The following is a 57671-nucleotide window of genomic DNA, read 5'->3' as shown; positions in this document are numbered from 1 at the left end:
CTCGGAGACGTTCGGGATGTCCCGCGTGATCTCCTCGGGGCCGAGCTTGGTGTCGCGCGCGTCGACCTCGTGCTCCTCGATGTGGATCGAGGACAGCACGTCGTCCTGCACGAGGCGCTGCGACAGGATGATCGCGTCCTCGTAGTTGTGGCCCTCCCACGACATGAACGCGACCAGCAGGTTGCGTCCGAGCGCGAGCTCGCCCTCGTCCGTCGCCGGGCCGTCGGCCAGCACGGAGCCGGGCTCGACGCGGGCGCCGTGCTCGACCAGCACGCGCTGGTTGTAGCAGGTGCCCTGGTTGGAGCGACGGAACTTGGCGATCCGGTACGTCGACGTGGTCGCGTCGTCGTTGGCGACGGTGACCAGGTCGGCGGAGACCTCGGTGACGACACCGGGCTTGGTCGCCACGACGACGTCGCCGGCGTCGACCGCCGCACGCCGCTCCATGCCGGTGCCGACCAGCGGCGCCTCGGAGCGGACCAGCGGCACGGCCTGACGCTGCATGTTGGCGCCCATGAGCGCACGGTTGGCGTCGTCGTGCTCGAGGAACGGGATGAGCGCGGTCGCGACCGACACCATCTGGCGCGGCGAGACGTCCATGTAGTCCACGTTCGCCGGCGGCACCAGGTCGGGCTCGCCGCCCTTGGTGCGCACGAGGACCGCGTCCTCGACGAACTGGCCGTCGGCCGTCAGCGGCGCGTTGGCCTGCGCGATGATGTGCCGGTCCTCGTCGTCCGCGGTCAGGTAGTCGACCTCGTCCGAGACCTTGCCGTCCTTGACGCGGCGGTACGGCGTCTCGACGAAGCCGAACGGGTTGATCCGCCCGTAGGTCGCCAGCGAGCCGATCAGGCCGATGTTCGGGCCCTCGGGGGTCTCGATGGGGCACATGCGGCCGTAGTGCGACGTGTGGACGTCACGGACCTCCATGCCGGCGCGGTCGCGGGACAGACCACCCGGGCCCAGGGCCGACAGACGCCGCTTGTGCGTCAGGCCCGCGAGCGGGTTGTTCTGGTCCATGAACTGCGACAGCTGGCTGGTCCCGAAGAACTCCTTGATGGAGGCGACGACGGGACGGATGTTGATCAGCGTCTGCGGCGTGATGGCCTCGACGTCCTGCGTCGTCATGCGCTCGCGCACGACGCGCTCCATCCGGGACAGGCCCGTGCGGACCTGGTTCTGGATGAGCTCGCCGACCGCGCGGATGCGACGGTTGCCGAAGTGGTCGATGTCGTCGGGCTCGACGCGGATCTCGATCGACTCCCCGTTGCGCGTGCCGGGCAGCGTGGGCTTGTCGATGTGGAGTGCGGCGAGGTACTTGATGGTCGCCACGACGTCGGACAGCGTCAGCACGGAGTCGGACAGCGGGGCGTCCTGGCCGAGCTTCTTGTTCACCTTGTAGCGGCCGACCTTCGCCAGGTCGTAGCGCTTGGGGTTGAAGTAGAAGTTCTCGAGCAGCGCGCGGCCGGCCTCGACCGTCGGCGGCTCGCCCGGGCGGATCTTGCGGTACAGGTCGAGCAGGGCCTCGTCCTGGGTCTGGACGTGGTCCTTCTCGAGCGTGTCGATGACCGCCGGGTACTCGGCGAACTCCTCGCGGATCTCGCTCTCGGTCATGCCGAGCGCCTTGAGGAGCACCGTCGCGTTCTGCTTGCGCTTGCGGTCCACGCGCACGCCGACGTTGTCGCGCTTGTCGATCTCGAACTCGAGCCACGCACCACGGCTCGGGATGACCTTGGCGGTGAGGACGTCCTTGTCGGACGTCTTGTCGGCCGTGCGCTCGAAGTACACGCCCGGGGAGCGGACGAGCTGCGAGACGACGACGCGCTCGGTGCCGTTGATGATGAAGGTGCCGCGCTCGGTCATGAGGGGGAAGTCACCCATGAACACGGTCTGCGACTTGATCTCGCCGGTCGTGTAGTTGACGAACTCGGCGGTGACGAACAGCGGCGCGGCGAAGGTGAAGTCCTTCTCCTTGCACTCCTCGGCCGTGTACTTCGGCGGCTCGAAGCGGTGCTCACGGAAGGAGAGGGACATGGTCCCGCCGAAGTCCTCGATCGGGGAGATCTCCTCGAAGATCTCCTCGAGCCCGGCCGTCTCCGGCACGTCGGTGCGGCCGGCCTCGAGGGCGGCGGCCACGCGGGCCTGCCAGCGCTCGTTGCCGAGCAGCCAGTCGAAGCTCTCGGTCTGCAGACCGAGCAGGTCGGGGACCTCGAGCGGCTCGTGGATCTTGGCGAAGGAGATGCGGCGGGATGCGGTGCGGTTCGCGACGGCGTCGGCGGACGGTGCAGAAGGGATGCGCGAGGCAGCCAAGAGGGGTCCTTCCCTGCGGATCGTGGCACGCTGCGCCGCCTGGCGAGGCGCGATCACCGGCCACAACACGAGGTCACGACGCGCACGTACGTCGGGGCCGGAGTCGGGCTATCTGAGATCGCGGGCACAGGCCAGCGCAAAGCGCTAGCGTACGCGCCTTCATGGGCGCCGTCAAGCACACCCACGGGCAGGCCCGCTGCGGGCCGCACCGCCCGCACCGGCGACCCCGTCGTCGCCGCGTGCCATGGTGGCACAACCTCCCCCGCGGGGGAAACGGAGGGCCCGCGCCCCGCGACCGGGCGCCCGGCCCCGGGCACCCTCCGCACGGACGGCACGAGGCCCGGCCCCCTGACGGGGACCGGGCCTCGGGAGTGCACCGCCGGCACGAGGGCCGGCTCAGATCACTTGAGGGTGATCGTGGCGCCGGCGCCCTCGAGGGCAGCCTTGGCCTTCTCGGCCGTCTCCTTGTTGACACCCTCCAGGACCGGCTTCGGCGCGCCGTCGACGAGGTCCTTGGCCTCCTTCAGGCCGAGGCTCGTGAGCGTGCGCACCTCCTTGATGACCTGGATCTTCTTGTCACCGGCGGCCTCGAGGACGACGTCGAACGAGTCCTTCTCCTCCTCGGCCGGGGCGTCGGCGCCACCGCCGGCCGGCGCGGCGACGGCCACGGCGGCGGGGGCAGCGGCGGTGACCTCGAAGGTCTCCTCGAAGGCCTTCACGAAGTCCGACAGCTCGATGAGCGTGAGCTCCTTGAACGCGTCGATGAGCTCGTCGGTGGTGAGCTTCGCCATGGTGGCGGTTCCTTCCGTTCGGACCCGCCGTCCGGTCTCGGACGGCGGGAGGTGCTGGGGCTTGCTACGAGAGCGTGCGGCCGGAGCGTCGGGCTCAGGCTGCGGCGTCGGACTCCTGCTTCGCGCGCAGGGCCTCGACGGTGCGCACGGCCTGCGAGGCAGGAGCCGTGAACAGGTACGCGGCCTGGTAGAGCTTGGCCTTCATCGCGCCGGCCGCCTTGGCCAGCAGGACCTCGCGGGACTCGAGGTCCGCGAGCTTGGTGATGTCCGCAGCGGTCACGGGGCGGCCGTCGACGACGCCCGCCTTGATGACCAGTGCAGGGTTCGCCTTGGCGAAGTCACGCAGTCCCTTGGCCGCCTCGACCGGGTCACCGGTGACGAAGGCGATCGCCGACGGGCCCTCGAGCGCGTCGTCGAGGCCCTCGAGGCCGGCTTCCTTGGCCGCGATCGCGGTCAGCGTGTTCTTCACCACGGCGTAGTTCGCGTTGCCGCTGAGCGCCTTGCGCAGGGTCTTGAGCTGCGCGACGGTGAGCCCGCGGTACTCGGTCAGCACGGCCGCGTTCGAGCCGCGGAAGCGCTCCGTCAGCTCCGCGACAGCGGCAGCCTTGTCCGGCCTCGCCATGGCATTCCTTCCGATGGTGGTGCCACCGGTCGTCTTCCTCGCTGCCGTGAGACGACAAGAGCCCCGCGCAGGCGCGGGGCTCGAAGGCACGGCGGGCCGGCACGGACCTTCTCAGGCCACGGCCGGGCACTCACATGCATCTGAACTCTCACCTGCGCAGGCCCCCGCGTCACGCGGAGCTTCGGCCGGTCCGACGAGCGGACCGACGACCGGCGGTCTTGGGCCACACGAGACTACGGCACCGGGTGGGGTGCGACCAAATCGCGGCGCCGGCAGACGGCACCCGGGGGGTCAGGCGGCGCCGTGCGCCGTGAAGGTGCACCAGTTGACGAAGCCCGACGGGGACCGGCGGTCGATCTCGCCCCGCGCCCCGTGCAGGGCACGCGCCATCGTCTCCCCCGCCGCCAGCCGGCGGTGCAGGGCCAGCATGAGGTCGACGACCTCGACGTCCGGGACCGCGGCGATCGAGGCGACGACGCCGGCGGAGCCGCGGGAGAGCATCGCCGACACCAGCCCGAGCACCTCGTCACCCTCGTAGGCCACGTCCGCACCGGAGTGGCAGGACGCGAGCACCAGCCGCCGCGGCGCCACGCCCGCGCGGTGCAGCTCCTGCACCGTGACCGGACCGTCGGCCAGCACGATCGACGAGAACATGGGGTTGTCCGAGCGCAGGGACCCGTGGCAGGCGAGGTGGGCCAGGTCCGCCGCGGCGATCGCCGCGACCACGTCCTCCGCGCGGCTGTCCCGCGCCCCGAGCACGCGCACGTCCCGGTGCAGCCGGCGCAGCGCCTCCACCTCGTCCTGCGCCCCGCGCAGGTCGGGGCCCGCGACCAGCACGGTCGGTGCCCCCGCGACGCGCCCGCGCTCGGTCGTCCGCAGCCACGCCGCCGCGGACGGCGCGACGGCGACCGGCACGTCGACCAGCGCGGACCAGGGCACGCCGTGCAGCGGGCCCACCGGGACGACCACCAGCTCGGCGTCCGGCGGCAGCGCCAACGGGGCGAGGAGCATCGCGCGCAGCGCGACCAGGCGCAGGTCGGCGCTCGTCCGCGCCGCCTCGGCCGCGGCCGCGCTGCTCGGGTCGACGAGCCTCCGCAGCGCGAACACCAGCGCCCGCAGGGCGTCGGTCACGTCCGACTCGACCGCGCCCAGGTCGACCACCCGCGTCCTGCCCTCGCCGACCACGACGGCCACGAGCCGGCCCGCGTAGCGGCCGTACTCCACGAGGTGCCTGCCGTCGAGCGCCCCGCGAAGGGCACCGGCCCGGGGCACGGGCCGCGCGGGACCGCGCACCGGGTCCGCGAGCCAGGCGGACCGCCGCACGTCGGCCGCGCCCTCGTCGTCCGCGACGATGACCGTGCGCTGCCGCCCCGCCCCCTGCGGAGCGGACGCCTGGCCGTTCCCCTCCGCGCTGCGGACGGGAACCTCGCCCCGGGGCCACTCGACCTCACCGGTCGGCGCCTCCAGCCACAGTGCCGCCGCGCGGGTCTGCTCCATCCAGCGCAGCACCGCCGCCGGCGAGCCGCTGCGCACCACGACCTCGAGCCCGATCTCGCCCAGCTCCGCCCCGTGGCCGGAGGCGAGCGCCCGCAGCTCCATCGTCGGCAGCGCCGCACGGTGACGGGCGAGGTCCCGCAGCCCCGCCCGGCACTGCGCCAGCAGCTCGCCGTCCTGTCCCTGCAGGCGGGCCGCCAGCGCGGCCGCGACCCGGCCACGCAGACGCACCGACAGCGGGCCGCCCCGCGCCAGCTGCGCCGCCGCGGCGAACCGGGCCGCCGCACGGCGCCGGGCGCCGACCACCAGAGCCACCCGTCCTCCCACGAGGTGGCCCTCCGCCGCCGCCGACAGCTCGCCCGACCTGGCCAGCCGTGTCGCGGCCCGCTGCACCGAGTCCAGCTCGGCGACGCCGACGCGACCGAGCCGCGCGAGCGACCGGACCGCGACGAGCACGGCGACGTCGTAGGCACCGGGGCGCCGCTGACGCCGCGCACGGCCCCCTGCCGCGAGCGCGTGCTCGGCCGCGCCGTGCGGGTCACCGGCGAGGAGCAGCGTCTCGGCCAGCGAGATCCGTGCGTCGACCTCCACCAGGTCGGCGCCCGCCGCCGTCAGCTCGTCGATCGCGCGACGCCCGGCCGCTGCCGCCTCGGGGAGCAGCCGCAGCTCCCGCATCGCCTCGGCGTACCCGAGGTAGTACTCCACCGGGGACTGCCCGGCGTCCCTCGACGCGCGCGCCGCCGCCTCCAGGTCGCGCAACCCGTCCGCGGGCCGGCCGGTGTGGACCGCGATCAGCGCCCGCGTCAGGTACGGCCACGCCCGCAGCGCCGGGCCCAGCCGGGCGGCCCCCTCGACGGCGAGCTGGACCCAGCGCGCCGCCTCGGCGTACTGCGCCTTGCTGACCAGGACGACCGCGAGGTTGTTGGCCGCCCGCACCGCGTCGGGCCCACCGGCCACCGCGTGCCGGGCCACGGCGCGGTAGCGCTCCTCGGCCTGCACGAGCCGTCCCGCGTTGTGGTCCATGACGCCCAGCTGGAGCTGGAGCCGTGCGTCGAGCCCCTCCAGGACCGGGTCGCCGTCCACCAGCTGGACGACGGACAGCGCCGCGAGCGCGTCGGCCCGCGCCTGCGCCGTCCTGCCGAGCTCGAGCCGCGCGACCGACCGGCTGGCCAGCACCCACGCCTCGACCGGCGCGAGCCGGGCACGTCGGGCGACCCTCGCGGCCTCGCCCAGGAGGCGCTCGGCCGACGCCGGGTCGCCGTCGTGACGGTGGACCACCCCGACCGCGCGCAGGCCCCACGCCAACGCCTCCGGCTCGCCGAGGGCGCGTGCACCGGCCACGACCCGTGCCGCCTGCACCCGAGCCGCGTCCGGATCGGTGTCGAGCGTGGAGCGCAGCGCCCGCGCGTCGCGCAGCAGCCGGGCGCGCGCGTCATCACCGACGGGCTCGGACGGCGTCTGCTGCGACACCCTCGGATGGTAGGGCGACGGTGTATCACGGGGGCACGTCGCCCACTCCTCGGGCTGGACCCACCCCGAGGACGAGGAGCCCGACGTGACGCGATTCCCCGACCGACCTGCCGGTCGACCGTTCCGTGACGAGTACGACGGCCGCCTCACCGGCCGCACCGGCCCGGCGGCGCGGGTCGCCGCGCCCGCCTCCCGCGCGGCGGCTCGACCGGCACCCGACTACGTGGCCGGGCTGAGGCCGGACCTGGATCCGGGCGGGGGCACCGCGGACGTGCGGGCACGACGTGACGCGGTCGTCGCGCGGCTCCAGGACGGGTGGTCGCAGCGGGGTGAGGAGCTGGAGGTCGTGCGCAACCGCCACGGGTCGGACGTGTTCCCCGTCGTCGGGGAGCTCCTCGTCGCGCCCTCGACGTGGCAGGACATCCGCGCGGAGGCCACGGCCGCCGGGGTCGAGGAGGTCGACCTGGGCCACCCCGAGCTCGCCGGACGCGTGGTCCGGCTGCGCGCCCGCGACCCACGGCGCGCACGCCGCCTGAGCGGTCTGGTGAGCTCGCTGCGGGCACGCGGCCACGCCGTGTCGCCGTCCTACGTGACCCCGCTGGGCGGGGGCCCGATCATGAAGCCCACGTCGGGTGCCTTCGCACCGCAGGTGGCGACGTTCGGGGAGTACGCGCAGGACGGCCCCCGCCACGGCGACGGTGTCGTCGTCTCCGTGATCGACACCGGGATCACGGCGGAGGACCGCGCGGACGGCTGGCTCGCCGCCGTGGGTCGGGTCGCCGCCGACGACGACGCCACCCACGACGCGGAGACGAACGTCGACCCGCTCGACGCCGAGCCCCACGACGGCTACCTCGACGTCTACGCCGGCCACGGCACCTTCGTCGCGGGCATCGTCGCCCAGGTGGCACCGGGCGCGGAGATCCGGGTGTACAAGGCCGTCGGGCCCGGTGGCGCGGGCAGCGAGCTCGACGTCGCGTGCGCGCTCATCCGGGCCGTCCGCGACGGTGCGCACGTCGTCAACCTGTCGCTGGGGACGCAGACGCTGTTCGACGAGCCGTCGCTGCCGCTCGGTGCGGCCCTCGACGTGGTGCGTGAGATCGAGGACGACCGGGGCTGGCAGAGCGTCATCGTCTCGTCGGCGGGCAACTACGGCGACGACACGCCCACGTGGCCCGCCGCGTTCGGGCGGGTCGTCGCCGTCGGCGGTCTGACCGCGGACCTGCGCCCCACGACCTGGTCGAGCCGTGGCTCATGGGTGGACCTCTCCGCTGTCGGCGAGGGCGTGCTGTCCACGTTCGTCCAGGGACGGCAGAACCCGGCGTTCGGCGCGGACCCGAAGGACTTCGGCCCCAGCTCCTTCGCGCGCTGGGTCGGCACGTCGTTCGCCGCACCCCAGGTGTCGGGCGCGGTCGCCCGGACGATGACCGAGCTGGGGGTGGACGGGCCCCGGGCGGTCCACGCGCTCCTCGCCGCCGGCAAGCCCGTCGCCGGCTTCGGCAAGGCACTGCAGATCCTGCCGGGAGCCTGACGTGCTGGGCACCTGCCTCGCGGAGCGCCATGATGGCCTTCGGGACAAATCCGACAGGCGAGGGGGCCGTGCCGTGAGCAGCCGACAACAGCTGGGCGGACCGTACGACGAACGGACCGCGACCCAGCTCGTCGCGGGCGCCCTCGTGGGCGACGAGGGATCGTGGTCCGAGATCGTCCGGCGGCACGCGAACCTCGTGATGGCACGGGTCCGGCAGTTCCGTCTCAGCCCGCAGCAGGCCGAGGACGTCGCGCAGACCGTGTGGCTCAACCTCCTCGAGCACCTCGGTGACCTGCGCGAGCCGGAGGCGCTGCCGGGCTGGATCGCGACCGCGACGCGGCACGAGTGCATCCGCACCGCGAACCTCTCCCGCCGGTCCGTCCCGGTCGACCCGACGACCGGGCGTCTCGACGCGCAGGACGACACCGAACCGGACAGCGACCTCCTGCGCGACGAGCGTCACGCGGCCCTGCGCGCCGGCCTGGCCGAGCTGCCCGCGCACCAGCGCGACCTGCTGCTCATGCTGTCGACCGATCCGCCCCCCAGCTACCAGGACGTGTCCGCGCGCCTGGGCATCCCGGTCGGGTCGATCGGACCGACCCGGCAGCGCGGCCTCGCCCGGCTCCGCCGGACGGATGCCATCCGCACCTACCTCGCGACGCCCGCCGGCGTCGTGGCACGTGAAGGAGGCCACGATGTCCTGGCACTCGGATGACCTGGGCCTCCCCCAGCCCCGACCGGCGGACGCCTGGGAGAACGACGAGGTGCTCGCCGCCGACCTCGCCCGCGCGGTCGCGACCGAGGAGACGCTCCGTCGCGTCACCTCCGCCGCGTCGACGGCGTTCGTCGCCCACCGCGGCATGCTCGCGCTGCGCGAGGAGCTGGCGACCGACCTGCTGCTCCTCTCCCTGGTCCACGACTCGTGCGCCGAGGACCGGCTGTCGGGCGTCCGCGACCGCACCGGCCGACCCTCGCGGACCCTCGTCTTCGAGGGGGACGGCGTCGGGGTCGAGGTGGAGCTCACCGACGGGCTGATCGAGGGTCAGCTGATCCCGGCGCGGCCCGGCCGCGTCGAGCTGCGCCGACCCGACGGCGGCGTCGGGGGTGTCGAGACCGACGAGGTGGGCTACTTCCGCCTCGAGGCCCGGACCGAGGGGCCGGTCCGCCTCGTCTGCGAGACCACGGACGGCACGTGCGTGACCGAATGGCTGCCCTGGTGAGGGGCTGACGCACCGGTTCGCCGGTGCGTGCGCGGGGCCCGGTCCGCAGGGGGGACCGGGCCCTGTCGCGCTGCCGCCAGGGCACGGGACGCCGGCCCGGACGCACGACGGCCCGGCACCCTCGCGGGTGCCGGGCCGTCGTCGCGCGGTGGGCGCGACCGTCAGGCCGCGTCCTCCTCCGTGAGGTTGCGCGTCTTGCTCTGGTCCAGCGGGATGCCGGGGCCGTTCGTGGTCGAGAGCGTCGCCTTGGTGATGTAGCGACCCTTCGACGCGGACGGCTTCAGACGCAGGATCTCGTCGAGCGCGGCGGCGTAGTTCTCCACCAGCGCGGTCTCCGAGAAGGAGGTCTTGCCGATGATGAAGTGCAGGTTCGCGTGCCGGTCGACACGGAACTCGATCTTGCCGCCCTTGATGTCGGACACGGCCTTGGCCACGTCCATCGTCACCGTGCCGGTCTTCGGGTTCGGCATGAGGCCGCGGGGTCCGAGGACCTTGCCGAGGCGACCGACCTTGCCCATGAGGTCCGGCGTGGCGACGGCGGAGTCGAAGTCCGTCCAGCCGTCCGCGACCTTGGCGATGAGCTCGTCGCCACCGACCTCGTCGGCGCCGGCCGCGCGGGCCTGCTCGGCGCGCTCACCGGTGGCGAACACGATGACGCGGGCCGTCTTGCCGGTGCCGTGGGGCAGGTTGACCGTGCCACGGACCATCTGGTCGGCCTTGCGGGGGTCGACACCGAGACGGAAGGCGACCTCGACGGTCGCGTCGTACTTGGTGGTCGACGTCTCCTTGGCGAGGCGCACGGCCTCCAGGGGGGCGTAGATCCGGCCGTCCTCGATCTTCTCGACGGCGGCGCGGTACGCCTTGCTGTGCTTGGGCATCTGCCTGTTCTCCTTCGTCAGCAGTCGTGGTCATGCGGGCCGCACACGGGCCCTGCCACCTGACCGCCGGTGCGGGTCGCACCGGCGGACGTGTCGTGCGGGGGCTGGGTCAGCCCTCGACCTTGATCCCCATGGAACGCGCGGTCCCGGCGATGATCTTCTCCGCCGCGGCCAGGTCGTTCGCGTTGAGGTCCTCGAGCTTGGTGGTGGCGATCTCGCGCACCTGGTCGGCCGTCAGCGTCGCCACCTTGACGGTGTGCGGCGTCGGCGAGCCCTTGGCCACGCCCGCGGCCTTCTTGATCAGCTCGGCGGCCGGCGGCGTCTTCGTGATGAAGGTGAACGAGCGGTCCTCGTACACCGTGATCTCGACGGGGATGACGTTGCCGCGCTGCGACTCCGTCGCCGCGTTGTACGCCTTGCAGAACTCCATGATGTTCACGCCGTGCTGACCGAGCGCGGGCCCGATCGGCGGCGCGGGGGTCGCCGCGCCGGCGTTGATCTGGAGCTTGATGAGGCCGGTGACCTTCTTCTTCGGGGGCATGATGCCTTCCGTTCCTTCTCGTGGGCCGACGCCATGGGCGATGACCCGGTTGCAGAGCCCCGCGGCGCGGGGCGGTCAGCAGGTCAGATCTTCGAGACCTGGCTGAAGGACAGCTCGACCGGGGTCTCCCGGCCGAAGAGGGAGACGAGGACCTTGAGCTTCTGGTTCTCGGGGTTGATCTCGGAGATCGTCGCGGGCAGCGTGTCGAACGGGCCGCCGTCGGTGACGGTGACGGACTCGCCGACCGTGAAGTCGACCTCGACCGGCGTGCTGGCGGCCTTCGACGACTGCTGCGCGGGCATCTTGGACTCGATGGTCGGCGCGAGCATCGAGAAGACCTCGTCGAGCGTCAGCGGCACGGGCTGGTGCGTGTGGCCGACGAACCCGGTGACGCCGGGCGTGTGGCGCACGGCGCCCCACGACTCGTCGGTGAGGTCCATGCGGACGAGGACGTAGCCGGGGATCCGGACGCGCTTGACGACCTTGCGCTGCGCGTTCTTGATCTCGACGACCTCCTCCATGGGGACCTCCACCTGGTGGATGTAGTCCTCCATGTTGAGGCTCTGGGTGCGCGACTCGAGGTTCGCCTTCACCCGGTTCTCGTAGCCCGCGTAGGAGTGGATGACGTACCAGTCACCGGGCAGCCGGCGCAGCTTGGCCTTGAACGCGGCGACCGGGTCCTCGTCGGGGTCGATCTCGTCGTCCGCCGCGACGGGCGCGTCGTCGTCGGCGTCGTCGGCGTCGTCGTCGGCGTCGTCGGCGGCGTCGTCCTCGGTGGTCTCCTCGGCGACGTCGCCGGCCTCCGTGTCGTCGACCTCGTCACCCGCGGTCGCCTCGACGGCCTCGACCGACGCCAGGGCGTCCGCCAGCTCGGCCTCGGCGCCCGGCGTGGGCTCCTGCGACTCCTGCGACACGTGCAACCTGCTTTCTCCGTGGTGGGCCGGCGTGCGCGCCGGCGGTGCGCGGCTCGCCCCGCGCGGGTGGGGTGGTCGCCGGCTCAGGGGCCGGCGGGCGTCACCCGAAGATCAAGAACGTCAGCTTCCCGATGCCCAGGTCGATCAGCGTGACGAAGAGCATGACGACCGTGACGAACACGAGCACGACGCCCGTGTAGGTGACGAGCTCGTGCCGCGTGGGCCGGACGACCTTCTTGAGCTCGGCCACGACCTGGCGCACGAAGAGGGCGATGCGCGCGAAGAACCCGCGCTTCTCCTCACCGCGACGCGGCGCGTGCTCGCTCCTGCTGGCGGCCGAGCCCTCGGCGTCGGACGCCGCGGCGGCAGCGGTATCGCTCACGTCAGGCCCCTGTCTCGTCGTCGTGCGGCACCCGGACGGGCGCCGCGGTTCGCGGACGCACGGGCTCACCGACGCGACGCGCCGGACCGACCGGCGGTCCTGCTCACGACGCCGACCCGGACCTCGGGGGATCCCGAGGTCGGGCCGGTCCGCGTGCGCAGGGCAGACAGGACTCGAACCTGCAACCTGCGGTTTTGGAGACCGCTGCGCTACCAATTGCGCCACTGCCCTACGACGGCCTGGTCACCATGACCCCGCGCACCAGTGCACCGAGCTGGGGGCTCGGCTCCGGGCGTGCTTCATCATGGCGGACGTCAACCGCCGGTGGACCACTGTACGCGACGCCGGGCGCGGGGTCGAACCCGTCCCGGGACGCCGACGGCGCCGCGCGCGCCGGCCCCGCTCGGCGACGCCCCACGGGCCGGTGCACGTCACCCGCACGGACGACACCGGGCACCGGCGTACCACCCCGTGATATCCGTTGGCCGTGCACCCGCCGGGCTCTGCGAGGATGGGGCCCGTGAGCCAGCACAGCGCACCGACGACGACGTCCACCCGCGCCCGGGTCTCCGAGCGCATCGCCGCGATCGCGGAGTCCGCGACGCTGGCGGTCGACGCCAAGGCCAAGGCACTCAAGGCCGCCGGCCGGCCCGTGATCGGCTTCGGCGCCGGCGAGCCCGACTTCCCGACGCCCGACTACATCGTCGAGGCGGCGGTCCGCGCGGCGCAGGACCCGGTCAACCACCGCTACTCCCCCGCAGCCGGCCTGCCCGTGCTGCGCGAGGCCATCGCCGCCAAGACGCTGCGCGACTCGGGCTACGAGGTGAAGCCCTCGGACGTGCTGGTCACCAACGGCGGGAAGCAGGCGGTCTTCCAGGCGTTCGCGGCGGTCCTCGACCCCGGCGACGAGGTGCTGCTGCCTGCCCCGTACTGGACCACGTACCCCGAGGCGATCGCACTGACGGGCGCCGTGCCCGTCGAGGTGGTGGCCGGCGTCGACCAGGGCTACCTCGTCACCGTCGAGCAGCTCGAGGCGGCGCGCACGCCCCGCACCAAGGCCCTGCTGTTCAACTCGCCGTCCAACCCCACGGGCGCCGTGTACTCCCCCGAGCAGACCGCGGAGATCGGCCGCTGGGCGCTCGAGCACGGCATCTGGGTCATCACCGACGAGATCTACGAGCACCTCACCTACGACGACGCCGTGTTCACGCCGATCGTCCGGGCGGTCCCCGAGCTCGCCGACACCACGATCGTCCTCAACGGCGTCGCCAAGACCTACGCCATGACGGGCTGGCGCGTCGGCTGGATGATCGGCCCCACCGACGTCATCAAGGCCGCGACCAACCTGCAGTCGCACCTGACGTCCAACGTCGCCAACGTGTCCCAGCGCGCGGCGCTCGCGGCGCTCACCGGCGACCTGTCCGCCGTCGAGCAGATGCGCGCGGCCTTCGACCGCCGGCGCCGGACGATGGTCGAGATGCTCTCGACGATCGACGGTGTGCGGTGCCCCGCGCCGCAGGGCGCGTTCTACGCCTACCCGTCGGTCGAGGGCCTCCTGGGCCGCACGATCCGCGGCGTCACGCCCACCACGTCGGCCGAGCTCGCGTCGCTGATCCTCGACGAGGTCGAGGTCGCCGTGGTGCCGGGCGAGGCGTTCGGCCCCAGCGGGTACCTGCGGCTGTCGTACGCCCTGGGGGACGACGACCTCGTCGAGGGCGTCACGCGGGTCCAGGGCCTGCTGGCCGAGGCGGTCTGAGCGCCCGGGTCCACCGACCGGTGGACCCGGGGCACGGCCGGGCGGTCGTCCCCACCGGCCCGGCCCCCGCAGGACACTGGTGCCATGGCGACGACGGACGCCCCGGCCGTGCTGGTCGAGGGCCTGCACAAGCGGTACGGCGAGAAGCGCGCGGTCGACGGGCTCGACCTGCGCGTGGAGCACGGCGAGATCGTGGCGGTCCTGGGCCCCAACGGCGCGGGCAAGACGACGACGGTCGAGACCCTCGAGGGGTTCCGGCGGGCCGACGCAGGGCACGTGCGCGTGCTGGGAGCCGACCCCGCGCGCGCGGGGCGGGCCTGGCGCTCCCGGATCGGCGTGGTGCTGCAGGACAACCACGACCTCGCCGAGGCGACGGTCCGCGAGATCGTGCACCACATGGCCGGTTTCTACCCCGCGCCGCGCGACCCCGAGCAGGTCATCGACGCCGTGGGCCTGCGTGAGAAGGCCACGACGCGCACCCGCGCGCTGTCCGGCGGGCAGCGGCGCCGGCTGGACGTCGCGCTCGGCGTCGTCGGCGACCCCGAGCTGCTGTTCCTCGACGAGCCGACGACGGGGTTCGACCCGCAGGCGCGTCACGAGTTCTGGGACCTGGTCGAGTCGCTGCGCGACGAGGGCACGACGATCCTGCTGACGACGCACTACCTCGAGGAGGCCGAGCGGCTCGCCGACCGCGTCGTCGTCGTGGCGCGGGGACACGTCGTGGCGCAGGGCGCCCCGGCGGAGCTGGGCGGACGGCAGGCCCGACGCGCGCGCGTGCGGTGGACCGTCGACGGGGCCCCGCGCGAGGAGGCGACGGACACCCCGACCGCGCTCGTCGCGCAGCTCGCGTCGCGTCTGGGCCGTCCCGACGGCGAGGTCCCGGGCCTGCAGGTGCTGCGGCCCACGCTCGAGGACGTGTACCTCGGGCTCATCGGTGAGCACGGGACCGCGGACGCGCCCCACGAGGAGGCGGCACGATGACGACGACCACCGGCGCGCCGGACGGCGCCGTCGCGCCCCGCCCCCACGCCGCACCCGGGCTGCCCGGACTCGCGCGCCTGGCCTGGTCGCGCACGGTCTTCGAGGTCCGCGGCTTCTTCCGCGAGCGCGACGCCGTCGTGTTCGTGTTCGCGTACCCGATCCTCATGCTCGCGATCTTCGCGACCGTCTTCGGGTCCGACGAGGAGCTGATCCCGGGTTCCGGCGTGCGCTTCCCGCAGTACTTCCTGCCCGGGATGGTGGCCACGGGCGTCATGCTCTCGAGCTTCCAGAACCTCGCCATCTCGATCGCCGCCGAGCGCGACGACGGGACCCTCAAGCGGCTGCGCGCGACGCCGCTGCCCGCCACCGCGTACTTCCTCGGCAAGACCGGGCAGGTGCTCTTCTCCACGGCCGTGCAGACAGCGCTCCTGCTCGCCGTCGCCGCCGTGGTGTTCGACGTCCCCCTGCCCATCGACGCCGGGCGGTGGTGGACGTTCGCCTGGGTGCTGGTGCTGGGCACCGCCACCGGCGCGGTCTGCGGCGTCGCGTTCTCCTCGGTGCCGCGCTCGGGGCGGTCGGCGAGCCCGGTGGTGATCCCGGTGGTGCTGGTGCTGCAGTTCGTCAGCGGGGTGTTCTTCCGGTTCGACGAGCTGCCGACGTGGATGCAGCAGGTCGCGTCGGTCTTCCCGCTGAAGTGGGTCGCGCAGGGCATGCGGTCGGTCTTCCTGCCGGACGAGGCGGCGGTGCTCGAGCCGTCCGGCACGTGGCAGCACGGTGCCACGGCCGCGGTGCTCCTCGCGTGGCTGGTCGTCGGCCTGGTCGTGGGCGTGCGGACGTTCCGCTGGCGCCGGCGGGACGACGGGTGAGGGGCGTCGACCGGCACGGGGACGCCGTGGCAGAGTCGCGCGCATGAGCACCGACGCCGGGCCGACGCCGGGCACCGTCGAGCGGCACGGGTTCTGGCAGCGCACCCTGCGCATGTGGGACCTCGTGTTCGCGGGGATGACCGTGGTGTACGTCGTCGCGGTCCTGGTCGGCGCACCGGACCCGTCGGCCGCGCGCGTGCCGCTGGCGTCGATGGCGGTGCTCGCCCTGGCCTACGTCCTCCTGGGGCGCCGGGCCGCCCAGCGCGGCGACCCGCGGCTCGCGGACACGTACCTCGCCGTGCTCGTGGTGGTCATCGTCGTCCAGGTCGCCACCGGCGACATCGGCTCCGTACTGCTCTTCCTGGCGTTCCACCAGATCTGGTACTTCTCCCGCCGCCGGGTGGCCGGCGTCCTGTGGTCCGTGGGACTCACGGCCGGGATCACGGTCGCCGCCGTGCTGCGCGTGGAGGCCACGGGACCCCGGATCGCGGAGATCGCCGCGCAGTTCGCCGTGGCACTGCTGTTCGCCGTCGTCCTGGGGCTGTGGATCACGCAGGTCTCGGAGCAGAGCGAGGTGCGCGCGTACCTGCTCGACGAGCTGCGCGCGACGCAGGACGCCCTGGCGGCGTCGCACCACGCGGCGGGCGTCGTCGCGGAGCGCGAGCGGCTCGCCGCGGAGATCCACGACACGCTCGCGCAGGGGTTCACGTCGGTCGTCATGCTCGCGCAGACGGCGGGCGTCGAGCTCGAGCGGGGGCAGGCCGGGCGGGCCGCCGTCGGCCTGGCCCGCATCGAGGACGTCGCCCGCGACAACCTCGCCGAGGCCCGCGCCCTGGTCGCCGCGTGGACACCGCCGGACCTGCAGGACGGCGACCTGACCGGCGCGCTGCGCCGGATCGCGGTGCGGTTCGGCGCCGAGACGGGGACGGCGGTCGAGGTCGTCGACGACACGCACCACCACGTTGCAGGGGGTGCGATCGGACCGGAGGCCCAGGTCGTGCTGCTCCGCGCCGCGCAGGAGTCGCTCGCGAACGTCCGTCGGCACGCGGGCGCCTCACGGGTGGAGCTGCGGCTGGCGCGGACGGACGGCGCGGCCGTCCTCGAGGTCGTCGACGACGGACGTGGTGTGCCCCCGGACGTGCCGGAGGGCACCGGGCTGCGCGGCATGCGGGCACGCGCCGAGGCTGCGGGCGGCCGGCTCGACGTCGCTGCCGCGCCCGACGGCGGGACGCGGGTGCGCGTGCTGGTCCCCGTCACGCCCGCGGCGGCCACGACGCCCGAGGTGCGTGAGGTGCTCCGTACGGACGCTGAGGTGGTCCCGTGACCGTCCGTGTCGTCGTCGCGGACGACCACCCGGTCGTCCGCTCGGGCATCGCCGCCCTGCTCGACCTCGAGCCCGACCTCACGGTGGTCGGCGAGGCGGGCGACGGCGACGCCGCGCTCGCCCTGGCGCACCGGCTGCGGCCCGACCTGGTGCTCATGGACCTGCGGATGCCCGGCACCGACGGTGTGGCGGCCACGGCGCGGATCGTCGCCGAGCTGCCCGGCGTCCACGTGCTGGTGCTCACGACGTACGAGACGGACACCGACATCCTGCGGGCCGTCGAGGCGGGCGCGACCGGGTACCTGCTCAAGGACACGCCGCGCGACGAGCTCGTCGCCGGCGTGCGCGCCGCCGCACGGGGCGAGTCCGCGCTCTCCCCGTCCGTCGCGGGGCGCCTCGTCCGGCAGGTGCGCGGCGAGCGCACCGAGCGGCTGACGGCGCGTGAGCAGCAGGTGCTGGCGGGCGTCGCCCGGGGGCTGTCCAACGCCGCGGTCGGCCGCGAGCTGTTCATCGCCGAGGCCACGGTCAAGACGCACCTGCTGCGGGCGTTCGCCAAGCTGGGCGTCGACGACCGGACGCGCGCGGTCACGGTCGCCCTCGAGCGGGGCATCCTGCCCGCTCCCTGACGGCTCCCGGCGCACCGTGAGCCGTCGTCACGCGCCGTCCCGGGACGACTCCGGACGACCCTTCTGCCCCGGTTGTCGCACGACCATACTGAGCGCATGCGGAACGGGCCGGCGTCGGGGCGGACCCTCGCCGCGCCCTCGGAGGCCCTGCGGGCGACCGGTGCGCGCGTCACCGTCCGCGGCCGGCTGATGACCGCCGTCGTCGCGCTCACCGCGGCCGCGATGACGGTCGCCGGGATCACGGGGCTCGCGCTGCAGCTGCGCGCGACCGACGCCCGCATCGACGAGTCGCTGACGCGGGCCGTCAGCGCGCTGCGGACGAGCCAGGCCGAGGGCGAGACCCAGCCGGACGGCACCCGGGTGCCGTGGACGTCCGTCCGGTCGCTGCTGCGCGACGCGGTCGAGGCCCGGGTGCCCGCCGAGCACGAGGGCATGCTGTCCGTGGTCGACGGCACGTTCCACCTGCGCCCGGCCGACGAGACGCGCGCGATCCGGCTCGACACGGACGAGGAGCTGCTCGCGTGGCTCGCGGCGCTCACGCCCGACGACCCGCTCGCGGACACGCCCCGGACCGTGCGCACGTCGGTCACCGAGTACCGGCTCGTGGTCGTCCCGGTCCTGCTCGCCGCGGACCCCGCGGCGACGGGTGCGTTCGTCGTGGCCACCGACCGCACGGCGCAGACCGCGGGCGTCTGGCGGATCTTCCTCACCTACTCCGTCGTCGGCCTCGTGGCGCTGGCGGTGACGTCGCTGGTGGCCTGGTTCGTCGTGGGTCGCATGCTGCGCCCGGTGCGGGTGCTGCGCGACACGGTGCGGCGGGTCACCGGCTCGGACCTGTCCGAGCGCATCACGGTCACCGGCAAGGACGACCTCGCCGACCTCGCGGCCTCCGTGAACTCGATGCTGCAGCGCCTCGAGCGCGCGTTCGGGTCGCAGCGCGAGCTGCTCGACGACGTGGGGCACGAGCTGCGGACGCCCCTGACGATCGTCCGGGGACACCTCGAGCTGCTCGACCCCGCCGACGAGTCCGACGTGCGCGCCACGCAGTCCCTCGCGCTCGACGAGCTCGACCGCATGCAGCGGCTGGTCGACGACCTGGTGACGCTGGCGACCGTCGACCGGCCCGACTTCGTGCGCCGCGCACCGGTGGACGTCGGCCGCCTCACCGACGACGTGCTCGAGAAGGCACGAGGGCTGGGTGAGCGGCGGTTCGTCGTCGTGGCCCGCGCGGACGTCGTGGCGGACGTCGACGCGCAGCGCGTCACGCAGGCGTGGCTGCAGCTGCTGGCCAACGCCGTGCGGTTCTCGGCACCCGGCTCGACGGTCCGGCTGGGCAGCGAGGTCGCGGACGGCCGGCTGCTGGTGTGGGTGCGCGACGAGGGTCCCGGCGTGCCGCCCGAGGAGGAGGCCCGCATCTTCGAGCGCTTCCACCGCGGTCAGGCCGACCGGGTGCAGCACGGCGCCGGGCTCGGGCTGCCCATCGTCGCGGCGATCGCCGCCGCCCACGGCGGGCGCGTCTACGTGGAGCACCCGCCCCCCGGCGCCGGTCCCGGCGTCGGGTTCGTCCTCGACCTTCCCGCCGTCGGTCTCGTCGACGGCGGGTCCGAGTCCCTCGAGCTCGTGGAGCCGCACCGATGACGCACATCCTGATCGCCGAGGACGAGGAGCGCATCGCCGCCTTCGTCGCCAAGGGCCTGCGCGCCCACGGGTACGAGGCCACCGCCGTCCTCACGGGCGAGGCGGCGCTGGAGCACGTCGAGGCCGGTGGGGTGGACCTGCTGGTGCTCGACCTGGGACTGGGTGACATGGACGGCTTCGACGTCCTGCGGTTCCTGCGGGCCGAGGGGTACGCCGTGCCCGTGATCGTCCTGACCGCGCGCTCGTCGGTGACCGACACGGTCACCGGCCTGGAGTCCGGGGCGGACGACTACATGGCCAAGCCGTTCCGGTTCGAGGAGCTCCTGGCGAGGGTGCGCCTGCGGCTCCGCAGCCAGCCCGCGGCCCCGGCGCGGGGCAACGTGCTGGCCCACGGCCGCCTGCAGCTCGACCTGCGCACCCGGCGGATGCGGGTCGGGGACACCGAGGTCGACCTGTCGGCCCGCGAGTTCGCGCTCGCCGAGACGTTCATGCGCAACCCGGGTGACGTGCTCACCCGCGAGCGCCTGCTCTCGGAGGTCTGGGGGTACGACTTCGACCCCGGGTCGAACGTCGTCGACGTCTACGTGCGGTACCTGCGGCGCAAGCTCGGTGCCGAGCACTTCGACACCATCCGCGGCGTGGGCTACCGGCTGGTCGACGCACCGGGCTGAGGTCGGCCGACCCGGTACCGGCCCGCGCGACCGGTCCCGTGCCGGCTGGCAGACTGGACCCGATGCGCGACCTCAGCCTGCTGCCCAAGGCACACCTGCACCTGCACTTCACGGGGTCGATGCGCGTGGAGACGCTGGCCGAGCTCGCGGAGCTGCACGGCATCCGCCTGCCCCACGTGCTGCTCGACGCCGACCCGCTGGTGGTGCCGGCGGACGAGCGCGGCTGGTTCCGGTTCCAGCGCATGTACGACGCGGCCCGTGCGTGCGTGCGCTCCGAGGCGGACATGCGCCGGATCGTCGCGGAGGCCGCGGCGGACGACGCCGCGGAGGGCTCGGGCCGGCTCGAGATCCAGGTGGACCCCACGTCGTACGCACCGTACGTCGGCGGCATCACCCCCGCGCTGGAGATCGTGCTGGACGAGGCGCGGGCGGCGCAGGCCGCGACCGGCGTCGAGGTGGGCGTCGTGGTCGCCGCGTCCCGCATGCGGCACCCGCTGGAGGCACGGACGCTGGCGCGGCTGGCGGCGCGGCACGCCGGTGACGGCGCAGGCGGCGTGATCGGGTTCGGCCTGTCGAACGACGAGCGCCGCGGGGAGACCGAGCAGTTCGCCCCCGCCTTCACGATCGCGCACCGTGCGGGGCTGCGGTCCGTCCCGCACGGTGGGGAGCTGCTGGGCCCGGCTCACGTCGAGGAGGTGCTCGACCACCTGCGCCCGGACCGCCTGGGGCACGGTGTGCGCAGCGCGGAGGACCCGCGGGTGCTGGCCCGGGTGGTCGAGGAGGAGGTCGCGCTCGAGGTGTGCCCCGCGTCGAACGTGTCCCTGGGCGTGTACCCCACGGCGGCCGACGTCCCGCTGCGGACCCTGGTGGACGCGGGCGCGCGGGTCGCGCTCGGGGCCGACGACCCGCTGCTCTTCCGCTCGCGCCTGGGCGACCAGTACCGCATCGCGCGCGAGGAGCACGGGTTCGACGACCACGCGCTGGCGGACCTGGCGCGCTCGTCGATCACGGCGAGCGCGGCCTCACCGGCGACCCGCGCCCGGCTGCTGGCCGGGGTCGACGCCTGGCTCGCGACGGAGCCGACGCAGGACTGACGCCGACGCAGGACCGACGCGGTCGGCGGTCCGACGCGGTCCGGTGCCGTCCGCCGCGTTCAGAGCGTGACGCCCACCAGGACCGGCTCGGGCTCCAGGACCACGCCGAAGCGGTCGCGCACACCGTCGCGCACGGTCCGCGCGAGGGCGAGGAGGTCGTCCGCGCGCGCCTCGCCGCGGTTCGTGAGCGCCAGGGTGTGCTTGGTCGACAGGGTCGCCGGGCCGGGTGCGCCGTACCCGCGCGAGAACCCGGCGTGCTCGATGAGCCACGCGGCGCTGGTCTTCACGGCTCCGTCGGGCATCGGCCAGCGCGGGGCGTCGGCAGGCAGCGAGCCGGCGTCCGCGACGACCGGGTTGGTGAAGAACGACCCCGCGCTCCACGTGTCGCGGTCGGAGGCGTCGAGCACCATGCCCTTGCGTGCCCGCAGGGCCAGGACGGCGGCGCGCACGTCGGCCAACGGTGCCCGCTCCCCCACGGTGATGTCGAGAGCACGCGCCAGCTCCGGGTACCCCACGGGCGCCGACAACGAGCCCTCCTTCATCTGGAAGGTCACGTCGAGCACCACGTACCGGGGCGTCGGACCCCAGGGCGCGGCCGGGTCTGCCGGGTCCGGGCGCATCGAGCGCTTGAGCACCGACGTGCGGTAGCCGAACCCGAGGGTGACGAACGGCAGGGTCCGCACGCGCCCGCGGCCGCGGTCCCACACCCGGACCTGGGCGACGGTCTGGGCGACCTCCTGACCGTACGCGCCGACGTTCTGCACGGGGGTCGCGCCCGTCGAGCCCGGGATCCCGGAGAGCGCCTCGACGCCGACGAGCCCGTGCTGGACGGCGTAGGCCACGACGTCGTCCCACACCGTGCCCGCAGGGACCGTCACCGTCACCCCGCCGCACGCGGACGCGTCGGGGACCTCGATGCCACCGCGGACGTCGCGCACGACCACCCCGGGGAACCCCGCGTCGCCCACCAGCACGTTGGACCCACCGCCCAGGACCAGCAGCGGCTCACCGGCGGCGTCGGCCGCGCGGACCGTCTCGACGAGCTCGGCCTCGGTGGTGGTCTCGACGTAGCGCGTGGCAGGCCCGCCGACGTGCAGCGTCGTGAGGTCCGCGAGCGCAGGGGTGCCGGGGTGCGTCGGGACGGCCGGGTGGGCCGGCTCGGGGGGCGGGCCGGGCAGGGCGCAGGTGTCGAGCTCCACGCGACCAGGCTAGTCCGCGGGACCGTCCGCCACGTCCGCGGGGGCCGCGTCACGCACGGGCAGGGGGCGTGCGGCGCCGGTCACCACGAGTCCGAGCACGACGGGCACGAGGATGGCGAGCAGCGCCTGCCGGTAGCCGACGTGCTCGGCGAGCAGACCCAGCAGCGGCGGGCCGGCGAGGAACGCGGAGTACCCGATGGTCGACACGACGGCGACGCGCTGGGCGGCGCGCACCGGGTCGTCCGCCGCGGCGCTCATGCCCACCGGGAATCCCAGGGCGGCACCCATGCCCCAGACCACCACGCCCGCGAGCGCCAGCCACAGCTGGTCGGCCAGGCCGAAGACGATCAGACCGACCCCCGCGAGGAGCGCGCACAGGCGCAGCACGACGACGCGCCCGTACCGGTCGAGCAGCACCGTGCCGAACATCCGCATGGCGGTCATGGCGGTGACGAAGAGCGCGAACCCGACGGCGCCGGTGGCGTGGGTGGTCCCGAACCCGTCGACCACCGCCAGGCTGACCCAGTCGTTGGCAGCGCCCTCGGTGAGCGCGGCGGCCAGCACCACCAGGCCGATGAGCAGGGTGCGCGGCTCGAGCCACGCCCCCACGGCGGCGCGCGCGCCGCGCGGCGCGGCGGCCTCCGTCGACGCCGGGTCGTGCTGGTGGGCCGGTTCGGCGAGGAACGAGCGGACCGCGACGGCCGTGGCCACGCAGGACAGCGCGACGACGACGGGGAGGTGAACCTGCACCGGCACGTGCAGGGCCGCCAGCACGGCGGCCAGGCCTGCGGCGCCCATGGTCCCGAAGGAGAACCCCGCGTGGTACCGCGGCATGACGGTGCGGTCCAGGCGCTGCTCGACGACCGCGCCCTCGAGGTTCATCGCGGCGTCCCAGACCCCCGCCCCGATGCCGACCAGCACGAGGCCGGCACCCACGAGCACCACCAGGTCGAGCGCGACCCCGACCGACGCGACGCCGTAGCCGGCCCCGTTGACGACGGCGAAGGCCAGGACCGTGCGCCGGGCACCCAGCCGCTCCACGACCAGGCCCGACAGGGGAAGCGCGACCAGCGACCCCGCGGCACCGACCAGCAGCAGCACACCCATGCGCTCGGGGGTCAGGCCGAGCGCGTCACGCACCGCCGGCAGCCGCGCCGCCCACGAGGCGAAGTTGACACCGGAGAGCAGGAACACGGCGAACACCGCCGCCGACGCCACCCGGACCTCGCGGGTCGGGGTGCTGCGGACGTCCTCCACGCGGCTCATCGTGCTCCTCCCGGTGTCGGGGGCCGATCCGGCGTCCGACGGCGTCGCGTGCGCGGTCGGGGCGCCGGACGGTGCCGGCGGACGCGCGCGGCGCGGTGCGGGGCGTCGTCGCCCGCCGCGGGTGCGGGGGCGGGGACGTCCGGCGTGCCCGACCCGGTGACGACCGCGTCGTCGGCGGGCGGCCGGGGGGTGGGGATCCCCGGCGTCACCGCGGCGACGGGGCGACGTGCGACGGCCGGTGCCACCACGACGCTGGCGATCATGGCCACGACGATGAGCACGAGCGCGCGACGTGCCCCCACCGACTCGGCCGCCAGGCCGAGCACGGGCGGCGCGACCAGGGAGGCCATGGAGGCGAAGGCGGACACCACGGCGACACGTCCGGCGGCGCGGACGGGCTCGTCGGAGGCGGCGGCGATCCCGATGGGGACCGCCAGCGCGGCCCCCGCACCCCACAGCAGGACGCCCGCCCCGGCCAGGCCGAGCGTGGGGGCGAACCCGAACGCCAGGAGACCGGTGACCGACGCGGCACCCGACGCACGGAGCACGGCCACGCGACCGAACCGGTCGAGCAGCCGCGTGCCGACCAGCCGCACCACGGTCATCGCCGCGACGAACAGGCCCAGCACGGCACCCCCCACGGACTCGCTGCGGCCGAACCCGTCGACGACCGCGAGGGACAGCCAGTTGTTGGCAGCGCCCTCGGAGAACGCCGCGGCCAGCACGACGACGCCCACGAGCAGCGTGCGCGGCTCCCGCCAGGCGTCGAGCGCCGTCCCCAGCCGCCGCGCGCCGTGCTGCAGGCGGGAGGAGCCGGCGGCGCGCACGAGCGGACGGACCCCGGCCCGCTCCCCCGCCTCGACCTCGGAGGGCGGCAGCACGACGCCGCGCAGGGACGCGAGCCGCCACACCACCACGACGGCGGCGGTGACGGGCAGCTGGACGCCCACCGGGACCCCGACGGCGGAGGCGAGCGCACCGGCGCCGGACCCGACGACGGCACCGACGGAGAACGCGGCGTGGAACTGCGGGATCACGGTGCGCCCGAGCGCCCGCTCGACGCGGGCGGACTCCACGTTCATGGCGACGTTGCCCAGGGCCACGGCCACGCCGTTGAGGAAGATGCCCACGGCGAGCAGGGCACGCGAGCCGATCGTCGGCCCGACGCCGAGCAGCACCAGCGCGGTGCCCAGCAGCACCGTGGAGGCGACCAGCACCCGGCGGGTGCCGAGGCGCTGCAGCACCATGCCGGAGACGGTGACGGTGACCAGCGAGCCGATCGACCCGACCAGGAGCAGGAGCCCCAGGTCCGCGGTGCCGAGGTCGAGCAGGTCGCGCACGGTGGGGATGCGCGCCAGCCAGCTCGCGAACGCGGTGCCGGCGACGGCGAACAGCCCGACGAGCAGGAGGCGGGCGCGGGCGACGGCCGGCGCGTAGGGGCGGGTCACGGGAGGGCTCCGGGGTACGGGTGCTGCGGGCCGGGCGACGCGGGCCGCTGCGGCCTCGAATCGATTCGATCGATGGGATGCGCGGTCGAATCGATATGAGGGGACGCGACCATCCTGCGGGTACGCTGACCGCGACGTCAAACGTCACCCACGCCCGTCGCCGGCCCCGGAGGTCAGCCCTGTCCGTGCAGCGCACCACCCTGGCCGACGTCGCCGCGAGCGCCGGGGTGTCCGTCTCCACCGCCTCGCTGGCGTTCTCCGGCTCCGGGCCGATCGCGGAGGCCACCCGCGCGCGGGTCCTGCAGGCCGCGCAGGAGCTCGGGTACGCGGGCCCCAACCCGCTGGGCCGCCAGCTGCGCCGCGGCCGCTCGGGCATCGTCGGCGTCATCATGGGCGACGCCCTGCGCCGCGCCTTCCGCGACCCCGTCGCCGTCCAGGTCCTCGACGGCCTGACCGCCACCCTCGGCCCCCTCGGGCTCGGCGTCCTGCTCATCCCCGGCCCCGACGACGCGTCGCAGCCCGCGGTCGACCCGCTGCTGAGCTCCGCGGCGATGGACGTCGCCGTGCAGATGTGGGGCGGCACCAGCGACGACCCCGTGCTGGAGATGCTGCGCCGGCGCGGCACGCCCGCGGTCCTGGTCGAGGGCACGCCCCAGCCCGACGTGGCCGCCGTCGGCATCGACGACCACGGTGGCATGGCCGAGCTCGCGCGGCACGTGCTCGACCTGGGGCACACCCGCATCGCCACGGTGACGCTGCCGTTCGACCGCGAGCGCGCCGAGGGCCCCGCGGACGCCCGTCGCCTGGCCCAGCTCTCCTGGGAGATCACCCGACGTCGGCTCTCCGGGCTCACCGACGCCGGGGTGTCCCCCACGGTCGTCTACGAGACGCCCGCGTCCCTGGTCGAGAACGGTGCCGCCGCCGGGCGCGCGCTGCTGTCCGGCCCGGACCGCCCCACGGCGGTCGTCTGCCAGTCGGACCTGCTGGCCTCCGGCGTCGTGCTCGCCGCCCGCGAGCTCGGCCTGCGGGTGCCGCAGGACGTGTCGGTCGCCGGGTTCGACGGGCTCGACCTGCCGTGGCTGGCACCCGACGTGCTGACCAGCGTCGCCCAGCCACTGGCCGAGAAGGGCGCCGCGATCGGGCAGGCGGTCGAGGACCTGCTCGCGGGCCGCATGCCCGAGCCCCGCGTGCTGCCCGTGCAGCTGCGCGTCGGCACCACGACCGGACCGGTCCCGCCGGACGCCTGACGTCCGCGGACGACCGACCGGCCGCCCGCCGGCCCGGTCAGACGAGCCGGACGACCGCCTGCGCGCGGCCGAGCACGCGCGCACCGTCGACGCTCACCGTGAGGTCGAGGCGCACGGTCCCGGCCTCGGCGTCCAGGGCGCCGACGGTCGCGACGACCTCGACGGCGACCTCGCCCGGGTCCGGGACCACCACGGGGCGCGTGAAGCGCACCTGGTAGTCCAGGACCGCGCCCGGGTCGCCCGCCCAGTCGGCCACGACGGCCGCCGCCGCACCCATCGTCCACATGCCGTGCGCGATGACGCCCGGCAGACCGACCGCCGTCGCGACGCGCTCGTTCCAGTGGATCGGGTTGAAGTCGCCGGACGCCCCGGCGTAGCGCACGAGGCGCGCACGGTCGACCGTGACCGTGCGGCGCGCGACCTCCTGCCCGACCGCCAGGTCGGCGAGCACGGGGCGGGCGGGGGCGCTCACGCGGCGTCCTCGGGGCGCACCGCGAGGGTGGACACCACGGTGGCGACGGGGGCCCCGTCGGCATCGGCGATCTCGCAGCGCGTCGTGATCATCGAGAGCCCCGCACGCTGGGTGACGGCGTCGACGTGCAGCGTGGTCGCCAGCCGGTCACCGGCGTGGATCGGGCGGTGGTGCGTGAAGTGCTCGTCGGCGTGGACCACGCGGCTGAAGTCGATGCCCGCGGCCGGGTCGTCCACGTACTGCGCCTCGGCGCGCTGCGCCACCACGACCGCGAACGTCGGGGGCGCCACGACGTCCGGGTACCCCAGGGCGCGTGCGGCCTCCGGGTCGGTGTGGGCCGGGTGCGTGGCACCCGTCGCCTCGGCGAACTCCCGCAGCTTCTCGCGCGAGACCACATACACGTCGCCGGGCGGGTAGCCCCGCCCGGCGAAGGAGGTGTCGACCGGCACGTCGGCGGTCAGTGGGTGACGAGGACCGCGTCAGCGGGTCTCGCGGTGCACCGTGTGCTTGTTGTCACGCGGGCAGTACTTCTTCATCTCGAGCCGGTCGGGCGTGTTCCGACGGTTCTTCTTGGTGATGTAGTTCCGCTCCTTGCACTCCGTGCAGGCGAGCGTGATCTTCGGGCGGACGTCCGCGCTCTTGCTGGCCATGTTCGTGTCACCTCTCGCGCCCCGCTGGGGCTGCGCTCTTCTCCTGGCGCGCGCCGGCCGACGCGCGCTGCTGCGACGGATGATCGCCGTACGTGGTAGCGGGAGCGGGATTCGAACCCGCGACACCACGATTATGAGCCGTGTGCTCTAACCACCTGAGCTATCCCGCCACAGCGGTCGTGTCCCGGGCCGACCGTCCGAGGACGATCGGCCCGTGACATACCACAGAGCCCCGAAAGGGAATCGAACCCTTGACCTTCTCCTTACCATGGAGACGCTCTGCCGACTGAGCTATCGGGGCAGCGCGGACCAGAGTACACGGGCTCTGCCGTGGTCGGAAATCGGCTCCGCCACACCCCCGTCCGGACGTCTCCGTCGGTCGCCCGAGCGCGATCCGAAGCGTTTCAGTTCGTCGCGCGCACCGAGGGTGCGTGCCACGATCCGGCGCATGCGCACCCACCCGCGCGGCCGCCTCGCCGCGGCCGCCGCCCTGTCCGCCACCCTCCTCCTGGCCGCCTGCAGCGGCGACCAGGGCGTGGACCCCTCGACCGCCGACTGGCCGGCAGCCGTCACCCCCGCCGACGCCGACGGCGAGTTCTGGGTCGTCTGGACCGCGATCGCCGAGAGCGGCGACGACCCGGCGCTCGCGACGGAGGTCGAGCGGCTGGCCGAGGAGGGCTACGAGGTGGAGCCCTGGGCCCCGAGCTGCCAGTCCGGCGCGCAGGACGCGCTCAGCGGCGTCACGGGCTACGGCGAGCCGGTGGGCGTGGGGGTGGCGTTCGGGTCCGAGGAGGACGCCGGCGTCTTCGACACCCGCGACGAGGGCAGCACCGTGAGCATCACGCAGGGCACCTGGACCTGCTGAGGCCCGCGCGCCGCCTCACGGGGCGGCGCGCACCGGCCCGGGCGGCGTGACCCCGGGGACGGCGAAGGGGCCGTCCTGGTCAGGACGGCCCCTCCGGTGCGTGGCGGGTGAGGGATTCGAACCCCCGTAGGCGTTGCCAGCTGATTTACAGTCAGCCCCCTTTGGCCACTCGGGTAACCCGCCAAGGAGCACCGACCCGTCGACCACGTCGACCCCCACGGACGGCGGGGCCGGCGCGTCCGCGCGAGCGGCGTGCGGATGGAAGGATAGCAAGTCCGAGGGGGGCTCGCGCACACCGGCCCGTGGCCGGACCCGCGACAGGGGTCCGACGGCACCGGACGTGCCCCGCCCACGCCCTCGTCGGACGGACCAGCAGGCACCCCCACCGGGGGGCCGGGAGGGAGCAGCATGGCGAGCGAGTCGTCGTTCGACGTCGTCAGCAAGGTCGACCGCCAGGAGGTCGACAACGCGCTGAACCAGGCCGCGAAGGAGATCGCGCAGCGCTACGACTTCAAGGGCGTGGGGGCGTCCATCGCGTGGAGCGGCGAGAGCATCCTCATGGTCGCCAACTCCCCCGAGCGCGTGCTGGCGGTGCTGGACGTCTTCCAGACCAAGCTGATCAAGCGCAACATCTCGCTGAAGTCGCTCGACACGGGCGACGGCGAGCCCAAGCCCTCGGGCAAGGAGTACCGCCTGGCCGCGTCCATCAAGGAGGGGCTGAGCACCGAGGTCGCCAAGAAGCTCGCGAAGATCGTCCGCGACGAGGGCCCCAAGGGCGTCAAGACGCAGATCCAGGGCGACGAGCTGCGGGTCTCCGCCAAGAGCCGTGACGACCTGCAGGCCGTCATCGCGCTGCTGAAGGGCGCCGACGTGGACGCGGCGCTCCAGTTCGTCAACTACCGCTGACGGTCCGCACAGCGCGCAGGCCGACCGGGAGCCCGGTCGGCCTGCGGCAGCGCGTCGTGCTCAGTAGCGGGTGACGGGCCCGCCCGCCATGGCCTCCAGGCGCGCGATCCGGTCCGGCATCGGCGGGTGGGTCGCGAACAGGCGACCGACGCCGGCGCCGCGGAACGGGTTGGCGATCATGAGGTGGGAGACGTCCACCAGCTCACGGTCCTGGGGCAGCGGCCGGGCGGCGGCCCCGGCCTCGAGCTTGCGCAGCGCGGACGCCAGGGCCAGCGGGTCGCCGGTGAGCCGCGCGCCGTCCTCGTCCGCGTCGTACTCGCGGGTGCGGGAGATCGCGAGCTGCACCATGGTCGCGGCCAGGGGCGCCAGGAACACCATCAGCAGGCCCGCGACGGGGTTGGCGCCCTCGCGCCGGTCCCCGCCACCGAAGAACATGGCGAACTGGGCCAGCGACGTGATGACGCCGGCGACCGCCGCGGCCACCGACGACGTGAGGATGTCGCGGTTGTAGACGTGCATGAGCTCGTGGCCGAGCACCCCGCGCAGCTCGCGCTCGTCGAGGATCGCGAGGATCCCCTCGGTGCAGCACACCGCCGCGTTCTGGGGGTTGCGACCCGTCGCGAACGCGTTGGGCGCCATCGTCGGCGACACGTACAGCCGCGGCATGGGCTGCCGGGCGGCCGTCGAGAGCTCGCGGACGATGCGGTACATCGTGGGCTGCTCGATCTCGCTGACCGGCCGCGCCCGCATGGCGCGGATCGCGATCTTGTCGGAGTTCCAGTAGCTGTACGCGGTCATCACCAGGCCCAGCGCCGTGAACAGCCAGAGGTACTGCGGACCGCCGCCCAGCAGCCATCCGATGCCCAGCAGCACGGCCCACAGAGCGCCGAACAGCGCCGCCGTCTTCAGCCCGTTGTAGTGCCGGTGACCCATCTGCGTCCTCGTCCTCCCCGCGTCCGGCACCCACGTCCGTCCGCACCAGTCACAACGCCACGCGGCGGGCCGACGTTCCCCGGCGTGGGCGCGTGGCGTCGTGACGCCGTCCGGCGCGCAGGACCCCGGCACAGCGCTGCCCCGGACGCGTCGGCGTCCGGGGCAGCGGTCGTGCTCAGTCCTGCGGGAGCTCGCGTCCCAGGGCCACCGCGACCATGTGCTCGCGCGGCACGAGCTTGACGCGCTCGCGCCCCTGCGGCTCGCCCAGCGACCGCTCGTACGCGTCCAGCAGCTCCCAGCCCTGCCACTGGATGGCCTCGACGCCGCGCTGCTCGAGGAAGTCCACCACGGCCTGCGGGTCGCGCTCGGTGGCCGTGAAGAAGGCCTCCCCCGCCTCGGCCACGTCCTCGCCGAGGTGCCGGATCGTCTCGGACGCGTCCGACTTGGTGTGACCGATGAGGCCCACGGGGCCGCGCTTGATCCAGCCCGTGGCGTACACCCCGGGCAGCTGGTCACCGTCGACGTCGATGACGCGACCCTCACGGTTGGGGATGACCCCCGCGACCTCGTCGAACGGGATGTCGACCAGCGGCGAGCCGAAGTAGCCGACGGCGCGGTAGACCGCCTGGACCGGCCAGTCGTGGAACTGCCCGGTGCCGGTGACGTTGCCGTCCCCGTTCAGGGCGGTGCGCTCGGTCCGCAGACCGACCACCTTGCCGTCCTCGCCCAGCACCTCGACCGGCTTGTGCAGGAAGTGCAGGTGGATGCGGCGCGAGGCGGTGAGGTCCTCGGGCTCCTTGAGCGTCCAGTCCGTGAGGGTCTTGACGACCTGCTTGGTCTGGTTGCTCGAGTGGATGGCGGCCATCGAGCCGTCGTCGAACTCGAAGTCCTCGGGGTAGACGATGGTGTCGACGTCCGGCACGTGGCCGAGCTCGCGCAGCTCCAGCGGCGAGAACTTGGCCTGCGCCGGCCCGCGGCGCGCGAACACGTGCACGTCGGTGACGGGGTTCTGCTTGAGGATGTCGTAGACGTTGGCCGGGACCTCGGTGGGCAGCAGGTCGTCGGCGTGCTTCGCCAGGATGCGTGCGACGTCGAGCGCGACGTTGCCGGCGCCGAGGACGGCGACGTGCTGCGCCTCCAGCGGCCACGTGCGCGGGACGTCGGGGTGCCCGTCGTACCAGGACACGAAGTCCGCGGCGCCGTAGGAGCCGTCCAGGTCGATGCCGGGGATCGGCAGCGCCGCGTCCCGGATCGAGCCGGTGGAGAAGATGACCGCGTCGTAGAAGGTGCGCAGGTCGTCGAGCTTGAGGTCCGTGCCGTAGTCCACGTTCGCCAGCAGCCGGATGTCCCCCCGCTCCAGGACCTTGTGCAGCGCGACGATGATCTGCTTGATGCGCGGGTGGTCGGGCGCCACGCCGTAGCGGACCAGGCCGAACGGCGCGGGCAGCCGCTCGAACAGGTCGATGCTGACGTCGAGACCGGTCTTCGACAGGATGTCGGCCGCGTAGATGCCGGCCGGGCCGGCGCCGACGATCGCGACGCGTAGGGTCGGGGTGCTCACGTGACCAGGTTGCCTTCCGCTGTGGGGGCGCTCGCACGTCGGACGTCCGGACCCGCTGCGGGCTGCCCCTGCGGCCGTACGCCTCGCCGTCGGTGCGAGAGCAGTGCGCCGACAAGTCTAGGACGCGACGCCGATGATGCTCGACGTCCACTCCACGATACGGACATCCCGCCATGTGGACACCAGGCCGTGGCGCGCCGAAGGCTTACAGTCACCCCGTGCCCGCACCAGCCACCACCCAGCGCGCCGGGCTCGCCGCGGGGGTCGCGGCGTACGCCCTGTGGGGCGCGCTCCCCCTGTACTTCCCGCTGCTGTCCCCCGCCGGGCCCGTCGAGGTCATCGCCCACCGTGTGGTGTGGTCCCTGCTGTTCTGCCTCGTCCTGCTGCTGGTCACCCGCACCTGGGGCGCGTTCGTCGCCCTCCTGCGCGACCGCGGGCTCGTCCTGCGCCTGACGCTGGCGGCCGTGCTGCTGGCCGTCAACTGGCTGGTCTTCGTCCACGGCGTCACCACGGGCCACGTCGTCGACGCGGCGCTCGGATACTTCATCAACCCGCTCGTGACCATCGCGCTGGCGGTGGTCGTGCTGGGTGAGCGCCTGCGCCCCGTGCAGTGGGCCGCCGTCACCTTCGGCGCGGCCGCCGTCGTGGTGATCACCGTGGGGTACGGGCGACTGCCCTGGATCGCCCTCGTGCTCGCGGCGAGCTTCGGGACCTACGGGCTCATCAAGAGCCGCCTCGGGCCCCGCGTCGGCGCGCTGCCGGGGCTGGCGGCCGAGACCGTCGTCCTGGTGCCCGTGGCGCTCGGCTACCTGCTGTGGCTGCACGCGGCCGGCCAGGGCACGTTCGCGCCGAGCCTGCACGGCCTGGCGCTGATGGGCACCGGCGTCCTCACCGCCGTCCCCCTGCTGCTGTTCAACTCCGCCACGCGGCGCCTGCCCCTGTCGACCGTCGGGCTGCTGCAGTACCTGACGCCCGTGCTGCAGCTGGCGATCGGGGTCCTGGTGGCGGGCGAGCAGATGCCGCCTGCCCGCTGGTGGGGCTTCGCGCTCGTGTGGGTGGCGCTGATCGTGCTCACCGTGGACGGTGTGCGGCACGCCCGGCGCCGACCCGGGGTGCCGACCCCGCCCTCGCCCGCGCCGCCGACCGTCTGACCGACGGCCCGTCCTGCGCAGCAGGCGTCAGTCGTCCTCGACCCGCGCCTCACGGTCGCCCAGCCGGACCGTCCACCCCGCGCGGACCACCGCACGGGCGCCGGCGGGCAGCACCCGGGCCGCGCCGGCAGGATCGACGACGACGGTCCCGTTGGTGGACCCGCGGTCGCTCACCCAGATCGCCGCACCCTCGTCCTCGCCGGGCTCCGGCCCGAACTCGGCATGCACCCGCGACAGGGAGCGCGCGGCGTCGCTCAGCACGACGACGTGCAGGATGTCCTGGCCGTCCTCGGCGCGCGGCCCCCGGCCCACCAGCCCTCGGCCGACGACGCGCACGCGCTCGCCGGTGTCGAAGTGCAGGGCCAGCGTGCCGGTGCGACGTCGCAGCGTGCCGGGGTCGCGCACGCGGGTGTGCTCCAGCTCGGCCAGGTCGTCCTCGGTCGGCAGCCCCGGCGCGGCGGGAGCCGGGGTCACGGGCGCGCGCGCCCCGCCCCGCTCACGCCGGCCGACCTCGGGCGGCGGGGGAAGCAGGTCGGGCCGTGCAGCGGCCGGTGCCGGGGCAGGGTCCAGGGCCGTGGGCGCCGGGCGCACCAGGTCGGGAGCCGGGGGTGCGGGCGCCTCGGCCGGTGCCACGGGCGGCAGCCGGAACGACACCTCCAGCGGGGCGCCCACGGCGGGGAACCCGTCCGTCGACGGCTCGGTCGCCGGGGACGTCGACGTGGGCGGGCCGGCCGACGGCACCGGCTCGCGCCCCGGCGGCGGGGTCGGCGTCCAGGGGCGGGCGTCGGCCACCCGCGGCGCCGCGCTGCGCGTGGCCGCGCTGCGCGTGGCCGCGGGACCGGCGGAGGGCTGCGACGGTGCACCGGCCGCGACGACCGCGGTGCCGGATGCCCTGTCGTGCCACCCGCGGCGCTGCGGCGAGGAGTCCCACGCGGCCGACGCGGCCACGACCCAGTTGCCCACGCCCGCGACCAACGAGCCGAGTGCCACCACCAGCTGCCGGACGAACGCGCGCGGCACACCCGGCGTGCCACCCGTGCGCGCGTCGACCGTGCGCAGACCCGTGAGGTACGCGCCCAGGGTGGCCCCCCGCAGACCTTCGGCGAGGAGCTGGCCGAGACCGACGAGCGGCACGACCACGAGCGCCGCAGGAGCGGCCGCACCGTCGGTCACGCGGACGACGAACACCATGAGGACCGCCACGACGACCAGCAGGAGCAGGTCGATCGCGTACGCGAGCACGCGCGGCCCGACGCCCGGCACCGCGCCGTCACCCTCGGGCCGGGGCGGGCGCCCCGCGGCGCGCACGTCGCGCGCGGCCGCTGCCGCGTCGTACCGGGGAGGCGTCGCGGGTCCGGCGGGGTCGGCCACCTGCGCCGGGGGTGTCGCCACGCCCACGACCGTCAGGACGTCGGTCGGGGCCGTCGGCACGGACGGCGTGAGCACGCGGTCGTCCACGACCGGTGGCACCGGCAGCGCGCCGACCGGCACGGCACCGGACGCGGGGCGGACCTCGTCGTCGCCGGCGCCGTCCTCGTCGACGGCGGGCCGGGCGATCAGCGGGACACGCGCCCCGCAGACCGCGCAGGACTCCGCGTCCGGGGCGAGCGGCATGCCGCACGAGGCGCAGCGGGGTGCCGAGGCACGGGTGCTCACAGACGCTCCTCGGGGGTCGGGTGAGCCGTCATCGTGCCATGCCGGGGTCGTGACCACCGGCAGGCGAGGGGGTGACTCCGAGCGCGTCCACGACCACCACGGTGACGTTGTCCTGCGCGCCCGCCGCGAGCGCCTCGCGCACCAGCCGGTCGGCCGCCGCTCCCGGGTGACGCTCCGCCCGCAGCACCGCCTGCACCCGGGCGTCGGGCAGCGCGTCGGTCAGGCCGTCGGAGCACACCACCATCCGGTCCCCCGCGCTCACGGGGAACATCCTCAGCTCGGGGTCGACGTTCGACGACGCCCCGCCGAGCACCCGCGTCACGACGTGGCGCCGGGGGTGGCGCGGTGCGTCCTCCACCGCGACGAGGCCCTGCTCGACCAGCTCGGCGACCTCCGAGTGGTCCCGGGTGAGCTGCTCGAGCATGCCCCCGACCATGCGGTAGGTGCGCGAGTCACCGACGTTGAGCACCACCCAGCAGGGCACCCCCGCGTGCTCGGTGACGACCACCCCGGTCAGGGTCGTGCCGGGCCGGCGCTCGCCCTCGGCGGGCAACTCCCGGACGCGGCGGTGCGCCTCGCGCACGACGTGGGTGACGTCGTCCAGCGTGGGTCCGGTCCCGGCCAGGGTGGCGACCACCTCGACGGCGAGGCGGGACGCGACCTCACCGGCCTCGTGGCCGCCCATGCCGTCGGCGACGACGAACAGCCCGTCGGCCGCCCAGGCCGTGTCCTCGTTGGTCTCCCGGGCCGCCTGGTCCGTGGCGACGCCGGACCGCAGCCGCACGCCCCCGACCATCACCGCTCCCGCGTCACGACGCCCGGTCGACGAGCGCGTCGGCGAACGCGACCAGGGCGTCCTTCACCGGCCCGGCGGGCAGCGGGGCCAGCTCGGTGACGGCCTGGCGGGCGAGGTCGACGGCGCGGCGGCGCGTCAGCGAGACGACCTCGTGCTCCCGCAGCGCCTCGACGGCCGCCGAGAGGTCGGCGTCGTCCGACAGGTCCGCGTCGAGCAGCGCCAGCACGTCGCGGTCCGCGGACCCGACCGGCGCCGAGGCGGCGCGCGAGCGCAGCAGCAGGGCCGGCATGGTGGGCACGCCCTCACGCAGGTCCGTGCCGGGGGTCTTGCCCGTCACGGTGCCGTCGGAGGTGAGGTCGATGACGTCGTCGGCCAGCTGGAACGCGACACCGATGGTCTCGCCGAACTGCGTGACCGTGCGCACCGCGTCCGGGCGGCAGCCGGCGAACATCGCGCCGAAGCGGGCGGACGTCGCGATGAGCGAGGCCGTCTTGTCGGCCAGCACCTGCAGGTAGTGGGAGACCGGGTCCTCGTCGGGCCGCGGGCCGACCGTCTCGTGCAGCTGGCCGAGGCAGAGCCGCTCGAACGTCTGCGCCTGGATCCGCACGGCCTCGGGGCCGAGCCCCGAGACGATCGACGACGCCCGCGCGAACAGCAGGTCGCCGGTGAGGATCGCGACGGAGTTGCCCCAGACCTCGTGCGCGGACGGCGCACCGCGCCGCAGCGGCGCGGAGTCCATGACGTCGTCGTGGTACAGCGTCGCCAGGTGCGTGAGCTCGACGACCGCGGCCGCGTCCACCACCTCGCGCCGACCGCCGTCGCCCAGCTCGGCCGTGAGGAGGGTGAGCAGCGGGCGCAGCCGCTTGCCGCCCGCGTTGACCAGGTGGCTCGAGGCGTCGTGCGCGATCGGGTCGGCGTACGTGACGGCGTCGCGCAGGAGCTCCTCGACGAGCCCGAGACGCCCGGTGAGGCGCTCGGCGAGTGCGGCGTCGTGGAGCGGGAGGGCGAGTGCGGTTGTCACGGCACGAACCTATCCGCCCCACGGCGCAACGGCGGAACCGGACGACCGCGATGTCCGGTGGCTCCCGGTTCGCACCGCACCCCGCACGTCCGGGTGCTCACGGCAGCAGGAGCGCCACGGACGCGATGGCGTCGAGCACGGGCGACGGGGCGACCCCGAGCACGACCGTGAGGACGGCACAGATCCCCACCGCGACGACCGTCAGGCCCTCGCCGGCGGCGACGGTCGTCCGGGCGGCCCGCACGGGCTCCGCGACGGCCACGGACGGGACGCCGAGGGTCTCGACGGGCTCGACGCCGGTCGCGGGCTCCGGTGCCACATCGGGGGTCGCGTCCGACGTGAGACCGGGCGCGGTCTCACCGGCGACGCCCGGCGCCTCCTGCGGGTCCGTGAAGAACATCAGGACGATGATCCGGACGTAGAAGAACGCCGCCGCCGCCGACGCCAGCACGCCCACCAGGGCGAGCTGCCAGGCGCCGCCCTCGACCGCCGCGGAGAAGACCGCGAACTTGCCGACGAAGCCCGCGGTCAGCGGGATCCCCGCGAACGACAGCAGGAACAGCGTGAAGGTGACCGCCGCGACCGGGTGGCTGCGGCCCAGGCCGGCCCACTGCGACAGGCGCGTGGCCTCCCCGAGCACGACCGGGCCGTCGTCGTCCCCCGTGCCCTGCTCGCGCACCAGGCTGACCAGGCCGAACGCACCGACCGTGGTCGCGCCGTACGCCAGCAGGTAGAACAGCACGGCGGTGATGCCCGCCTCGTCGAGCGCCACGATGCCCGTCAGGACGAACCCGGCGTGCGCGATCGAGGAGTACGCCAGCAGCCGCTTGACGTCGGTCTGGACCAGCGCGGCGACCGTGCCCACGACCATGGTGACGATGGCCACGATCCACAGGACCACCTCGAGGTCCCAGGCCATGGTCGGGAGCATCCCGTAGACGACCCGCAGCAGCGCCCCGAAGGCGGCGACCTTGGTGCACGCCGCCATGAACGCGGTGACCGGGGTCGGCGCGCCCTGGTAGACGTCCGGCGTCCACATGTGGAACGGCACGGCGCCGACCTTGAAGAACAGCCCGGCCAGGAGCAGCAGGGCGCCCACGACGAGCAGCCCCTCCATCCCGTTGGGCGTGGTCGTCGCCGCCGCGATGTCCGCGTACCGCAGGGACCCGGCGTACCCGTAGAGCAGGCCGATGCCGAACAGCATGAGGGCGGAGACGAAGGCACCCAGCAGGAAGTACTTCATCGACGCCTCCTGCGACAGCAGGCGGCGGCGGCGTCCCATGCCGGACAGCAGGTACAGCGGGAGGGACAGGACCTCGAGCGCGACGAACAGCGTCAGCAGGTCGGTGGTCGCGGGGAACAGCATCATGCCGCCGGTGGCGAACAGCAGCAGCGGGTAGACCTCGGTCTGGCGCAGCCCCTTGCGCCGGGCCAGCTCCTCGTAGTCCGAGCCGGGCACGGCCGCCGCGGACGGCGCGAACGCGTCCTCGCCGCCGGCGACCCGGTCCGCGAACAGGAGAGTGGACAGCAGGGCGAGCAGCGCGATGGTCGCCTGCAGCACGAGCGTGGGGCCGTCGACCACCAGCGAACCGGACAGCACGTCGGTGCCGCCCGTGCGCTCGACGTCGGACCACAGCGCGGCGACGGCCAGCAGCGCGCCGGCCAGGGCACCCAGCGTGAGGACGAGCTGGACGGTCCGCCGGCGCGCGGCGGGCACGAACGCCTCGACGAGCACACCCACGACGGCCGCCAGCAGCACGACCAGCAGGGGCGTCATCGGCCCCCATGCGATCTCCGGGGCGGTGAAGCCGCTCACTGGTCACTCCCTTCCGTACCGGCGGGGGTCGCGGTGCTCACCGCGGGCTGGACGTCGTCGAGGCCCAGCTGGGCGACGCTCTCGACCGCGGGTGGCCGGACCAGGTCGAGCGCCGGGCCGGGCAGGAACCCGAGGACCAGCATGAGCGCGATCAGCGGGCCCACGACCCACCGCTCGCGGCCGGACGCGTCGGGCAGGTCCGCCAGCTCGGGGCGCACCGGACCGGTGAACACCCGCTGGTAGAGCCAGAGCACGTAGATCGCGGCGAGCACCACGCCGAGCGTCGCGACGACCGCGGCAGCGGGGTGCCGGGCGAAGGTGCCGACGATGACGAGGAACTCGCTGACGAAGGTCGACAGCCCGGGCAGCGACAGCGCCGACAGGCCGACGACCAGGAAGAGACCCGCCATGACCGGGACGACCTTCTGCAGCCCACCGAAGTCCACGATCTGCTGCGAGCCGCGCCGCGCCGCGAGGAAGCCCACGAGCAGGAACAGCGCACCCGTCGACAGGCCGTGGTTGACCATGTAGAACGACGAGCCGGCGATCGACGTCGAGGTGAAGGCGAAGATGCCCAGGACGATGAAGCCGAAGTGCGACACCGAGGTGTACGCGACCAGGCGCATCATGTCCTTCTGCCCGATCGCCAGCAGTGCGCCGTAGAGCACCGAGACGACCGCGAGCACGATGATCACGGGGGCCGCCCAGCGGGACGCCCCCGGGAACAGCGGCAGGCACAGCGTGAGCATCCCGAAGGTGCCGACCTTGTCGAGCACGCCGACCAGGAGCGTCGAGGTGCCGGCGGGCGCCTGCTGCGCCGCGTCCGGCAGCCACGTGTGCACCGGGAACATCGGGGCCTTGATCGCGAACGCGAGGAAGAACGACAGGAAGAGCCACTTCTCGACCGTCGGGTCCAGGTCGAGCCCGACCAGGTTCTCGGTGAGGAAGCCCTCGGGGCCGCCGGGGCCCTGCAGGTACAGCGCGATCACGCCCACGAGCATGATCAGCCCGCCCGCCAGCGAGTACAGCAGGAACTTCACCGCGGCGTAGCGCCGCTGCGCGCCGCCGAACGCCCCGATCATGAAGTAGACGGGGATGAGCATCGCCTCGAAGACGACGTAGAACAGGAACACGTCGCGCGCCGCGAACACGAGGACGATGAACGCCTCGAGCAGCAGCACGAGCGCCAGGTAGTGGCGCAGCCGGTCGGTGGGGCCGTCGGCGGAGCCCTGCTCGCGCCAGGCGGCCAGCACGACGAGCGGCACGAGCACCGCGGACATCGCGATCAGCGCCAGGCCGACGCCGTCGACGCCGAGGGCCCACGACACGCCGAGCGCCGGGATCCACGGGGCGGTCTCGACGAGCTGGTGCGTCGCTGCGGCGCCCGTGTCGAAGGCCGCGAAGGCCCCGACGACGAGCAGGACCTCGGCGAGCGCGAACCCGAGCGCGACGGCACGCATGCGCGGTCGCGCGCCGGCGGGCAGCAGCCACAGGGCCACGGCTCCGAGCAGCGGCAGCACCACCAGCGCGGTGAGCCAGGGGAGGTTCGACATCTGTTCCGGTTCTCCTGTCGACTCTTCGGTCAGCCGCGCACGGCGAGGACGACGAACGCGAGCACGACCACACCGACGACCATGGCGGCCGCGTAGGAGCGGGCGAACCCGTTCTGCACGCGCCGCACCAGGTCGCCCAGGGCGACGGTGGCACGGCCGAGGCCGGTGACCGCACCGTCGACCACGGCCTTGTCGCCGTACACCAGCGACCGCGTCAGGTACTGGCCGGGCTCCACGAGCAGCGCGTCGTTGACGGCGTCCTGGTAGAGGTCCACGCGGGCGGCGCGCGTCAGCGCGGTGCCCAGGGGCGGCGTCACCGGCACGGCCGAGACCGCGTAGCGGCGCCACGCCAGCACGAGGCCCAGGGCGACGGCGATCAGCGTGAGGGCGATGAGCACGGGGACGGCGAGCACCGGCTCCTCGTGCTCGGTGTGCCCCACGGACGGCTCGAGCCACTCGACGAACCCGACCGTGCTGAGCACCCAGCCCAGACCCACCGAGCCGACCGCGAGGACGATCATCGGCCACGTCATGAGGGCGGGCGACTCGTGCGGGTGCTGCTCGGAACCGTCACGCCGGGTGCTCCAGCGCCTCTGGCCCTCGAACGTCATGAAGAACAGGCGCGACATGTAGAACGCGGTGATGCCTGCACCCACGAGCGCCACGGTGCCGAACACCCAGGCGCGCCACGGCTCGCCGTCCACGGGGACGAACGCGGCCTCGATGATCTTGTCCTTGCTGAAGAACCCGGCGAACGGCGGGATGCCGAGGATCGCCAGCCAGCCGGCCATGAACGTGAAGTACGTGATCTTCATGTACCGGCCCAGGCCGCCGAAGCGCCGCATGTCGACCTGGTCGTCCATGCCGTGCATGACGGACCCGGCGCCCAGGAACATGCCGGCCTTGAAGAAGCCGTGGGTCACGAGGTGGAAGATCGCGAAGGCGTAGCCGATGGGCCCGAGGCCTGCGGCGAGCACCATGTAGCCGATCTGGGACATCGTCGAGGCGGCGAGCGCCTTCTTGATGTCGTCCTTGGCGCAGCCGACGACCGCACCGAACAGCAGCGTGATCGCACCGACGACGGCGACCACGAGCTGGGCGGTCGGCGCCGCGGTGAACACCGCGCCCGAGCGGATGATGAGGTAGACACCCGCCGTCACCATGGTCGCGGCGTGGATGAGCGCCGAGACCGGGGTGGGGCCGGCCATCGCGTCGCCGAGCCAGGACTGCAGCGGGAACTGCGCCGACTTGCCGCACGCGGCGAGCAGCAGCGCCAGGCCCACGAGGGTCAGGGTGCCCTCGGACGCCCCGGCCACGCCGGCGTCGACGGTCGCGAAGTCCAGGCTCCCGAAGGTGGCGAACAGCAACCCCATCGCGACCAGGAGGCCGACGTCGCCGACCCGGTTGGCCACGAACGCCTTCTTCGCCGCCACCGCGTACGGCGTGTGGTGGTTCCAGAAGCCGATGAGCAGGTACGACGCGAGACCGACGCCCTCCCAGCCGACGAACAGCAGCGCGTACGAGTCCGCCAGGACCAGCAGCAGCATGGCCGCGACGAAGAGGTTGAGGTAGGCGAAGAACCGGCGGCGGGCCGCGTCGTGCTCCATGTACGCCACGGAGTACACGTGGATCAGGGTGCCGACGAACGTCACCAGCAGCACGAACGTCAGCGACAGCGGGTCCACCCGCAGGCCGGCGCCGATGCTCAGCGCGCCGGCGTCCAGCCAGGTGCCGAGGTCGACGTCCTGGACGCGCTGGTCCGCGGGCAGCCCCAGCAGGCCGACGAGCAGGACCAGGCCGACGACGAACGACGCGGCCGAGGCCAGCACGCCGAGCCAGTGGCCCCACCGGTCGGCGCGGCGGCCGAGCAGCAGCAGCACCGCGGACGACAGCAGCGGCAGCGCCACGAGCCACACGGCCGCCTGGGCGCCGGACCAGGCGACGGAGGAGACGCCACCGGCGGCCGTCGGCACGACGGCAGGGGCGGTCAGGGTGATCAGGGTGTGCACGTCGGAGCCCCTCAGCTCTTCAGCAGGTTGACGTCGTCGACGGACGCCGAGCGTCTGGTCCGGAAGATGGACACGATGATCGCCAGGCCGACCACGACCTCGGCGGCGGCGACGACCATCACGAAGAACGCGAGGACCTGGCCGGACAGGTTGCCGTGCATGCGCGAGAACGTGACGAGCAGCAGGTTCGTGGAGTTGAGCATGAGCTCGACACCCATGAACACGATGATCGCGTTACGGCGCAGCAGCACCGTGGTCGCGCCGATCGCGAACAGGATCGCGGCCAGGACCAGGTAGTGGGTCAGGCTCACCGGCCGTCCTCCTCGGGGGTCGCGTCCTCGGCCGGGGCCTGCGGCTCGCGGATGGTCACCGCACCCTCGACGGGGCCGTCGGGCCCGCCGCGGTACGACTCGTCGGACGTGAACGTGCCCGCACCGACGGCCCAGCCGCCGGCGAGCACCCGGTCGATCCGCGCGGCGTACGCACGGGCGTCCGCCTCCTGGCCGCGGACCCGCAGCACGCGCGGCACGGAGCTCTCCAGCGGCGTGCCGTCGGGGCCGAGCGCGGGGACGTCCATGGCGTTGTGCCGGGCGTAGACGCCCGGGGCCGGGAGCGACACGGGGTGCGCCCCCGCGCGCAGCCGGCGCTCGGCCAGCTCGCGCTGCCCGACCTTCGGCGTGAGCCGCCCGCGGTGCGTCAGCACCAGCGCGCCCAGCGCGGCGGTCACCAGGAGCGCCCCGACCACCTCCATCGCCAGCACGTGCTGCCCGAAGATCACGTGGGCGACGGCCTGCGGGTTGGACGGCAGGTTCGCCTCGGCCAGGCCGGTGGGCGGACCGTAGGTCGCCCGCCCGACGACACCGGCGAGCACCACGGCCAGGCCGAGGCCTGCCAGGCCACCGATCCACCGCTGGCCCCGGATCGTCTCGACCAGCGAGTCCGAGCGGTCGACACCGACCAGCATGAGCACGAACAGGAAGAGCATCATCACGGCGCCCGTGTAGACGACCACCTGGACGACGCCGAGGAACTCGGCTCCCTGCGCGACGTACATGAACGCCAGCGAGATCATGATGAAGATGACCGCGAGGGCCGCGTGCACGGCCTTGCGGGCGAACAGCAGGCCCAGGGCGGCGAGCACCATGAGGGGCCCGAGCGTCCAGAACAGCACGGCCTCCGCGGTGCTGGTCTGGCCGGACTCGGTGAGCGCGCCGGCGGCTGCCGGCAGCGCGGTGAACAGCGGGCTCACCGGGCACCTCCCTGGCGGTGCGCGGCCGCCGTGATCGCACGCTGCGCGAGGCGCGTCGTCCCGAGGTCCGGCACGGTGGCGCCCTTCGCGGCGTTCTCGGGCAACGTCGGGTCGTCCGGGCGGTGCTCGGCGACCCAGGCCACCTGCTCGTCGGTCACGCCGGTGACCTCGCCGCGGTAGTAGTCGGTGTCCGACGTGCCCTCGACCATCGGGTGCGGCGTCGCGAGCTGGCCCGAGCGCAGCGGGGCCAGCAGGTCCTGCTTCTCCCAGATCAGGCCGGGGCGGGTCGGGCCCGCGAGCTCGTACTCGTTGGTCATGGTCAGCGCACGGGTCGGGCACGCCTCGATGCACAGGCCGCAGAAGATGCAGCGCAGGTAGTTGATCTGGTAGACGCGGCCGTACCGCTCCCCCGGCGAGAACTGCGCCTCGGGGGTGTTGTCCCCGCCCTCGACGTAGATCGCGTCCGCGGGGCACGCCCACGCGCACAGCTCGCACCCGATGCACTTCTCGAGCCCGTCGGGGTACCGGTTGAGCTGGTGCCGCCCGTGGTAGCGGGGCTTGGTGAGCACCCGCTCGCGCGGGTACTGCTCGGTCACGGTGGGCTTGAACATGTTCGCGAACGTGACGCCGAAGCCGGCGACCGGTGCGAGCACCTCACTCAGGCCAGAGCGCTTCTCGATGAGCGACTCGTAGCCCTCGGCCGGCCGGTCGACCTCGCCGCCGCCGCGCGCGGCGGGCTGCACCTGCGCGTCACCGCGGGCCGGTCGGCCCGCGCCCGGCGCCGCCTTCTTCTTGCGCTGCTCAGCCACCGCGCACCTCCAACGGGGTCTCGGGTCCGGACGTGTCACCGGTGTCGGTCGCCGCCAGGCGTCGCTGCGCGCGCGGGGACGGCGGCAGCACCTGCCCCGGCAGCGGCGGCACCGGGTAGCCGTCGGCGAAGGGGTCGATCTCCTGCGGGCCGGTCGGCCGGGGCGTCGGCTCCTGCCGCTTCTCCGGCACCAGGAACGAGATGACCAGCCCCACCAGCACGAGGCCCGCGAGGACGAACAGCAGGGTGCGCAGGTCGACGTCCCACAGCCGGCGGGCGGCCTGCACGAACGTCACGCAGACCACCCAGCCCAGCGCGGCCGGGATGAGCACCTTCCAGCCGATCTTCATGAACTGGTCGTACCGGAACCGGAGCACGGAGCCTCGGATCCAGACGAACAGGAACATGAACAGCCAGACCTTGGCGACGAACCACAGGAACGGCCACCAGCCGGTGTTGAACATGCCGTCGTTGATCGCCGACAGCGGCCACGGGGCGCGCCAGCCGCCGAAGAACAGCGTGGTGGCCACGGCCGACACGTTGAGCATGTTGATGTACTCGGCGAGGAAGAACCACGCGAACTTCATCGACGAGTACTCGGTGGTGTAGCCACCGACCAGCTCGCCCTCGGCCTCGGGCAGGTCGAACGGCAGGCGGTTGGTCTCGCCCACCATCGAGATCACGTAGATCACGAAGGCCGGCAGGAGCGGCAGGAACCACCAGATCTGCGTCTGGGAGTCGACGATCTGCGACGTCGACATGGAGCCGGCCATGATGAACACGCTGACCAGGGACAGACCCATCGCCAGCTCGTAGGAGATGACCTGGGCCGTGGAGCGGACGCCGCCGAGCAGCGGGTAGGTCGAGTTCGAGGACCAGCCACCGAGCACGATGCCGTACACGCCGACCGCCGCGCAGGCGAGGATGTAGAGCACGGCGACCGAGAAGTCGGTCAGCTGCAGCGGGGTGACGACGCCGAAGATGCTGACCTCGGGCCCGAACGGGATGACCGCGTAGACCAGCAGCGAGCACAGCACCGCGATCATCGGCGCGAGGATGTAGACGAACTTGTCCGCCGCCTTGACGGTGACGTCCTCCTTGACGAGGAGCTTCATCGCGTCGGCGAGCGACTGCAGCAGACCGAACGGCCCGTGCACGTTCGGACCCGGCCGCAGCTGCATGCGTCCCACGACGCGGCGCTCGAACCAGATGGCGATGAGGACGCTCGTCAGCAGGAAGACGATGATCCCGACGGCCTTGACCAGCCACACCCAGAACACGTCCTGGCTGAAGTCCGCGGTCACCGGGGCGACCGCCCCGTCACCGACGGCCGACGCCAGCACCATGGGCAGCACGCTCATGCCCGCTCCTCCTCGTCCACGCGGACGCCGGCGACGGCCTCCGCGGCGTCGCCCGTGAGCCCGGACGCGGCGTGCGCCGTCATCCCGGGGTGGTCCGACCGTCCGACGCGCTCGAGCCGGACCACGGTCCCGCCGACCGCACCGAGCCGGTCGCGCACGGCGCCGCCCCGGGGGTTGGTCGGCAGCCAGACCACGTGGTCGGCCATGTCCGTGACCTGCACGGGCGCGACGACCGTCCCGCGGTCGGTGCGGACGGCGACCTCGTCACCGTCCGCCAGGCCCGCTGCCGCCGCCGTGGCGGCCGACACGCGCGCGACCGACCGCTTGGCCGTCCCCGCGAGGTACGGCTCGCCGTCCTGCAGCCGGCCCGCGTCGAGCAGCTGGTGCCACGTCGCGAGCACCGCGTGGCCCGGGGGCACCGCGGGCGGCTCGGCGGGTGCGGTCGACGGGGCGTCGACACGCGCACCGTCCCAGCCGCCGAGCTGGTCGAGCTCGCCGTGCACGTCCGCGAGGGACCGCAGCCCGAGGTCCGCGCCGAGCGCGTCCGCGAGGCGGTCCAGCACCCGGAAGTCGGACAGCTGCGTGGTCGTCAGCGCCTGCGCGAACGGCCTGGGGCGTCCCTCCCAGGTGACGAACGTGCCGGGCTTCTCGACCGGCGGCGCCACGGGCAGCACCACGTCGGCGCGGTCGGTGACCTCGCTGTGCCGGACCTCGAGCGAGACGAGGAAGGGCACCGCGTCGAGCGCCGCGCGGGCGAGCGCCGGGTCGGCGTGGTCGGCGGGCTCCACCCCGCCGACGACGAGCGCACCCAGGTGGCCGTCGGCCGCTGCGGCGAGGATCTCGTCCGCGCTGCGGCCGGGGGCGGCGGGCAGGTCGTCGACGCCCCAGACCGCGGCGAGGTCGACCCGCGCGGAGGCGTCGGCGACAGGACGACCGCCGGGCAGCAGCGTGGGCAGCGTGCCCGCCTCGATCGCCGCGCGCTCCCCCGCGCGGCGCGGGATCCACGCGACGCGGGCCCCCGTGCGCTCGGCGAGCCGCAGCACGGCCGTCAGGGCGCCCGGCACGGTGGCCGCGCGCTCCCCGACGAGGATCACGGCGCCGTCGGCGGCGAGCGCCTCGGCGGTCTCGCCCAGGGCGTCGTGCGCGCCCGCGGCGATCGCGTCGAGCACCTCGGGCTCGGTGCCGGGAGCGGCGGCCAGCAGCGTGCCGTCGAGCCGCTCGAGGCCCCGGCTGGCCAGCGCGGCCACCGAGAACACCCGCGTGCGGCCGGCGACCACGGAGGACCGCAGCCGCAGGAAGAGGATGCCGCCCTCCTCCTCGGGCTCGTACGCGACGCACAGCACGGCGGGCGCCGCGACCAGGTCGCCGAACGTCACCTGCAGCGTGCGGCCGGCGACGTGGTGACCGAGGAACTCGGCCTCCTCCGCGGAGTGCGGACGGGCACGGTGGTCGATGTCGTTGGTGCCGAGCACCACGCGGGCCAGCTTGGCGTACGCGTAGGCGTCCTCGAGCGTGAGGCGACCGCCGGGCAGCACCGCCACGCCGGACCCGTCCGCGTCGAGCGCGGCCTGCAGGCCCGCCGCCGCGGTGTCCAGCGCCTCGATCCACGAGCACGGCTCGAGCTCGCCGCGCGTCCCGTCCGGGAGCCGGCGGCGCACCAGCGGCGTGGTGACGCGGTCCGGTGCCGACTGCCAGTGGAACGCGAAGCGGTCCTTGTCGCTGATCCACTCCTGGTTCACGGCCGGGTCGTCGCCGGCGAGGCGGCGCAGCACCACGCCGCGGCGGTGGTCCACCCGGATCGCGGAGCCGTTGGCGTCGTGCTCCGCGATCGACGGCACCGACACGAGGTCGAACGGCCGCGAGCGGAAGCGGTAGGCCGCCGACGTCAGGGCGCCGACCGGGCAGATCTGCACGGTGTTGCCGGAGAAGTAGGACGCGAACGGGCGTCCGCTCGTGTCGAGCGTGGAGGCCCCGACCGGGGTGTCCCCGGCGAACCCGAGCACCTCGGTGTCGAACGTGCCGATCTGCTGCTGCGCGCCGCGCTTCTGCAGGTCGATCCAGACGTCGCCGGCGATCTCCTCGGAGAACCGGGTGCAGCGCTGGCAGAGCACGCACCGCTCGCGGTCGAGCAGCACCTGCGTCGACACGGCGATCGGCTTGGGGAACGTCCGCTTGACGTCGACGAACCGCGTCGCGGCCCGGCCGTTGCTCATCGCCTGGTTCTGCAGGGGGCACTCGCCGCCCTTGTCGCAGACGGGGCAGTCGAGCGGGTGGTTGATGAGCAGCAGCTCCATGACGCCGTGCTGGGCCTTGTCGGCCTCGGGCGACGTGTGCTGCGTCTTGACCTGCATGCCCGGCGTGGCCTGCAACGTGCAGGACGCCTGCGGCTTGGGCATCTTCGCCAGGTTGCCGTCACGCCCGGGCGCCCACACCTCGACGAGGCACTGGCGGCAGGCGCCGGCGGGCGCCAGCAGCGGGTGGTCGCAGAACCGCGGGATCTGGATCCCCAGCTCCTCGGCGGCCCGGATCACCAGCGTGCCCTTCGGCACGGTCGTCTCGATCCCGTCGACGCTGAACGTGACGGTGTCCGACGGCTCCGCGGGCGCGGGCGGCGGTGCCGCCGGCACCAGCGGCGTCGTCTGCGTGCCCCGAGGGGTCGTGATCGTCATGCGTGCACCCCCGCCAGCTGCGTGCTGCGACGCGGCGTGTAGTCGAAGAGCGCGGCGCGCTCCGGCGGGAAGAGGACGTCGGCGGGCGTGTGCGTGCCCGCCTCGAACTCCTCCCGGAAGTACTGGATGGCGCTGGTCACCGGGCTGGTGGCGCCGTCGCCGAGCGCGCAGAACGCGCGGCCGAGGATGTTGTCGCACAGGTCGAGCAGCAGGTCGATGTCGGCCGACGTGCCCTGGCCCGCCTCGAGGCGGCCCATGATCTGCGCGAGCCAGAACGTGCCCTCGCGGCAGGGCGTGCACTTGCCGCAGGACTCGTGCTTGTAGAACTGGATCCAGCGCGACACGGCCTTCACGACCGAGACCGTCTCGTCGAAGATCTGCAGCGCGCGGGTGCCGAGCATGGAGCCGGCCTTGCCGACCGACTCGTAGTCCAGCGGCACGTCGAGGTGCTCCGCGGTGAAGATCGGCGTCGACGAGCCGCCCGGGGTCCAGAACTTCAGCTCGTGGCCCTCGCGGACGCCGCCCGCCATCTCCAGCAGCTCGCGCAGCGTGATGCCCAGCGGCGCCTCGTACTGACCGGGCCGCGTGACGTGGCCGGACAGCGAGAACAGGCCGTGGCCCGCGGAGCGCTCGGTGCCCATGGACGTGAACCAGTCGGCACCGCCGACGAGGATCCCCGGCACCGACGCCACGGACTCGACGTTGTTGACGACCGTGGGGCGCGCGTACAGGCCCGCGACCGCGGGGAACGGGGGCTTGAGTCGCGGCTGGCCGCGCAGGCCCTCGAGCGAGTCGAGCAGCGCCGTCTCCTCGCCGCAGATGTACGCGCCGGCACCCGCGTGGACCGTGATCTCCAGGTCGAAGCCCGACCCGAGGATGTCGGTGCCCAGGTAGCCGGCCGCGCGCGCCTCGCGCACGGCCTCGAGCAGGCGGCGGTACACGTGCACGACCTCGCCGCGCACGTAGATGAACGCGTGGTGGCACCCGATGGCGTAGGACGTGATGATCACGCCCTCGATGAGCTCCTGCGGGCTCGCCATCATCAGCGGGATGTCCTTGCAGGTGCCCGGCTCGGACTCGTCGGCGTTGACCACGAGGTAGCGCGGCCCGCCGTCGGGTGCGGGCAGGAAGCCCCACTTCATGCCGGTGGGGAAGCCGGCGCCGCCGCGGCCGCGCAGGCCCGAGTCCTTCACCGTCGTCACGACGTCGGCCGGGGCCATGCCCAGCGCCCGACGCAGACCGCGGTAACCGCCGTCGGCCTCGTAGCGCTCGAGCTTCCACGACCGGTCCGCGTCCCAGTGCGCGGACAGCACGGGGGTCAGGGTCGTCATCACGACTCCTTCGCGTCGTCGGACTTCTGCTTGCGCTGCTCGCCGGCCGGCGAGACGTCGGCGGGCGTCGTCTCCGGGCGGTCGGCGCTCGACTGCGCCTCGCCCGCGTCCGGCTCGCCGTGCGTGGCGCCGGTGGCGGCGCTGCGCTCGTCCGCGTCGAACGGCGGGGCCGTCCAGCCGCGCTCCTTCGCCAGCAGCGTGCCGCGCAGCGTCGGCTCACCGGCGCCCACGCCCTCGTCGGCGCGGCCGTCGGGGAAGCCGGCCAGCACGCGGCTCATCTCCTTGAACGTGCAGACCGACGACGCACCGCGGGTCGGCGCCACCGGCGCGCCCTCGACCAGCTTGTCGACGACCTCGACGGCGGAGGCCGGGGTCTGGTTGTCGAAGAACTCCCAGTTGACCATCACCACCGGCGCGTAGTCGCACGCCGCGTTGCACTCGATGCGCTCGAGCGTGATCGCGCCGTCGTCCGTGGTCTCGTCGTGACCGATCCCGAGGTGCTCGCTGAGCTCCTCCCAGATCGCGTCGCCGCCCATGACCGCGCAGAGCGTGTTGGTGCACACGCCCACCGTGTACGTGCCGTTGGGGTGCCGCTTGTACTGCGTGTAGAACGTCGCGACGGCCGAGACCTCGGCGGTCGAGAGGCCGAGGGTCGCCGCGCAGAACGCGATGCCCCGCGGGCTGACGTAGCCGTCCTCCGACTGCACCAGGTGCAGCATCGGCAGCAGCGCGGAGCGCGCCTGCGGGTAGCGGGCGATGATCTCCTGCGCGTCGGCCGTCAGCCGGGCGCGGGTCTGCTCGTCGTACCCCGTGGCGTGCCGCTCCCCCGGGGCCCGGCCGTGGTCGTGGGGCGCAGCCGCGCCCGCGTGCTCGACGGACATCAGCGGTCCACCCCTCCCAGCACCGGGTCGATCGACGCCACAGCGACGACGACGTCGGCGATCTGCCCGCCCTCGCACATCATGGAGACGGCCTGCAGGTTGTTGAACGACGGGTCGCGGAAGTGCGCCCGGTACGGCTTGGTCCCGCCGTCGGAGACGAGGTGCACGCCCAGCTCGCCGCGCGGGTGCTCGACGGTCTGGAACACCTGCCCGGCCGGCACGCGGAAGCCCTCGGTCACCAGCTTGAAGTGGTGGATGAGGGACTCCATCGAGGTGCCCATGATCTCGCGGATGTGGTCCAGCGAGTTGCCCATGCCGTCGGTGCCGATGGCCAGCTGCGCCGGCCACGCGATCTTCTTGTCCGCGACCATGACCGGCCCCGGCTCGGCGAGCCGCTCGAGGCACTGCTCGACGATCCGCATCGACTGGTAGCACTCCTCGATCCGCACCAGCAGGCGGCCCCACGAGTCGGCCGCGTCGTTCGTCGGCACGTCGAAGTCGTAGGTCTCGTAGCCGCAGTACGGGTCGGTCTTGCGCACGTCGTACGGCAGGCCGGTGGCGCGCAGCAGGGGGCCGGTGACGCCCAGCGACATGCAGGCCGCCAGGCTCAGCACGCCGACGTCCTTCATGCGCGCCTGCAGGATCGGGTTCGCCAGCATGAGGTCCTCGAGCTGACGCATGTAGCCCCGGACCTTGCCCAGCGCCTCGCGCACGGAGTCGATCGCGCCCGGGGGCACGTCCTGCGCGACGCCGCCGGGGCGGATGTACGCGTGGTTCATGCGCAGGCCGGAGATCAGCTCGAAGATCTTGAGGATCTCCTCGCGGGCCGTGAAGCCCAGGATCATGATCGTCGTGGCGCCCAGCTCGTTGCCGCCCGTGGCCAGGAACACCAGGTGCGACGAGATGCGGTTGAGCTCCATCATCAGCACGCGGATGACCGACGCCCGCTCCGGGACGTCGTCCGTGATGCCGAGCAGCTTCTCCACGGCCAGGCAGTAGCCGGCCTCCTGGAACAGCGGCGCGACGTAGTCCATCCGGGTGCAGAAGGTCACGCCCTGGGTCCAGGTGCGGAACTCCATGTTCTTCTCGATGCCCGTGTGGAGGTAGCCGATGCCGGCCCGGGCCTCGGTGACGGTCTCGCCGTCGATCTCGAGCATGAGCCGCAGCACGCCGTGGGTGGACGGGTGCTGGGGGCCCATGTTGACGACGATGCGCTCCTCGCCGAGGCGCGCGGCCTCCTCGGCGATGTCGGACCAGTCGCCGCCGGAGGCCTCGAACGAGGGCACACCCTCGGTCTCGGACAACGGGACGTGACGGGTCGCGTGGGGGGTCTGCGACGTGGGGGCGGTCATCAGCTGTACGACCTCCGCTGGTCCGGGGGCGGCACGGTGGCGCCCTTGTACTCGACCGGGATGCCGCCGAGGGGGTAGTCCTTGCGCTGCGGGTGGCCCGGCCAGTCGTCGGGCATCTCGATGCGCGCGAGCCCCGGGTGGCCGTCGAACACGATCCCGAAGAAGTCCCAGGTCTCGCGCTCGTGCCAGTCGTTGGCGGGGTACACCGCCGTGGTCGAGGGGATGTGCGGGTCGCCCTCGGCGACCGCGACCTCGAGCCGCAGCCGTCGCCCGTGGGTCACCGACACCACGTGGTAGACGGCGTGCAACTCACGTCCCGCGTCGTGCGGGAAGTGGACGCCCGACACCCCGAGCGACAGCTCGAAGCGCAGGTCCGGGTCGTCGCGCAGCGCCTGCACGACCTCGACGAGGTGCTCGCGCGCGACGTTCAGCGTGAGCTCGCCCCGGTCGACGACGACCGACTCGACGGCCGCGGCGTAGCCGGTGCCCGACTCGTCGAGCACCTCGGCCAGCACGTCGACGACCTCGTCGAACCAGCCGCCGTAGGGCCGCTCGCTGGGGCCGGGCATCGCCACGGTCCGCACGAGGCCGCCGTAGCCGGAGGTGTCGCCGGTGCCCGCCACGCCGAACATGCCGGTGCGGACGTCGACGATGTCCAGCGGCGTGCGCGGCGCGGTCGTCGGGTCGGGGCCGGCGGGCAGGTTCTGGGAGCCGGCCTCGAGGGCCGCGGCGCTGGTGCGCTGCGTCCCGGCGGGGGCGGGCTCACCCGGCTTGACCGCCGCGGAGGCGTCCGCCTTCTCGGCCGTCGGCTTGGTGCCCTCGGTGGGACGGTCGGCCGCGGGGGACGTGGCGTCCTCGCGCGGGGTCGACGTCGCCTCGGGCTTCGTGCCCGTCGTCGGGTCGGTGCCCTCGGGCGTGCCCTCGGCGGGTGTCGTGCGCTCGTCGCTCATCGCAGCAGTCCCGTCATGTGCGACGTCGGGGTCGCGGCCATCGCGGCCTCCTGCGCCTTGCGGGCGGCCTCCTGGCGGTTGACGCCGAGGGGCTCGTCCTGGATCTGCTGGTGCAGCGCGAGGATCGCGTGCAGCAGCATCTCGGGGCGCGGAGGACAGCCGGGCAGGTAGATGTCGACCGGGACGATGTGGTCGACGCCCTGCACGATCGCGTAGTTGTTGAACATGCCGCCGGAGGACGCGCAGACGCCCATCGACAGCACCCACTTGGGCCCGGCCATCTGGTCGTAGACCTGCCGCACCACGGGGGCCATCTTCTGGCTGACCCGGCCGGCGACGATCATGAGGTCGGACTGGCGCGGCGAGGCACGGAAGACCTCCATGCCGAGGCGCGAGATGTCGTACCGGCTGGTGCCGGCGGCCATCATCTCGATCGCGCAGCACGCGAGCCCGAACGTCACGGGCCACAGCGATGCCTTGCGGAAGTAGCCGACGAGGTCCTCGACCGTCGTCAGCAGGAAGCCCGAGGGCGCTTCCTCGATGCCCATGTCAGCCCCTCCTCAGGGTCGGTCGGCTGCGCGTCGTGGCGGGTTCCGGGCGCTGCTGCATCAGTCCCACTCCAGACCGCCGCGCTTCCACTCGTAGACGAACGGCACCGTGATGATCAGCAGGAACGCCATCATGGCCACGAGGCCGTACGTCGCGAGCTCCGTGAAGCCGACGGCCCACGGGTAGAGGAAGACGACCTCGATGTCGAAGATGATGAAGGTCATCGCGACCAGGTAGTACTTGATCGGGAAGCGCCCGCCGCCGATGGCGTGGGGCGTCGGCTCGATGCCGCACTCGTACGCCTCGAGCTTGGCGCGGTTGTAGCGCTTCGGACCCAGGATCGCGCTCGCGCCGACACCACCCAGGGCGAGGACGGCCGCGATCCCGATCATCACCAGGAGCGGGATGTACGGGTTGCTCATCGAGCGGTCCTCCTCGTCGAAGACGCCGGTCGGGTGGGCCGGACGGTGCGGGTGCGGGTGCGGGGTGGGGCGGCGTCAGGCATCGGGCGCCAGCCGGGCGAGCGCGGCGATGACGCGGTCCACGACGTCGCCACCTCGCGGTTCGTAGCAGTCGGCCAGCAGCTTGAGCACGAACTTCATCAGCAGCGGCCGGGGCAGACCGTACCGCGTGCAGACGTGCATCACCTGCGGGTGCTCGATGAGCCGCACGAAGATCCGACCGAGCGTGTAGTAGCCGCCCAGGTCGTCCTTCATGCGCTGCTGGTACGTGGCCAGCGACCGCTCGCGACCGGCGGCGGACCCGCGCGCGAGGCCCTGCGCGATCGCGTCGGCCGCCACGCGACCGGCCTGCAGGCCGTACGCGATGCCCTCGCCGTTGAACGGGCTGACCATGCCGGCGGCGTCGCCCGCGAGCAGCAGCCCGTCGGCGTACAGCGGGCCGCGGTTGAAGCCCATGGGCAGCGCCGCACCGCGCACGGGCGCGGTCTGGTTCTCCGGGGTGAACTCCCACTCGGCGGGGGCGTTCGCCATCCAGCGCGCGAACAGGTCCTTGTAGTCGACCTTCGTCGCGGCGGCCGTCGAGCTGACCGATCCCAGCCCGACGTTGGCGGTGCCGTCGCCGAGGGCGAAGATCCAGCCGTAGCCGGGCATGAGGTTGGACCGGCCGGGCGCGCCGTCCCACAGCTCGAGGTGGGACTCCATCCACGCGTCGTCGTGGCGCGGGGTGCGGAAGTACGTGCGCACCGCGACGCCCATCGGCCGGTCGTCGCGCTTGACGCGCCCGACGGCGGTGGCGAGCCGGGCGGAGACGCCGTCGGCGGCGACCACGACGGGGGCGCGGTAGGTGACCTCGTCGCCCGCGTCGACCGTGCGGCGGCCGTCGACGCCGACCGCCCGTGCCCGCACGCCCACGACGCGGCCGGTGCGCTCGTCGCGCACCGGGGCCGTCACGGACGTGCCCTCGAGCAGCTTCGCGCCGGCGGCGCGGGCGTGCTCGGCGAGGATCTGGTCGAACGAAGTGCGCGCCCGGGCGAGCCCGTAGGACGGGTAGCTCGACAGCTCGGGCCACGGCAGCTCGAGCCGGTGGCCGCCGCCGATGACGCGCAGGCCCTTGTTGCGGATCCAGCCGTCCTGCTCGCGGATCGGCACGCCCATGCGGACGAGCTCGGCCACCGCGCGGGGCGTCAGCCCGTCGCCGCAGATCTTGTCGCGCGGGAAGGTCGCCTTCTCCAGCAGGAGGACGTCGAGGCCTGCGGCCGCGCAGTGGTACGCCGCGGAGGCACCGGCCGGACCGGCGCCGACGACGATGACGTCCGCGTCATCGGTCGTTCCGTCCACCCTGGCCACCCCACTTGTGACGACGTTCACGTGCGACTCCGGCGAGTGTAACCAGCCCCTCAGACGCTGTCTGCGAAGGGTTGGCTTACCTCAACAGCTCCCCGGGACGAAGGTCCCGGTGAGGCGCCCGGAGCAGCACCGACGACCTTCCGCGAGCGTGCCGCCGGGCCCGGACCGCGGCGGGAGGACCATCGTCACCGACGACGCGGACCCGCGCAGCGCGGGGCCGGCGCGCAGCGCACACCCGCCGACGCTCCCTCGCGGCGGCCGCGACGCGACGAGCGTCACACCGGGGGCGTCCCGGCCGCGTGCGGGCGGGTCCGTCAGGGGCGTCGGCCGCGGTGCAGCGCGACCACGCCGCCCGTGAGGTTGCGGTACGCGACCTGCTCCCAGCCGGCCGCGCGCACCAGCCGGCCCAGCTCGCGCTGGTCCGGCCACTCCCGGATGGACTCCGCGAGGTACACGTAGGCGTCCGGCTCCTTGGACACCGCGCGGGCCACCGGCGGCAGCGCGCGCATGAGGTAGTTCGTGTACACGGTGCGGAACGGCGCGAACGTCGGCTGCGAGAACTCGCACACCACCAGACGCCCGCCGGGCCGCGTCACCCGCAGCAGCTCACGCAGCGCCGCGTCGACGTCCGCCACGTTGCGCAGCCCGAACGACATGGTCACGGCGTCGAACGACGCGTCGGCGAAGGGCAGGTGCAGCGCGTCGCCCGCCACGAACGGCAGGTCCGGGCGGCGACGGCGACCGACCCGCAGCATCCCGGTCGACAGGTCGCACGGCACCACGTGCACGCCGGCGTCGGCGAGCGGCTCGCTCGACGTGCCGGTGCCGGCCGCGAGGTCGAGGACCGTCTCGCCGCGCTGCGCGTCGAGCGCGGCGAGCGTGGCGCGACGCCACGCACGGTCCTGACCCAGGGAGATCACGTCGTTGGTGACGTCGTACCGGCGCGCGACGGCGTCGAACATGGCGGCGACGTCGCGGGGGTCCTTGTCGAGGGCGGCGCGAGGCATGTGCCCATGGTCGCAGGTCGGCGCCCCGGTGCGCGCACCGTGCTCGGGTAGCGTGGACGCGGCGCCGCCGGCGGCGCCGCACGACCGACCCGGGGGCCTCACCACCCATGCCGCAGTACGCGATCCTCGTCCAGCCCTCTGCCAACCGGGTGTACTCCCGCAACGCCGCGCGCCTCACCCGCAACGAGCTCCTCGGGCTCGACGAGCTGCTGCTCGACGGGCGCCTGCGCGCCCTCGGCGGACCGGTGGAGCGCACGATGGGCGGCGTCCCGTACCTCGTCGTCCCCGTCGCGGCACCGGAGCCCGAGGACCTGCGGGTCCTGGCGAACCTCTCCTCCCTGTTCGCGCTGTTCGAGCTGCGCGACGACGGCGCGCTCGTCCCCCTCGACCTCGAGCGGCTCGACCGCTACGACGACGACCTGCTGACGATCCTCAAGTACGTCGGCAAGACCAACGAGCAGCTCACCCGCCTCCTGCTGAACCTCACGGCCGCGGCCGCCACGACCCGCGAGGGGTTCCTGGGCTCCCGGCTGCGGGTGCTCGACCCGATGTGCGGGCGCGGCACCACGCTGAACCAGGCGCTCATGTACGGGTGGGACGCGTACGGCGTCGACGTCGACCGGCGCGACGTCGAGGCGTACACGGCGTTCGCCGCCCGCTGGCTGCAGGACAAGCGGCTCAAGCACCGCTCGGGGTCGACGCGGCTGCGCGTCGCCGGGAAGACCCTGGGGCGGCGCACCACGTTCACGCTCGCGGCCGACAAGGAGCTGTTCCGGGCCGGCGACGTGCAGACGCTCGAGGTCACGCAGGGCGACACGCTCGACGTCGACCGCATGTACCGCGCCGGGTTCTTCGACGTGGTCGTCGCCGACGCGCCGTACGGCATCCAGCACGGGTCGGTCACCGGGCCGCGCACGCCGTCGCGCGCACCGGGCGACCTGCTCGCCGACGCCCTGCCCGGCTGGGTCACGGTGCTGCGCCGCGGCGGCGCGCTCGGCCTGTCGTGGAACACCAAGGTGCTGCCGCGTCAGGACCTCGTCGCGATGCTCGTCGACGCGGGCCTCGAGCCGCTGGACGGCGACCCGTTCCTCGACCTGGCGCACCGCGTCGACCAGGCGATCGACCGCGACGTGGTCGTCGCCCGCAAGCCGCGCTGAGACGTGGGTCGCACCGCTCCGGGGCGAGCCCGCGGCGGTGAGGGCCTACCCTGAACGCGATGAGCACGTCGCCCAGCTCCCCCGTCACCGGGGGCGTCCCGCACCCTCTCGTGGTCCGCACCGTCGAGTGCCACGACCTGCCCGCGGGCGGCTCGACCGACCCGGCGGACCTGCTCGACCTGCTGGGGCCGGCGGCCCCGCTGGCCTGGGTGCGCCGCGGCGACGGCCTGGTCGCCTGGGGCGAGGCCGTGCGCGTCGAGGTGCGGGGCGCCGACCGGTTCGCCGCCGCCGAGCGCGCGTGGCACGAGGTGCTCGGGCGCGCGATCGTGCGCGACGAGGTGCGCCTGCCCGGCACGGGGCCGGTCGCCTTCGGCTCCTTCGCCTTCGACGACGACTCCCCCGCCGGCGGCGTCGTCGTGGTGCCGCGCGTGGTGGTGGGCCGCCGCGACGGGCGGACGTGGCTCACGACCGTCAGCACCGCGGGCGAGCTGGGCCCCGCGCCCCGCCTGCGGGACGTCCTGCCGCCGCGCACCGAGCCCCGCGCACCGGGCGACGTCACCTACACCGACGGCGCCGTGGCCGCGGACGACTGGATGGACGTGGTGGCGCGCGGCGTGGCCGCGATCCGCGCCGGTGAGGTCGAGAAGGTCGTGCTCGCGCGCGACGTGCGTGCCCGCACCGAGCACCCGCTGGACGTGCGGTGGGCGCTGCAGCGGCTCGCGGACCGGTACCGGTCGTGCTGGACCTTCAGCGTCGACGGCATGATCGGCGCCACGCCCGAGCTGCTGGTGCGCTCCGAGCGCGGGCTCGTCACGTCCCGGGTGCTGGCCGGCACGATCCGGCGCACCGGCGACGACGACGCCGACATGGCACGCGCCGCGATCCTCGCGCACT

General features: G+C 73.9%; 52 protein-coding genes and 4 tRNA genes (2 of these 56 running past the window's edge). 17 read left to right on the top strand and 39 right to left on the bottom strand.

The window, feature by feature from the left end; all coding sequences use genetic code 11:
* From rpoB to J1G43_RS19600, 4 genes are all read right to left on the bottom strand, one after another.
* Positions 1–2307, bottom strand: partial view of a DNA-directed RNA polymerase subunit beta gene (gene rpoB, locus J1G43_RS06580; RefSeq protein ID WP_207339060.1) — the 5' portion only. 1200 nt of this gene lie to the left of the window's left edge; 2307 of the gene's 3507 nt are visible here — the first part of the coding sequence; its start codon is at positions 2305–2307; the stop codon falls past the left edge of the window.
* 401 nt (positions 2308–2708) lie between these two features.
* Positions 2709–3098 carry a 50S ribosomal protein L7/L12 gene (gene rplL, locus J1G43_RS06575; RefSeq protein ID WP_089798421.1) on the bottom strand — a complete coding sequence of 130 codons (390 nt, stop codon included), beginning with the start codon at positions 3096–3098 and terminating at the stop codon, positions 2709–2711.
* Between the two features lie 94 nt (positions 3099–3192).
* Positions 3193–3720, bottom strand: coding sequence for a 50S ribosomal protein L10 (gene rplJ / locus J1G43_RS06570; RefSeq protein WP_089798420.1), 528 nt, complete (start codon positions 3718–3720; stop codon positions 3193–3195).
* A 291-nt stretch (positions 3721–4011) separates the two neighbouring features.
* Entirely contained in the window at positions 4012–6684 is a 2673-nt protein-coding gene (locus tag J1G43_RS19600) for a CHAT domain-containing protein (protein WP_207378178.1), read from the bottom strand.
* 85 nt (positions 6685–6769) lie between these two features.
* Between J1G43_RS19600 and J1G43_RS19595 the strand changes: the two genes are divergently transcribed.
* The 3 genes from J1G43_RS19595 to J1G43_RS06550 all read left to right on the top strand — a co-directional run bounded on the left by J1G43_RS19595 (position 6770) and on the right by J1G43_RS06550 (position 9435).
* Positions 6770–8215, top strand: coding sequence for a S8/S53 family peptidase (locus J1G43_RS19595; RefSeq protein ID WP_207339062.1), 1446 nt, complete (start codon positions 6770–6772; stop codon positions 8213–8215).
* A gap of 73 nt (positions 8216–8288) precedes the next feature.
* Positions 8289–8930, top strand: a complete 642-nt coding sequence (locus J1G43_RS06555; protein ID WP_207339063.1) for an RNA polymerase sigma factor — start codon at positions 8289–8291, stop codon at positions 8928–8930.
* Positions 8911–9435 carry a hypothetical protein gene (locus J1G43_RS06550; RefSeq protein WP_207339064.1) on the top strand — a complete coding sequence of 175 codons (525 nt, stop codon included), beginning with the start codon at positions 8911–8913 and terminating at the stop codon, positions 9433–9435. Before J1G43_RS06555 ends, J1G43_RS06550 begins: the two co-directional genes overlap by 20 nt.
* A gap of 161 nt (positions 9436–9596) precedes the next feature.
* Here the strand turns inward: J1G43_RS06550 and rplA are convergent, their stop codons facing one another.
* From rplA to J1G43_RS06525, 5 genes are all read right to left on the bottom strand, one after another.
* On the bottom strand, positions 9597–10313 hold the full coding sequence (rplA, locus tag J1G43_RS06545) for a 50S ribosomal protein L1 (protein WP_207339065.1): 717 nt from the start codon (positions 10311–10313) through the stop codon (positions 9597–9599).
* Positions 10314–10422: 109 nt separating this feature from the next.
* Positions 10423–10854, bottom strand: a complete 432-nt coding sequence (rplK, locus tag J1G43_RS06540; RefSeq protein WP_089798414.1) for a 50S ribosomal protein L11 — start codon at positions 10852–10854, stop codon at positions 10423–10425.
* An 83-nt stretch (positions 10855–10937) separates the two neighbouring features.
* Positions 10938–11768, bottom strand: a complete 831-nt coding sequence (nusG, locus tag J1G43_RS06535; protein ID WP_207378177.1) for a transcription termination/antitermination protein NusG — start codon at positions 11766–11768, stop codon at positions 10938–10940.
* Between the two features lie 100 nt (positions 11769–11868).
* Positions 11869–12150 carry a preprotein translocase subunit SecE gene (gene secE, locus J1G43_RS19590; RefSeq protein WP_207339067.1) on the bottom strand — a complete coding sequence of 94 codons (282 nt, stop codon included), beginning with the start codon at positions 12148–12150 and terminating at the stop codon, positions 11869–11871.
* Positions 12151–12308: 158 nt separating this feature from the next.
* A tRNA-Trp gene (locus J1G43_RS06525) sits at positions 12309–12381 on the bottom strand.
* 289 nt (positions 12382–12670) lie between these two features.
* Between J1G43_RS06525 and J1G43_RS06520 the strand changes: the two genes are divergently transcribed.
* The 8 genes from J1G43_RS06520 (at position 12671) to J1G43_RS06485 (ending at position 21106) form a co-directional block, all read left to right on the top strand.
* The gene (locus J1G43_RS06520) at positions 12671–13906 is read left to right on the top strand and encodes a pyridoxal phosphate-dependent aminotransferase (protein WP_372437903.1); all 1236 of its coding nucleotides are present in this window, start codon (positions 12671–12673) and stop codon (positions 13904–13906) included.
* Positions 13907–13990: 84 nt separating this feature from the next.
* On the top strand, positions 13991–14887 hold the full coding sequence (locus tag J1G43_RS06515) for an ABC transporter ATP-binding protein (protein ID WP_207339069.1): 897 nt from the start codon (positions 13991–13993) through the stop codon (positions 14885–14887).
* Positions 14884–15753 (top strand): ABC transporter permease, encoded by an 870-nt coding sequence (locus J1G43_RS06510; protein ID WP_207378176.1) that lies wholly within the window; start codon positions 14884–14886, stop codon positions 15751–15753. The genes J1G43_RS06515 and J1G43_RS06510 overlap by 4 nt, the downstream gene beginning before the upstream one ends.
* A 43-nt stretch (positions 15754–15796) precedes the next feature.
* A complete protein-coding gene (locus J1G43_RS06505; protein WP_207370272.1) occupies positions 15797–17077 on the top strand; it encodes a sensor histidine kinase in 1281 nt (426 codons plus the stop codon).
* Positions 17074–17703, top strand: coding sequence for a response regulator transcription factor (locus tag J1G43_RS06500; RefSeq protein ID WP_207339072.1), 630 nt, complete (start codon positions 17074–17076; stop codon positions 17701–17703). Before J1G43_RS06505 ends, J1G43_RS06500 begins: the two co-directional genes overlap by 4 nt.
* A 96-nt stretch (positions 17704–17799) precedes the next feature.
* The gene (locus J1G43_RS06495; protein ID WP_207378175.1) at positions 17800–19341 is read left to right on the top strand and encodes a cell wall metabolism sensor histidine kinase WalK; all 1542 of its coding nucleotides are present in this window, start codon (positions 17800–17802) and stop codon (positions 19339–19341) included.
* Positions 19338–20012, top strand: coding sequence for a response regulator transcription factor (locus J1G43_RS06490; RefSeq protein ID WP_207339074.1), 675 nt, complete (start codon positions 19338–19340; stop codon positions 20010–20012). Before J1G43_RS06495 ends, J1G43_RS06490 begins: the two co-directional genes overlap by 4 nt.
* A gap of 62 nt (positions 20013–20074) precedes the next feature.
* Entirely contained in the window at positions 20075–21106 is a 1032-nt protein-coding gene (locus J1G43_RS06485) for an adenosine deaminase (RefSeq protein WP_207339075.1), read from the top strand.
* Positions 21107–21165: 59 nt separating this feature from the next.
* Here the strand turns inward: J1G43_RS06485 and J1G43_RS06480 are convergent, their stop codons facing one another.
* Genes J1G43_RS06480 through J1G43_RS06470 form a run of 3 tightly spaced genes read right to left on the bottom strand, consistent with a single transcriptional unit; the run spans position 21166 to position 25019 of the window.
* Complete coding sequence (locus J1G43_RS06480; protein ID WP_207339076.1) at positions 21166–22305, bottom strand: UDP-N-acetylmuramate dehydrogenase; 1140 nt, start codon at positions 22303–22305, stop codon at positions 21166–21168.
* A gap of 9 nt (positions 22306–22314) precedes the next feature.
* Positions 22315–23571 (bottom strand): MFS transporter, encoded by a 1257-nt coding sequence (locus J1G43_RS06475; RefSeq protein ID WP_207378174.1) that lies wholly within the window; start codon positions 23569–23571, stop codon positions 22315–22317.
* On the bottom strand, positions 23568–25019 hold the full coding sequence (locus tag J1G43_RS06470) for a sugar MFS transporter (protein ID WP_207378173.1): 1452 nt from the start codon (positions 25017–25019) through the stop codon (positions 23568–23570). The genes J1G43_RS06475 and J1G43_RS06470 overlap by 4 nt, the downstream gene beginning before the upstream one ends.
* 179 nt (positions 25020–25198) lie before the next feature.
* Here J1G43_RS06470 and J1G43_RS06465 point away from each other — a divergent pair, with 179 nt between their 5' ends.
* Positions 25199–26266, top strand: coding sequence for a LacI family DNA-binding transcriptional regulator (locus tag J1G43_RS06465; RefSeq protein WP_242635480.1), 1068 nt, complete (start codon positions 25199–25201; stop codon positions 26264–26266).
* Positions 26267–26303: 37 nt separating this feature from the next.
* On the opposite strand, the gene J1G43_RS06460 is transcribed toward J1G43_RS06465, so the two are convergent.
* The 5 genes from J1G43_RS06460 to J1G43_RS06440 form a co-directional block, all read right to left on the bottom strand.
* Positions 26304–26738: a MaoC/PaaZ C-terminal domain-containing protein gene (locus J1G43_RS06460; RefSeq protein ID WP_207378171.1), complete on the bottom strand. Its 435-nt coding sequence runs from the start codon at positions 26736–26738 to the stop codon at positions 26304–26306.
* On the bottom strand, positions 26735–27187 hold the full coding sequence (locus J1G43_RS06455; protein WP_207378170.1) for a MaoC family dehydratase N-terminal domain-containing protein: 453 nt from the start codon (positions 27185–27187) through the stop codon (positions 26735–26737). Before J1G43_RS06455 ends, J1G43_RS06460 begins: the two co-directional genes overlap by 4 nt.
* 30 nt (positions 27188–27217) lie before the next feature.
* Complete coding sequence (gene rpmG, locus J1G43_RS06450; RefSeq protein ID WP_089798398.1) at positions 27218–27388, bottom strand: 50S ribosomal protein L33; 171 nt, start codon at positions 27386–27388, stop codon at positions 27218–27220.
* Between the two features lie 93 nt (positions 27389–27481).
* Positions 27482–27558 (bottom strand) — tRNA-Met (locus J1G43_RS06445).
* Positions 27559–27616: 58 nt separating this feature from the next.
* A tRNA-Thr gene (locus J1G43_RS06440) sits at positions 27617–27689 on the bottom strand.
* A gap of 147 nt (positions 27690–27836) precedes the next feature.
* Between J1G43_RS06440 and J1G43_RS06435 the strand changes: the two genes are divergently transcribed.
* Complete coding sequence (locus J1G43_RS06435; protein WP_207339081.1) at positions 27837–28253, top strand: hypothetical protein; 417 nt, start codon at positions 27837–27839, stop codon at positions 28251–28253.
* Positions 28254–28354: 101 nt separating this feature from the next.
* On the opposite strand, the gene J1G43_RS06430 is transcribed toward J1G43_RS06435, so the two are convergent.
* Positions 28355–28436: transfer RNA gene (locus tag J1G43_RS06430), tRNA-Tyr, on the bottom strand.
* Between the two features lie 225 nt (positions 28437–28661).
* Here J1G43_RS06430 and J1G43_RS06425 point away from each other — a divergent pair.
* Positions 28662–29159, top strand: a complete 498-nt coding sequence (locus J1G43_RS06425; protein WP_207339082.1) for a YajQ family cyclic di-GMP-binding protein — start codon at positions 28662–28664, stop codon at positions 29157–29159.
* 60 nt (positions 29160–29219) lie between these two features.
* On the opposite strand, the gene htpX is transcribed toward J1G43_RS06425, so the two are convergent.
* Both htpX and J1G43_RS06415 read right to left on the bottom strand, forming a co-directional pair.
* Complete coding sequence (gene htpX / locus J1G43_RS06420) at positions 29220–30092, bottom strand: zinc metalloprotease HtpX (protein WP_207339083.1); 873 nt, start codon at positions 30090–30092, stop codon at positions 29220–29222.
* A gap of 175 nt (positions 30093–30267) precedes the next feature.
* On the bottom strand, positions 30268–31653 hold the full coding sequence (locus tag J1G43_RS06415; protein WP_207339084.1) for an FAD-dependent oxidoreductase: 1386 nt from the start codon (positions 31651–31653) through the stop codon (positions 30268–30270).
* A 218-nt stretch (positions 31654–31871) separates the two neighbouring features.
* On the opposite strand from J1G43_RS06415, the gene rarD reads away from it, so the two are divergent.
* Complete coding sequence (gene rarD / locus J1G43_RS06410; protein ID WP_307859500.1) at positions 31872–32804, top strand: EamA family transporter RarD; 933 nt, start codon at positions 31872–31874, stop codon at positions 32802–32804.
* A 27-nt stretch (positions 32805–32831) separates the two neighbouring features.
* Here rarD and J1G43_RS06405 read toward each other — a convergent pair whose 3' ends face one another.
* The 19 genes from J1G43_RS06405 to J1G43_RS06315 form a co-directional block, all read right to left on the bottom strand.
* A complete protein-coding gene (locus J1G43_RS06405) occupies positions 32832–34460 on the bottom strand; it encodes an RDD family protein (RefSeq protein WP_207378168.1) in 1629 nt (542 codons plus the stop codon).
* A gap of 28 nt (positions 34461–34488) precedes the next feature.
* On the bottom strand, positions 34489–35256 hold the full coding sequence (locus tag J1G43_RS06400; protein WP_207370265.1) for a PP2C family serine/threonine-protein phosphatase: 768 nt from the start codon (positions 35254–35256) through the stop codon (positions 34489–34491).
* 13 nt (positions 35257–35269) lie between these two features.
* Entirely contained in the window at positions 35270–36277 is a 1008-nt protein-coding gene (locus J1G43_RS06395) for a polyprenyl synthetase family protein (RefSeq protein ID WP_207339088.1), read from the bottom strand.
* Between the two features lie 97 nt (positions 36278–36374).
* Positions 36375–38093 carry an NADH-quinone oxidoreductase subunit NuoN gene (gene nuoN / locus J1G43_RS06390; RefSeq protein WP_207378167.1) on the bottom strand — a complete coding sequence of 573 codons (1719 nt, stop codon included), beginning with the start codon at positions 38091–38093 and terminating at the stop codon, positions 36375–36377.
* The gene (locus tag J1G43_RS06385) at positions 38090–39646 is read right to left on the bottom strand and encodes an NADH-quinone oxidoreductase subunit M (protein ID WP_207378166.1); all 1557 of its coding nucleotides are present in this window, start codon (positions 39644–39646) and stop codon (positions 38090–38092) included. The genes nuoN and J1G43_RS06385 overlap by 4 nt, the downstream gene beginning before the upstream one ends.
* A gap of 29 nt (positions 39647–39675) precedes the next feature.
* Complete coding sequence (gene nuoL, locus J1G43_RS06380) at positions 39676–41655, bottom strand: NADH-quinone oxidoreductase subunit L (RefSeq protein ID WP_207339091.1); 1980 nt, start codon at positions 41653–41655, stop codon at positions 39676–39678.
* A gap of 11 nt (positions 41656–41666) precedes the next feature.
* Entirely contained in the window at positions 41667–41966 is a 300-nt protein-coding gene (gene nuoK, locus J1G43_RS06375; protein WP_089798384.1) for an NADH-quinone oxidoreductase subunit NuoK, read from the bottom strand.
* The gene (locus tag J1G43_RS06370) at positions 41963–42904 is read right to left on the bottom strand and encodes an NADH-quinone oxidoreductase subunit J (protein ID WP_249670586.1); all 942 of its coding nucleotides are present in this window, start codon (positions 42902–42904) and stop codon (positions 41963–41965) included. The genes nuoK and J1G43_RS06370 overlap by 4 nt, the downstream gene beginning before the upstream one ends.
* Positions 42901–43713, bottom strand: coding sequence for an NADH-quinone oxidoreductase subunit NuoI (gene nuoI, locus J1G43_RS06365; RefSeq protein WP_372434839.1), 813 nt, complete (start codon positions 43711–43713; stop codon positions 42901–42903). The genes J1G43_RS06370 and nuoI overlap by 4 nt, the downstream gene beginning before the upstream one ends.
* A complete protein-coding gene (gene nuoH / locus J1G43_RS06360) occupies positions 43706–45073 on the bottom strand; it encodes an NADH-quinone oxidoreductase subunit NuoH (protein ID WP_207339092.1) in 1368 nt (455 codons plus the stop codon). Before nuoH ends, nuoI begins: the two co-directional genes overlap by 8 nt.
* Positions 45070–47742, bottom strand: a complete 2673-nt coding sequence (locus J1G43_RS06355; RefSeq protein WP_207339093.1) for an NADH-quinone oxidoreductase subunit G — start codon at positions 47740–47742, stop codon at positions 45070–45072. The genes nuoH and J1G43_RS06355 overlap by 4 nt, the downstream gene beginning before the upstream one ends.
* Positions 47739–49073, bottom strand: coding sequence for an NADH-quinone oxidoreductase subunit NuoF (gene nuoF, locus J1G43_RS06350; protein ID WP_207339094.1), 1335 nt, complete (start codon positions 49071–49073; stop codon positions 47739–47741). Before nuoF ends, J1G43_RS06355 begins: the two co-directional genes overlap by 4 nt.
* Positions 49073–49954 (bottom strand): NADH-quinone oxidoreductase subunit NuoE, encoded by an 882-nt coding sequence (nuoE, locus tag J1G43_RS06345; RefSeq protein WP_207378165.1) that lies wholly within the window; start codon positions 49952–49954, stop codon positions 49073–49075. Before nuoE ends, nuoF begins: the two co-directional genes overlap by 1 nt.
* A complete protein-coding gene (locus tag J1G43_RS06340; protein WP_207339096.1) occupies positions 49954–51306 on the bottom strand; it encodes an NADH-quinone oxidoreductase subunit D in 1353 nt (450 codons plus the stop codon). Before J1G43_RS06340 ends, nuoE begins: the two co-directional genes overlap by 1 nt.
* On the bottom strand, positions 51306–52007 hold the full coding sequence (locus J1G43_RS06335) for an NADH-quinone oxidoreductase subunit C (RefSeq protein ID WP_207378297.1): 702 nt from the start codon (positions 52005–52007) through the stop codon (positions 51306–51308). Before J1G43_RS06335 ends, J1G43_RS06340 begins: the two co-directional genes overlap by 1 nt.
* Before the next feature lie 245 nt (positions 52008–52252).
* Positions 52253–52804 (bottom strand): NADH-quinone oxidoreductase subunit B family protein, encoded by a 552-nt coding sequence (locus tag J1G43_RS06330; RefSeq protein ID WP_089798377.1) that lies wholly within the window; start codon positions 52802–52804, stop codon positions 52253–52255.
* A gap of 60 nt (positions 52805–52864) precedes the next feature.
* On the bottom strand, positions 52865–53227 hold the full coding sequence (locus J1G43_RS06325) for an NADH-quinone oxidoreductase subunit A (RefSeq protein ID WP_089798376.1): 363 nt from the start codon (positions 53225–53227) through the stop codon (positions 52865–52867).
* A gap of 75 nt (positions 53228–53302) precedes the next feature.
* Positions 53303–54604, bottom strand: a complete 1302-nt coding sequence (locus J1G43_RS06320) for a geranylgeranyl reductase family protein (protein WP_207339098.1) — start codon at positions 54602–54604, stop codon at positions 53303–53305.
* A 323-nt stretch (positions 54605–54927) separates the two neighbouring features.
* The gene (locus J1G43_RS06315; RefSeq protein ID WP_207339099.1) at positions 54928–55620 is read right to left on the bottom strand and encodes a demethylmenaquinone methyltransferase; all 693 of its coding nucleotides are present in this window, start codon (positions 55618–55620) and stop codon (positions 54928–54930) included.
* 107 nt (positions 55621–55727) lie between these two features.
* Between J1G43_RS06315 and J1G43_RS06310 the strand changes: the two genes are divergently transcribed.
* Both J1G43_RS06310 and J1G43_RS06305 read left to right on the top strand, forming a co-directional pair.
* Positions 55728–56777, top strand: a complete 1050-nt coding sequence (locus J1G43_RS06310) for a TRM11 family methyltransferase (protein ID WP_207339100.1) — start codon at positions 55728–55730, stop codon at positions 56775–56777.
* 59 nt (positions 56778–56836) lie between these two features.
* Positions 56837–57671, top strand: the 5' portion of a protein-coding gene (locus J1G43_RS06305; protein WP_207339101.1) for an isochorismate synthase MenF. Its footprint extends 494 nt past the window's final position; only the first 835 of its 1329 coding nucleotides appear in the window; its start codon is at positions 56837–56839; the stop codon falls past the right edge of the window.

The organism is Cellulomonas sp. zg-ZUI22, assembly GCF_017353535.1.
Classification (GTDB): Bacteria; Actinomycetota; Actinomycetes; order Actinomycetales; family Cellulomonadaceae; genus Cellulomonas; species Cellulomonas wangleii.
This window is presented reverse-complemented; position numbering and strand designations above follow the sequence as displayed.

Bases quoted from the DNA above. Each gene is read 5' to 3' on its own strand.
- nuoH (WP_207339092.1), bottom strand. From the start codon at position 45,073: ATGAGCGTGCTGCCCATGGTGCTGGCGTCGGCCGTCGGTGACGGGGCG.
- nuoE (WP_207378165.1), bottom strand. From the start codon at position 49,954: ATGTCCGTCGAGCACGCGGGCGCGGCTGCGCCCCACGACCACGGCCGG.
- nuoF (WP_207339094.1), bottom strand. From the start codon at position 49,073: ATGACGACCCTGACCCCCGTGCTGTCCGCGCACTGGGACGCGGACCGG.
- J1G43_RS06400 (WP_207370265.1), bottom strand. From the start codon at position 35,256: ATGGTCGGGGGCGTGCGGCTGCGGTCCGGCGTCGCCACGGACCAGGCG.
- J1G43_RS06490 (WP_207339074.1), top strand. From the start codon at position 19,338: ATGACGCACATCCTGATCGCCGAGGACGAGGAGCGCATCGCCGCCTTC.
- J1G43_RS06515 (WP_207339069.1), top strand. From the start codon at position 13,991: ATGGCGACGACGGACGCCCCGGCCGTGCTGGTCGAGGGCCTGCACAAG.
- J1G43_RS06385 (WP_207378166.1), bottom strand. From the start codon at position 39,646: ATGTCGAACCTCCCCTGGCTCACCGCGCTGGTGGTGCTGCCGCTGCTC.
- J1G43_RS06310 (WP_207339100.1), top strand. From the start codon at position 55,728: ATGCCGCAGTACGCGATCCTCGTCCAGCCCTCTGCCAACCGGGTGTAC.
- J1G43_RS06355 (WP_207339093.1), bottom strand. From the start codon at position 47,742: ATGACGATCACGACCCCTCGGGGCACGCAGACGACGCCGCTGGTGCCG.
- J1G43_RS06485 (WP_207339075.1), top strand. From the start codon at position 20,075: ATGCGCGACCTCAGCCTGCTGCCCAAGGCACACCTGCACCTGCACTTC.
- J1G43_RS06435 (WP_207339081.1), top strand. From the start codon at position 27,837: ATGCGCACCCACCCGCGCGGCCGCCTCGCCGCGGCCGCCGCCCTGTCC.
- J1G43_RS06340 (WP_207339096.1), bottom strand. From the start codon at position 51,306: ATGACCGCCCCCACGTCGCAGACCCCCCACGCGACCCGTCACGTCCCG.
- J1G43_RS06325 (WP_089798376.1), bottom strand. From the start codon at position 53,227: ATGAGCAACCCGTACATCCCGCTCCTGGTGATGATCGGGATCGCGGCC.
- J1G43_RS06505 (WP_207370272.1), top strand. From the start codon at position 15,797: ATGAGCACCGACGCCGGGCCGACGCCGGGCACCGTCGAGCGGCACGGG.
- J1G43_RS06510 (WP_207378176.1), top strand. From the start codon at position 14,884: ATGACGACGACCACCGGCGCGCCGGACGGCGCCGTCGCGCCCCGCCCC.
- rplA (WP_207339065.1), bottom strand. From the start codon at position 10,313: ATGCCCAAGCACAGCAAGGCGTACCGCGCCGCCGTCGAGAAGATCGAG.
- rplK (WP_089798414.1), bottom strand. From the start codon at position 10,854: ATGCCCCCGAAGAAGAAGGTCACCGGCCTCATCAAGCTCCAGATCAAC.
- rplL (WP_089798421.1), bottom strand. From the start codon at position 3,098: ATGGCGAAGCTCACCACCGACGAGCTCATCGACGCGTTCAAGGAGCTC.
- J1G43_RS06330 (WP_089798377.1), bottom strand. From the start codon at position 52,804: ATGGGCATCGAGGAAGCGCCCTCGGGCTTCCTGCTGACGACGGTCGAG.
- J1G43_RS06475 (WP_207378174.1), bottom strand. From the start codon at position 23,571: ATGAGCCGCGTGGAGGACGTCCGCAGCACCCCGACCCGCGAGGTCCGG.
- htpX (WP_207339083.1), bottom strand. From the start codon at position 30,092: ATGGGTCACCGGCACTACAACGGGCTGAAGACGGCGGCGCTGTTCGGC.
- J1G43_RS06495 (WP_207378175.1), top strand. From the start codon at position 17,800: ATGCGGAACGGGCCGGCGTCGGGGCGGACCCTCGCCGCGCCCTCGGAG.
- rpmG (WP_089798398.1), bottom strand. From the start codon at position 27,388: ATGGCCAGCAAGAGCGCGGACGTCCGCCCGAAGATCACGCTCGCCTGC.
- rplJ (WP_089798420.1), bottom strand. From the start codon at position 3,720: ATGGCGAGGCCGGACAAGGCTGCCGCTGTCGCGGAGCTGACGGAGCGC.
- J1G43_RS06550 (WP_207339064.1), top strand. From the start codon at position 8,911: ATGTCCTGGCACTCGGATGACCTGGGCCTCCCCCAGCCCCGACCGGCG.
- J1G43_RS06425 (WP_207339082.1), top strand. From the start codon at position 28,662: ATGGCGAGCGAGTCGTCGTTCGACGTCGTCAGCAAGGTCGACCGCCAG.
- J1G43_RS06315 (WP_207339099.1), bottom strand. From the start codon at position 55,620: ATGCCTCGCGCCGCCCTCGACAAGGACCCCCGCGACGTCGCCGCCATG.